The sequence below is a fragment of the Pelomonas sp. Root1444 genome, assembly GCF_001426885.1.
GTDB lineage: Bacteria > Pseudomonadota > Gammaproteobacteria > Burkholderiales > Burkholderiaceae_C > Pelomonas.
Window position 1 is genome coordinate 716527 of the sequence record NZ_LMFP01000003.1, and the last position, 54920, is coordinate 771446.

A 54920-nucleotide genomic window follows, 5' to 3' on the forward strand; every position below is an offset into this window, starting at 1 on the left:
GTAGCAGGCGGCGAGGTTGCGCTCGTCGGCCAGCGTCATCCAGGCGAACACGCGCTCATGCAACTCGCGGGCGACGGCGTCGCGCGCTTCGGCGACGGGGCCGCGGGCCCAGTCCCACACGCAGAGGTCCGCCACCTGGCCGACCGACAGACCGCCGATCTCGCCGCCCAGCTGCAGCGCCTCGGCCGCGCCGCGCGTGGCCGCATGCAGCGCGCACCAGGCCGTCAGCCGCTCGCCGCGCAGGGCCTGCACCTTGTACGCGTCCAGCATGTTGCGCGGCAGGCTCAGCGTCGTGCCGCCACCCACGTCGGAGGCCAGGCTGACGTTGAAGGCCGCGCCCGGCCAATCGAACAGGCCGCTGCCGAGGAAAAGGTTGCTCGACGGGCAGTGCGCCACCTGGGCGCCGCGGTCGGTGACAACGACACGGTCGTGCGGATCGAGGTAGATGCCGTGGGCCAGCACCGAGCGTTCGTGCACCAGGCCGACGCTGTCGTAGACGTCCAGGTAGCTGCGCGCCTGCGGGAACAACTCCCCCACCCACGCCACCTCGGCGCGGTTCTCGGCGACGTGCGTCTGCATGTAGAGGCTGGCATCGGCCCGGCACAGCGCGCCGGCCATGGCCAGTTGCTCGGGCGTGCTGGTCGGTGCGAAGCGCACGGTCACGGCATAGGCCAGGCGGTCACGGCCATGGAAGCGGCCGATCAGATCGATGCAGTCCTGCTCGGCCTGTACGACGTCGTCCCGCAGGCCGTCGGGCGCGTGCCGGTCCATCAGCACCTTGCCGGTAATGAGCCGCATGCCGCGCGCGGCGGCGCTGTCGAACAGCGCCTCGGCCGAGACCTTGTGCACCGTCGCGAAGACGACCGCCGCAGTCGTGCCGCTGGCCAGCAGCGCGTCGAGGAACACCTCGGCCCCCGCACGACTGCGGACCGGGTCGGCAAACGCGCATTCGCTCGGGAAGGTGTAGCGCTTCAGCCAATCCAGCAGCTCGGTGCCGTAGGAGCCAATGACCTCCAGCTGCGGGCAGTGCACATGGGTGTCGATGAAGCCCGGCAGCACCAACTGGCCGGCATGGTCCTTGCGCGCCCAGCTGTCGTCGGGCTCGTGCGCCTGGCGGCCGACGATGCGGCCGTCCTCGATCAGCAGCCAGTGGTCGCGGTCGAAACGCACCGCTGGCGATTCGGTGTCGCCCCAGCTTGGGGCGGCCGTGAAGTCCAGCAAATCGCCCCGCAAGGCCCAGCGGCGCGGGCCGGCATCGAATTTTTTCTGGTTAGTAAAACTCATATGGCAATTCTGAGGCAACGCCCGACAATCGAGGCCAGCATGAATACCCGACAAAACGTTCGCCCTGTGCGCTTCTTCCACCGCGGCGAGGTCGTCGAGGTGGCCGACCTCGCGCCGACCACCACGGTCTTGCAATTTCTGCGCGAGCACGCCGGCTGCACCGGCACCAAGGAAGGCTGTGCCGAGGGCGACTGCGGCGCCTGCACTGTCATCCAGGGCGAACTGGATGCCCAAGGCCGGCTGCAATTGCGCAACGTCAATGCCTGTACGCAGTTCCTGCCAACGCTGGACGGCCGCGCGTTGCTGACCGTGGAAGACCTGGGCGGCCCGGAGCGGCTCAACCCCGCCCAGCAGGCGCTGGTGGACTGCCATGGCTCCCAGTGCGGCTTCTGCACCCCCGGCTTCGTCATGAGCCTGACGGCCTGCTACGAACAGCACCAGGCCGCCGGCACCACGCCGACGCGCCAGCAACTGGCCGACGCGCTGGCCGGCAACCTGTGCCGTTGCACCGGCTACCGACCGATCCTCGACGCTGGCGAGCGCATGTTCCAGGCGCCCGCCCGGTGCATCGACCGCGAACCGATCGCCCAGGCGCTGCAAGCCCTGGCCGCCGATGAGCCGCTGGCGTACGGCCCGGCTGGCGCGCGCTTCCATGCACCGCAGAGCCTGCCGGACCTGGCCCTGCTGCGCGAGGCCTATCCGCAGGCCACGCTGCTGGCGGGCTCCACCGACGTGGGCCTGTGGGTCAACAAGCAGTTCCGCGATCTGGGCGACGTCATCTACACCGGCCGCGTCGCGGCACTGCGCGAGATCCGCACGGAGAACGGCAGCCTGTGGATCGGCGCCGCGGCCTCGCTGGAGGACAGCTGGGCGGCGCTGACCGCTGCCGTGCCGCGCCTGCGCGAGCTGTGGCTGCGCTTCGCGTCGCCGCCAGTGCGCCATGCCGGCACGCTGGGCGGCAACATCGCCAACGGCTCGCCCATCGGCGACGGCGCACCGGCGCTGATGGCGCTGGGTGCCGACGTCGTCCTGCGCAAGGGCGCGCAGCAGCGCCGCCTGCCGCTGCAGGACTTCTATCTCGACTACATGAAGAAGGACCTGCAGCCCGGCGAGTTCATCGAGGCGCTGCAGGTGCCGCTGCCGTCCGCCGGCTGGCGCTTCAGCGCGCACAAGATCGCCAAGCGCCATGACAGCGACATCTCGGCCGTCTGCGCCGTGCTGGCGCTGCAGGTCGACGCCGACGGCACGGTTCGCGAGGCCCGCTTTGCCTTCGGTGGCATGGCCGCCATCGTCAAGCGCGCCGCCGCCGCGGAAGCGACCGTCGTCGGCCAGCCCTGGACCGAAGCCGCCGCCCGGGCCGCCGCGGCCGCGCTGCCGCAGGACTTCCAGCCGATGACCGACATGCGCGCCTCGGCCGGCTACCGGCTCAAGGTCGCGCAGAACCTGTTCACCAAGCTGTGGCTGGAGACCGGCGGCGCGCAGGCCGCGCCCCTCGGCATCTGGCCCTCGATGCAGGAGGTGGCGGCATGAACAAGCCCGAAACCCTGCCCGTCGCGCAACCGGTCGTCGGCACGTCGATGCCGCATGAATCGGCCCACCTGCACGTCAGCGGCGCGGCGCCCTACATCGACGACCTGCCCGAGCCCGCCGGCACGCTGCACGCGGCGCTGGGCCTGTCGCCCGTCGCGCACGGCAGGCTGCTGGGCGTGGATCTCGACCGCATCCGCCGGCAGCCGGGCGTCGTCGCCGTGCTCACCGCTGCCGACATTGCCGGCGAGAACAACTGCGGCCCACTGCTGCATGACGACCCCATCCTGGCCGCGGAGGTGTTGAGCTACGTCGGCCAGCCCGTGTTCGCCGTCATCGCGACGGACCGCGAACTGGCCCGCCGTGCGGCGTCGCTGGCCCAGCAGGTCATCCACGCCGAACCGCTGCCACCGGTGCTGACGGCGCTGCAAGCGCATGCCGCCGGCCAGTACGTGCTGCCGCCCATGCACCTGACCCGCGGCGAACCGGCCGAGCAGCTCGCTGCCGCGCCACACCGCCTGCAGGGCAGCTGGAGCCTGGGCGGTCAGGAGCAGTTCTACCTGGAAGGGCAGATCAGCCTCGCGGTGCCGCAGGAAGGCGGCGAAGGCCTGCTGGTGCACTGCTCGACCCAGCACCCGAGCGAGATGCTGCAGCTCGTCGCGCATGCCCTCGGCTGGCAGTCCCACCGCGTCGCCGTGCAGTGCCGGCGCATGGGCGGCGGCTTCGGCGGCAAGGAGTCGCAATCGGCGCTGTTCGCCTGCGTCGCGTCCATCGCCGCGCTGAGGCTGAAGAAGCCGGTCAAGCTGCGCGTCGACCGCGACGACGACTTCCTCATCACCGGCCGCCGCCACGGCTTCGACTATCGCTGGGATGTCGGCTTCGACGACGAGGGCCGCATGCTGGCGGTCGACGTGGAGCTGGTCGCCAACGCCGGCCACAGCGCCGACCTGTCCGCACCGGTCATGGCCCGCGCGCTGTGCCACTTCGACAACGCCTACTGGCTGCCGCATGTCGCCATGCACGGCTACTGCGCCCGCACGAACACGCAGAGCAACACCGCCTTCCGCGGCTTCGGCGGGCCGCAGGGCGCCATCGCCATCGAGATGATCCTGGACGGCGTCGCGCGTCGGCTGGGGCTCGATCCGGCCGAGGTCCGCCAACGCAACTTCTACGTGGCCGGGCAGGACACGACGCCCTACGGCCAGCAGGTCGAGGAGCTGCATGCCCAGCCGCTGACGGCCCAGCTGCTGGCCAGCAGCCGCTACAAGCAGCGCCGCGCCGAGATCGACGCCTTCAACGCGGCCAGCCCGGTACTGAAAAAGGGCCTGGCCTTCACGCCGGTCAAGTTCGGCATCTCGTTCAATGTGGCCCACCTGAACCAGGCCGGCGCGCTGGTGCATGTCTACACCGACGGCTCGGTGCTGGTGAACCACGGCGGCACGGAGATGGGCCAGGGGTTGAACACCAAGGTCGCGCAGGTCGTCGCGCACGAGCTGGGCCTGCCCTTGAGCAGCGTGCGCTGCTCGGCCACCGACACGAGCAAGGTCGCCAACACCTCGGCCACCGCCGCGTCGACCGGCAGCGACCTGAACGGCAAGGCCGCACAGGACGCCGCACGCAAGATCAAGGCGCGGCTCGCGGCCTTCGCGGCCGAACGCTTCGGCTGCGCGCCCGAGTTCATCACCTTCGCGGATGGCCAGGTCGGCGGCGGCGGTCAGAGCGTCGCCTTCTGCGAGCTCGTCGCCGCGGCCTACCTGCAGCGCATCCAGCTCTGGAGCGACGGCTTCTACGCCACGCCCGGCCTGCACTGGGACCGCGCCAAGCTGCAAGGCCACCCGTTCTACTACTACGCCTGGGGCGGCGCCGTCTGCGAGGCCCTGGTGGACACGCTGACCGGCGAGAGCCGCATCACCCGCGCCGATCTGCTGCACGATGTGGGCACCAGCCTGAACCCCGCCATCGACATCGGCCAGATCGAAGGCGGCTTCATCCAGGGCATGGGCTGGCTGACGATGGAGGAGCTGGTGTGGCATCCGGTGACGGGCCTGCTGACGACGCATGCGCCCAGCACCTACAAGATCCCCACCGCCAACGACTGCCCGCCCGAGCTGCGTGTCGAGCTGTTCGGCGTGGCCAATGCCAGCCAGACCATCCACCGCAGCAAGGCCGTCGGCGAGCCGCCGCTGCTGCTGGGCTTCGCGGCACTGCTGGCGATCAAGGACGCCTGCGCGGCCTGCGGGCCGGAGCGCTGCGACCCACCGCTGCGCGCGCCGGCCACGGCCGAGGCGGTGCTGAGCGCCATCGAGGCGGTCCAATGAAACTCGCCGCGCTCGGCCTGCTGCTGGCGCTGGCCGGCTGTGCCACCACCAGCACCGGGCTGAGGGCGCCGGAGATCATTAGCGTCGACGCCTGGGGCGGCAGCACGGTCGCGTCCAGCATGCCGCCGCAGCGCATTGACCACATCACGCTGCACCACCAGGGCGAGGTCTGGAAGGAAGGCACCGACGTCCAGGCCTACCTGCGCCGGCTGCAGCAGTGGTCGCGGCTGACCAAGCGCTGGGCCGACATCCCCTACCACTACGTTATCGCGCCCGATGGCCGCATCTACGCCGCGCGCCCGCTCACGCAGGCGGGCGACACCAACACCGAGTACGACCCGCGCGGCCATGCGCTGGTCATGCTGGTCGGCAATTTCGAGGAGCAGCAGCCCACGGCCGCGCAGCTCCATGCCGCCGTCGCGCTGACCGCCTGGCTGGCGCGCGAGCACAAGCTCGGTCTCGACGCGATTGCCAGCCACAAGGACCACAGCGCACAGACGGTCTGCCCGGGCAAGAACCTCTACGCCTACCTGGCATCGGGCTGGTTCAAGGCCGAAGTGGCCAAGCGGCTCTGATCAGCGGGCCTTCTGCGTCGCGATGACGACGGCCTGGGTGCGCGAGTTGACGCCCAGTGCCTTCAACACCGCCGCGACATGGTCCTTCACCGTGTCGACGCTGACACCCAGCTCCCGCGCGATGAGCTTGTTGGACAGGCCCTGGGTCAGCAGATGCAGCACATGCTTCTGGCGCGGCGTCAGCGGCAGTTCGGCCCAGTCCGGCAGCACCGGGGCGGCCGATGCGGCGGTGGGTGCCTCCTCGGCGCGCGGCTTCAGCGGCGGCACATAGGTGCCGCCGGCCAGCACGAGTTGCAGGGCCTGCACCAGCATGTTGAGGTCGCTGCGCTCGGGCACATAGCCCATGGCACCCGCGCCGATGGCCTGCAGCGCGTCCTCGGTCTCGTCGCTGCCTGAAATGACCACGACGGGCAGCATCAGGTGCTCGCGGTGGATCTGCTGCAGCAGCTCGAAACCGCCGTCCACGCGCAGGTCCAGCAGCACGAGGCGGGGCAGGCCTTGGGCCAGCGCGGCGCGCGCCGCGGCCGTGGTATCGACACCCTGCACCTGGGCGCCGGCGAAATGCTGCTCGACCAGCCCGGTGAGCGCAGCGCGCACCATCGGAAACGCATCGACCAGCAAGACCTTCATCACCCCACTCCCTTTGTGGCGCGGATGATAGTCAACGCAGTGCCGCGGCCAGCAGGGGTTTGGCCCAGGCCGGGACGCTGCGCAGCGGCGCATGCGCGACGACACGGCCGGCCTGCATCTGCAGCAGCAGCACCGGCTGCGGCCGGCGGCCCTGGCGCGGGTCGGCTTCGAAGCTGTTGTCGTAGACGTGCAGGCTGGCCAGGTGCGGCATCAGCTTGACGAGGTTGGCGCGGCTGGCGTCGAAGCGCTCGCGCACCTTGGCTTCCGGGATGTCATGACCACCCGCGGCCACGCGTGCCTGGATGCGGCGCAGGTGCAGCTCCGGCGTTGCCAGGCCGGCGTACCAGACGTGAACCTCGGCACCGTCACGCGCGCCGTCCAGCAGCAGCCGGGTCATGCTCGTGCCGCCCAGCGTCGTCTCCAAGGCATACGTCAGCCCTTCGGCCAGCGCGCGGTCCACGCCTCGGCGGCCCAGCGTCCAGGCCAGGCCGTTGGCCTGTTCGGCGGACAGGCCGGGTTGCTGCTCGCGCAGGCGAGCGGCGGCGATGTCGGGATTGAAAAACTCGGCGCCGTTGGCCTGGATGGCCGCGCCGCCCAGCGAACTCTTGCCGGCACCGTTGACGCCGGCCAAGACAAAGAGACGGGCAGGCAAGGCTCAGGCGGCCTTGCGACGGGAAGGTTTGGCGGCTTTGGCTGCGACGGCGCCAAGGGCCTCGGGCGCCATTGCGAAAGCGTCGGCCAGCGCGTTGCCCTGCCCTTGCATGCGCGCCAGCATCGCGTCGAACTCGCCGCCCAGGGCGCCCAGGTCGGGCTCGGCGGCGCGCTGCATCTCGCGGTAGCGCTCCACCGACATCAACACATAGGCCGGCTGGTCATGCTTGGTGATCAGCACTGCGCCATGCGCCGCCACCGTGCGGCCGACCTTCTGGATGCCGGCGACCAGTTGGGTGGCGGACACGCTGGGCAGCTGGTCTGCAATGGCTTGTTCGAGGACGGCGGACATGGCTATCTCCAGTAATTTATGTATTTTGCCATTTTTCAGGAAAACACATGAACCCCATGCCGCCAGATCAATGCGCCTCTTCCCAGTTGGACCCCACACCCACCTCGGCCAGCAGCGGCACCTTCAACGCCGCCACGCCGGCCATCAGGCGCGGCACCTCGGCTCGCATCCAGTCCAGTTCGGCCTCCGGCACCTCGAACACCAGTTCGTCGTGCACCTGCATGACGATCTTGGCCTGTTTGCCCGCACGGTCCAGTTCGGCCTGCACGGCCAGCATAGCCAGCTTGATCAGGTCGGCCGCCGTGCCCTGCATGGGCGCGTTGATGGCCTGCCGCTCCGCGCCGGCGCGGCGCTGGCCGTTGCCGCCGCGGATCTCGGGCAGGTAGATGCGGCGGCCGAACAGCGTCTCGACGAAGCCGCGCTCGGCGGCGCGGGCCTTGGTCTCGTCCATGTAGCGCTTCACGCCCGCGAAGCGGGTGAAGTAGCGCTCGATGTAGTCCTTGGCGGCCTTCTGCTCGATGCCCAGCGCCGAGGCCAGCCCGAAGGCGCCCATGCCGTAGATGAGGCCGAAGTTGATGGTCTTGGCATAACGACGCTGTTCGCTGGAGACCTCGTCCAGCGCGATGCCGAACACCTCGCTGGCCGTCGCGCGGTGCACGTCCTGGCCTTCCTGGAAGGCGCGCAGCAGGCCCGGGTCCTCGCTGATGTGGGCCATGATGCGCAGTTCGATCTGCGAGTAGTCGGCGCTGACGATCCTGAATCCCTCGGGCGCGACGAACGCTTCGCGCACGCGGCGGCCCTCGGCCGTGCGGATGGGGATGTTCTGCAGGTTGGGCTCGTTGCTGGACAGCCGGCCCGTGACCGCCACCGCCTGCGCGTAGTTCGTGTGCACGCGGCCGGTGTGGGCGTTGATCTGCAGCGGCAGCTTGTCGGTGTAGGTGCTCTTCAGCTTGGACAGGCCGCGGTACTCCAGGATCTTGGCCGGCAGCGGGAAATCGGCGGCCAGCTCGGTCAGCACCTCCTCGTCGGTGGATGGCGCGCCGGTGGCGGTCTTCTTGACGACGGGCAAGCCCAGCTTGCCGAACAGGATGTCGCCGATCTGCTTCGGCGAACCGATATTGAACGGCTGGCCGGCGATGTCGTAGCACTGCGATTCCAGCAGCACCAGGCGCTGGCCGATCTCGTGGCTCTGCAGCTTGAGCTTCTCGGAATCGATCAGCACGCCGTGGCGCTCCACGCGGGCCAGCAGGTCGGCCGTGGGCATCTCGATGTCGCGGTAGATGCGCGTCAGGCCCACATCGGCCTCGATCTGCGGCCAGAGCGCGCTGTGCAGGTGCAGGCACATCTCGGAGTCTTCACCCGAGTAGGTGGTCGCCTTGTCCACGCTCACCTGCGCGAACGGGATCTGGTGCGCGCCCTTGCCGCACAGGTCCTCGTAGCTCAGGCCCTTGCGGCCGAGGTGGCGCTCGGCGAGTGCTTCGAGGTTGTGGGTCTTGTGGGCCTCCAGCACGTAGCTCTGCAGCAGCGTGTCGTGCTGAACGCCGCCGAGGTTGATGCCATGGTTGAGCAGCACGTGGCGGTCGTACTTCAGGTTCTGCCCGATCTTCTTGGCCGAATCGTCCTCCAGCCAGGACTTCAGCCGCGCCAGCACCGCGGCCAAGGGCAGTTGCTCCGGTGCGTCCGGGCCGCTGTGCTGCAGCGGGATGTAGGCCGCCTCGCCCGGCTTGTCGGCGAAGGAGATGCCGACGATGCGCGCGGCCATCGGGTCCAGCGAGTCGGTCTCGGTGTCCAGCGCGACCAGCGGCGCGGCGTGCAGGCGGACCAGCCAGGCCTCGAGCTGCTCGAAGGTCAGGATGGTCTCGTACCTGCGCTCGATGTCCGCCGCACCGGCGGGCGGCTCCGGCTCGTCGAACAGGCCGGGATGGGCCGCGGGTGGGGCCTTGGGCTTGGCGACCACCGCGGTGCCGGTCAACTCCTCCAGCCACTGCTTGAAGCCGTTGCGCACGTAGAACTCGCCGAGAAGCGCCTTGTCCGGCTCGCGGAAGGCGAGGTCGTCCAGCTTGGGCCAGCCGGGCACATGCTCGGCGAGCTCGCAGTCCACCTTCACGGTGACGAGCTTGCGGCCCGTCGGCAGCCAGTCCAGCGTGGCACGCAGGTTCTCGCCAGCCTTGCCCTTGATGGCGGAGGCCGCGGCCATGACGCCGTCCAGCGAGCCGTACTCGGCAATCCACTTCGCCGCCGTCTTGGGGCCCACGCCCGGCACGCCGGGCACGTTGTCCACGGTGTCGCCCATCAGCGTGAGGTAGTCGACGATGCGGTCCGGCGGCACGCCGAACTTGGCCAGCACGCCCGCTTCGTCCAGCCGCTCGTTGCTCATCGTGTTGATGAGCTCCACGTCGGCATTGACGAGCTGGGACAGGTCCTTGTCGCCCGTCGACACGATCATGCGGTGGCCCTCCTTGGCGCCGATGCAGCACAGCGTGCCGATGACATCGTCCGCCTCCACGCCCGGCACCGTCAGCGTGGGCCAGCCCAGCAGCTTGACGACCTCGTGGATGGGCTCGATCTGGGCGCGCAGCTCCGGCGGCATCGGCGAGCGCTGGGCCTTGTACTCGGGATACCACTCGTCGCGGAAGGTAGGGCCCGAGGCGTCGAACACGCAAACGGCATGTTCCGCGCCGACGTCGCTCTGCAGCTTTTTCAGCATCGCCACCATGCCGCGCACGGCGCCGGTGGGCTGGCCTTCCGGGCCCCGCAGGTCGGGCATGGCATGGAAGGCGCGATACAGGTAGCTGGAGCCGTCGACCAGCAGCAGGATGGGTTTACTCATGGCGACGGATTCTCGGGCAGGCGCCACCTAGAATCGGCAGCATGCTTCGCCTCGCCGTACCGATCCTGCTCGCAGCCCTGGCCAGCAGCGCCCTGGCCGACCCGCCGCCCGAGCCCAAGGTCGAGAGGACCGTGGCCGAGGACGACCAGGTCCGCATCGAAGAGTTGAAGGTGCGCGGCGAGGCCAAGAAGGTCACGGTCAAGAACAAGATCACCAAGGCCCCCGACTACGAGATCGTCGTCAACGACGCGGGCCGCGAGTCCGCCGGCGGCACCGGCACGGGCATGCCCAAGAGCGGCTCGGGCACGCGGGTCTGGCGCGTCCTCAAATTCTGATTCCCGGCGGCCCTCCGGGTCGCTGACCTGCCCCTCCCCCATGGCCGTTTTCACCGAAGTCAGCGCCGCGCAGGCGCAAGCCCTGCTGGACCACCTCTCCCTCGGGCGCCTCACCTCGCTGCGCGGCATCGGCGCCGGCATCGAGAACACCAACTACTTCGTCGATTGCGAGCACGGCCACTACGTGCTGACGCTGTTCGAGCGCCTGACGGCCGAGCAGCTCCCGTTCTACCTGCGGCTGATGCAGCACCTGGCGCAGCGCGGCATCCCGGTGCCCGAGCCGCATGCGGACGCGGCCGGCGAGATCCTGTTCGAGGTCGCCGGCAAGCCCGCGGCCATCGTGGACCGCCTGCATGGCGGCCACCAGCTGGCGCCCGACGCCTTCCACTGCGCCCAGGTTGGCGCGACGCTGGCCCGCATGCACCTGGCCGGGCAGGACTTCGCCATGCACCAGCCCAACCTGCGCGGCCTGGCGTGGTGGCAGCAGGTGGTGCCGCAGTTGCTGCCCTTCCTGGATGCCGGCCAGGCCGGTCTGCTGACAAGCGAGCTGGCCTACCAGGAGCAGCTGGCTGCGTCGGCGCGCTATGCCGATCTGCCCAAGGGCCCCATCCACGCCGACCTGTTCCGCGACAACGTCATGTTCGAACCCGGCGAGGGCCCGGGCCGTGAGCGGCTGACCGGCTTCTTCGACTTCTACTTCGCCGGCGTCGACACCTGGCTGTTCGACCTCGCCGTCTGCCTGAACGACTGGTGCATCGACCTGACCAGCGGCCGCCTCATCGAGGAGCGCGCCAGCGTCTTCGTGGCGGCCTACGAGAGCGAGCGGCCGCTGTCCGGCGCCGAGCACCGCCTGCTGCCGGCGCTGCTGCGCGCCGCGGCGCTGCGCTTCTGGGTGTCGCGCCTGTACGACCTGCACTTGCCGCGCGAGGCCTCGCTGCTGAAGGCGCACGACCCCAGCCACTTCGAGCGGGTGTTGCGCGAGCGCATGGCCAAGCCCTGGCACGCCTTGCACGGCGAGGCCGCCGAATGACGACGATGCAACTCCATCTCCAGCAGGTGCCTGCGCGCAACGGCCGGCTCTGGATACGCCACGGCTTCAAGGTCTTCCAGCGCCAGCCGATGGCGCTGGCGGGCCTGTTCGGCCTGTTCCTGTTCGTCGGCTTCGCCGCGATGCTGCTGCCCTATGTCGGCCTGATGCTGACGATGGCATCGCTGCCGCTGCTGTCGCTGGGCTTCATGCTGGCCACGCACCTCGTGCTGCAGAAGAAGACGCCCACCGCCGCGGTGTTCATCGCGCCGCTGAAGCTCACCCCGGAACGCCGGCGCAGCCAGCTGCTGCTGTGCTTCAGCTACGCCGGCGCGGCGCTGCTCATCGGCCTGCTGTCCGACTGGGTGGACGGCGGCAGCACGAGCGACCTGCAACGCCTGATCGCCGAGAACGCCGACAACGACACCATCGCGAACGCCGCCACCGACCCGCGCCTGTTCTGGGGCCTGGCCACGCGACTGGGACTGGTGGCGCTGCTGTCGGTGCCCTACTGGCATGCGCCGGCCCTCGTGCACTGGGGCGGCCAGGGCGTGGCGCAGGCGCTGTTCTCCAGCACGCTGGCGCTGTGGCGCAACAAGGCGGCGTTCGCGCTGAATGCGCTGCTGTGGGGTGGCCTGCTGCTGGCCGTGGCCAGCAGCGTCAGCCTCGTGTTCGGCCTGCTGGGCCTGGCGCAGTTCGCGCCCATGGTGCTGATGGCCACTTTGCTGCTGCTGTCGACGGTGTTCTACGCGTCGCTCTACTTCAGCTTCGTCGACTGCTTCATGTTCGGCGCGCCGCCGGACGTGCTCAGCGAACCGCAGTCTTCATCGTCCTGACATGCCGGGTTTGAAGAATGCCAGGCTCCAGCATTGCGGAGCCCCTCTTGAACCTGCCCAGCCTCACCTGCCCTCCAAACGACTACGACGATGACGCCGTCGTCAACACCTCGGCCAACACCCACATGGCCGATGTGCTGGCGGCACGCCTGAGCCGCCGCCAAGCGCTGCGCGGCGGCCTCAGCGTCACGGCAGCCGCCCTGCTCGGCGGCGCCAGCCTGACGGCCTGCTCCTCCGACGACGACGCTCCCACACCGTCCCCCGCGCCGGCGCCTGCGCCCGCACCGGCCGCCGCACCCAAGCTCGGCTTCACGGCCGTGGCCAAGAACAAGAACGACCTCGTCACCGTGCCCGAGGGCTACCAGGTCAGCATCCTGCACGCGCTGGGTGACCCGCTGCACTTCGGCGACGAGTCCTGGAAGGACGACGGCAGCGAAAGCGCCGACTCGTACCAGCGCCGCGTCGGCGACGGGCATGACGGCATGCACTGGTTCGGGCTGTCCGACACCGGCACCTACCAGGCCGACCGCTCGGATCGCGGCCTGCTGTGCGTCAACCACGAGTACGTCGTCGCGCCCTACGGCTTGCACCCGGCCGGCCGCAGCGCCGGCGCCACGCGCAATGCCGCCGAGGTCGAGAAGGAGATCTATGCCCACGGCGTCAGCGTTGCCGAGGTCAAGCGCGACGCCGCCGGCACGGCCATGGTGCGCGGCTCGCGCTTCAACCGCCGCGTCACCTCGGCCACGGTGATGGACTTCACCGGTCCGGCGCGCGGCTCGGCGCTGCTGGCGACGAAGTTCTCGGCCGGCGGCACGCAGACACGCGGCACCAACAACAACTGCGCCAACGGGTACACGCCCTGGGGCACGTACCTGACCTGCGAGGAGAACTACCTCAACGTCATCTCGCGCGCCGCTGGCGACGATGCCAAGCGCAGCGCCAAGGAAGTGGCAGGACTGAACCGCTACGGCCTGCCGCAGAACCGCAAGAGCCCGTACTTCTGGGAAACCGCGGGCACGGCCGACCTGTTCGCGCGCTGGGACTCCTCAGCGACCGCTGCCACCGCCGCGGACGACTATCGCAACACCATCAACACCTTCGGCTGGGTCGTCGAGATCGACCCCTTCGCGCCGGACGCCACGCCCGCCAAGCGCACCGCGCTGGGCCGCTTCAACCACGAAGGCGCCTGGCCCGCGCCCGCCGTGGCCGGCAAGCCGGTGGTCTTCTACATGGGCGACGACTCGCGCAACGAGTACATCTACAAGTTCGTCTCCAAGGCGCCGTGGGACGCGGCCGACGTGGGCAAGGGCATGGCGGCTGGCGCCAAGTACCTGGACGAAGGCACGCTGTACGTCGCCAAGTTCCACGCCGACGGCAGCGGCGAATGGCTGGAGCTGACCTTCGGCAAGAACGGCCTGGACGCCACCAACGCCGCCTACCCGTTCGCCGATCAGGGTGACGTGCTCATCCACGCCCGCCTGGCGGCCGACAAGCTCGGCGCCACCAAGATGGACCGGCCGGAATGGGGCGCGGTGAACCCGCTGAACGGCGAGGTCTACATGACCCTGACCAACAACAGCAACCGCGTCGCCAACACCGCCACGCCGACCGGCAGCCAGCTCAAGCCCGACGCGGCCAACCCGCGCTACTACGAGGACGTCAAGGGCGGCAGCACCTCGCAGAAGGGCAACCCCAACGGCCACATCATCCGCTGGCGCGAGGACGCGGCGAGCGTCACGAAGTTCGCCTGGGACATCTACCTGTTCGGCGCCCAGGCCGACGCGGCAGCCGACGTGAACCTCTCCGGCCTGACCGACGTCAACGACTTCTCCAGCCCCGACGGCCTGCACTTCGACAAGCGCGGCATGCTGTGGGTGCAGACCGACGACGGCGCCTACACCGACATCACCAACTGCATGATGCTGGCCGCCGTGCCGGGCAAGGTGGGAGACGGCGGCGCGGCCAACGCGGCGGGCGGCACCAGCACGATCAAGGGCGCCAATGCGACCGCCGACACGCTGCGCCGCTTCCTCGTCGGCCCCAGGGAGTGCGAGATCACCGGCATCGCAATGACGCCGGACAGCAAGACGCTGTTCTTCAACGTCCAGCACCCCGGCGAGGACGGCACGCCGGACTGGGTCGCCAAGACCTTCGGCAGCTACTGGCCGGCCAGTCAGGCCGACGCGGCTGCGAAGAAGCGCCCGCGCTCGGCCACTGTGGTCGTCACCCGCAAGGACGGCGGCGAGATCGGGCTCTGATCCCCTGTCTCAGCGGTCCCGCGGGATCGCATAGGTGCCGGTGGCGTGGGCCACCGGCTCTTCTTCGCCTTCCGAGAAGATCCACACCTCGCCCACGGCGAGCGACCGACCCAGCTTCATCAGCCGGCAGCGCGCCACGACGCGGCGGTCGGCGCGCGGCTTGTGCAGGAAATTGATGGACAGGTTGGTCGTCACCGCCAGTGGCACGATGCCGATGCGCGCCAGGATGGCGATGTAGAGCGCCACGTCGGCCAGCGTCATCATGACCGGGCCCGACACCGTGCCCCCGGGCCGCAACTCCGTCTCGCCGACGGGATGGGCGACGACGACGCTGCCGTCCTCGTCGACCTCCTCCAGCGTGCAGCGGTTCTGCGGGAACTCGGCCTGCAGGAAGGCCGACAGCTCGGCATGGGACGGGCGGTGTTCGGTCATGGCGAGTTGCAAGCAATTGCGTGTAAAGCGGCGCCGAGCCTAGCACCGCGCCCAGAATCGGCCGCATGAACATGGCCGACCGGGGCTTCACCGGCTCCATCCCGCAGCTGTACGAGCGCTACCTCGTGCCGCTGATCTTCGCGCCCTACGCGCAAGACCTGGCAGCACGCGCCGCGGCGCTGCGGCCCGCGCGGGTGCTGGAGATCGCCGCCGGGACCGGTGTGCTGACGCGGCATCTGGTGGACCAGCTGCCCGCCGGCACCGAGATCGTCGCCAGCGACCTGAACGCTGCCATGCTGGACATGGCCGCGACGCTGGGCACCGCGCGCCCCGTCGAATGGCGGCTGGCGGACGCGCAGGAGCTGCCTTACGCCGACGAGAGCTTCGACCTCGTGGCCTGCCAGTTCGGCGTGATGTTCCTGGACAGGCCGCGCGCCTTTGCCGAGATCCGCCGCGTGCTCAGGCCCGGCGGCTTCTTCCTGTTCAACGTGTGGGATCACATCGGCAGCAACGAGCTGGCCGACACCGTCACGCAGGCGCTGGCCCAGGCCTTCCCCGACGACCCGCCGCGCTTTCTCGCCCGCACACCGCATGGCTGCCATGACCTGGACGCGCTGCGCGCCGACCTGGCCGCGGGTGGCTTCGAACACCCGGCCGACGCCGTGACGCTGCCCATGCGGGCCCGCACCGAATCGCCGTCGGGGCCGGCGCTGGGCTATTGCCAGGGCACGCCGCTGCGCAACGAGATCGAGGCGCGAGCGCCGGGCCGGCTGCCGGAACTGACGGCGCACGCCGCCCAGGCCATTGCGGCCCGCTTTGGCGTCGGCCCCATTGACACGCTGATTCAGGCGCACGTCGTCATCGTGGGCCGCTGAGGACTTTCGGGCCGAGCGCCGGGCCGCCCCAAGCCGGCCCGCCATGGCGATGTGCTCGCGGCTCGATGCCGCGAGCATCACCGTCCCCTAGGGGGACCGATTGGGCTCGCCCGCGTTCAGCGCGGCGAGACCAGGCGAGGGGCACTCAATCCGTCGGCGTCAACTTCGCCACCGACAGCGCCAGCCACTTGGTGCCATGCCGGCCGAAGTTGACCTGCGCGCGCGCGTCCGCGCCACTGCCTTCCAGCGTCAGCAGCACCCCCTCGCCGAACTTGGTGTGGAACACGCCCTTGCCGACGCGCAGGCCACCGTGTTCCTCGGACACCTTGGGCTTCATGCTGGCCGGCACCGGCGGCTCCACCCAGGCGGGCCGGGCGACGTTGCCGGCGCCCACCATGCCCTTCAAGCCGGTACCCCGGTCCCAGGCCTGCTGGTACTCGCGCGCATAGCCCGAGCCGAAGCCCTGGTTGCGCGGCGTCAGCCACTTCAGTGCTTCTTCCGGCAGCTCGTCGAAGAAGCGGCTCTTGATGTGATAACGCGTCTGTCCGTGCAGCATGCGCGTCTGGCAGAAGCTCAAGGAGAGCTTCTTGCGCGCCCGCGTGATGGCCACGTACATCAGGCGCCGCTCCTCCTCCAGCCCGTCGTGGTCGGACATCGCGTTCTCGTGCGGGAACAGGCCTTCCTCCAGGCCGGTGATGAACACCGCGTCGAACTCCAGGCCCTTGGCGGAGTGGACCGTCATCAGCTGCACCGCGTCCTGCCCGGCCTGGGCCTGGTTGTCGCCGGCCTCCAGCGAGGCGTGCGTCAGGAAGGCCACCAGCGGCGACATGATCTCGCCGGTCTCGGCATCGGGCACGGCACCCGGCGTGCCGCCGGATTGGAGATTCGGGGCCACCTCGTCCACCGGCAGGCCCACGGCGTTCTTGCCGAAGCCCTCCTGCATGACGAAGGCCTCGGCCGCGTTGATCAGTTCGTCCAGGTTCTCCAGCCGCTCGGCGCCGTCCTTGTCGGTGCGGTAGAAGTCCAGCAGGCCGGAGGTCTCCAGCACCTGCTCGATGATCTCGCGCAGCGTCATGCCCTGCGTGAGGTTGCGCGTCGAGTCGATGAGGTGGGTGAAGGCCAGCAGGTTGGCGCCGCCCTTGCCGGCGATGGCCCCCACGCTCTGGTACAGGCTGCGGCCGCTCGCCTTGGCGGCGTCCTGCAGGTTCTCCAGCGTCTTGGCGCCGATGCCGCGGGTCGGGAAGTTCACGACCCGCAGGAAGCTGGTGTCGTCGTTCGGGTTCTCCAGCAGCCGCAGGTAGGCCAGCGCGTGCTTCACCTCGGCCCGCTCGAAGAAGCGCAGGCCGCCGTAGACGCGGTACGGGATGCCCGAGTTGAACAGCGCCGACTCGATGACCCGCGATTGCGCATTGCTGCGGTACAGGATGGCGATTTCCTGCCGGTCCAGCCCGCCGCGGTGCAGGCTCTGGATCTCCTCGATGACCCACTGCGCCTCGGCAAAGTCGCTGGGCGCTTCCTGCACGCGGATGGGCTCGCCCAGGCCGGCGTCGGTGCGCAGCGTCTTGCCCAGGCGCTGGCTGTTGCGGCTGATCAGCTCGTTGGCGGCGTCCAGGATGTGACCGAAGCTGCGGTAGTTCTGCTCCAGCTTGATGACCTTCTTGACGCGGTACTCGCGCTCGAAGTCCGCCATGTTGCCCACGCGCGCGCCGCGGAAGGCGTAGATGCTCTGGTCGTCATCGCCCACGGCCAGCAGGCTCTGGCCGTTGTCCGCGTTCGGCGGCGCAAACATCTTCAGCCACGCGTACTGCAGCTTGTTCGTGTCCTGGAACTCGTCGACCAGGATGTGGCGGAAGCGCCGCTGGTAGTGCTCGCGCACGGCCGCGTTGTCGCGCAGCAGCTCGTAGCTGCGTAGCATCAGCTCGGCGAAATCGACGACGCCCTCACGCTGGCACTGGTCCTCGTAGTTGGCGTAGATCTCGATGAGCTTCTTGGTCTGCTCGTCGCGCGCCTCGACGTCGCCGGGACGGTGGCCATCCTCTTTGCAACCGGCGATGAACCAGCCGACCTGCTTGGGCACGAAGCGTTCCTCGTCCAGCTTCATCGCCTTGATGACGCGCTTGACGGCCGACGTGGTGTCGCTCGCATCCAGGATCTGGAACGCCTGCGGCAGGTTGGCCAGCTTCCAGTGCGCGCGCAGGAAGCGGTTGCACAGGCCATGGAAGGTGCCTATCCACATGCCGCGCACGTTGAACGGCAGCATGGTGGAAAGCCGCGTCAGCATCTCCTTGGCCGCCTTGTTCGTGAAGGTCACGGCCATGATGCCGCCGGGGCTGACCTGCCCCGTCTGCAGCAGCCAGGCGATGCGCGTCGTCAGTACACGGGTCTTGCCGGAGCCGGCGCCCGCCAGGATCAGCGCGGGCGCCGGTTCCGCCGTCACCGCGGCCAACTGCTCGGGGTTGAGGTTCTTGAGGAGAGGACTGGTCTGAGCAGCTTCGGACACGTCTGGCACGGGATTCATCGACACATTTTAGAGAAGCGCCTTTTGACGATCTCGATGCCCCGGCATCGCGCCGCAGTCACGTCAATACTGCCCGCCCGCACGGGTCATCCCTAGCGCCAGCCCCAAGGTCTCTGCCCACAATCCGCCGCGCCCGTGCATGCAACCGAGCCGGGCACCCTGCTCCATTCCCAAACCAACCTCAAATGTCCAATACCCTTCGTCTTTTGCTGGTGGCCGCTTCGACGGCATTCCTGGTCGGCTGCGCCGGTACCAATTTCAAACGGCCCGACGCGGGTGCCCTCCAAGTCGGCAAATCGACGGCGGCCCAGGTCACGCAGGTCATGGGCGCCCCCCAGATGACGGGTGAGCTGCTGCGCAACGGCGAAAAGCTGAAATCGGTGCGCTACGCCTACGCCGAGGGTGCGGGCAGCGGCAAGTACCCCGGCGTGACGCCGGCCCGCGCCCAGGTCTTCCTGACCCACAACGACCTGCTCGTCGCTGAAGAGTTCATCAGCTCCTTCCCCAACGACGCGACCGATTTCGACGAAGGCAAGGTCAGCGCCATCGTCAAGGGCAAGTCGACCCGAGCCGATGTCGCCGCCCTGCTGGGCAACCCCAACGGCCGCGGCGTCCACCCGTTCATCAAGACCAAGGGCGAGACGGCGTTCATCTACAGCTACACGCACGTCAAGGGCAGCGTCTTCAACATGAAGCTCTATACCAAGACCCTGATCGTGTCCTTCGATGCGGCCGGCTTGGTGACCGACGTCGAATACACGTCCAGCGGAGAGAAGTGACACGGGCCGTCCCGCCCAACTGAGCGACGAGCAGCCGGCAGCCTTCGGGCGCCGGCTGTTTCTTCTTGCGCCGTGGCCCCTACCTGCGCCGCACCTTGCCGGCCCGCCCGGCCTTGGACCATTCATAGGCTTCGCCGTCGGGCGTCCGGCCGCCCTCCACGGCCGAGACGCCGGGCCGGCCGATATTTTCCTCCAGCGCCGTGGAGATGCTGACGTGGCGATGGCCCTGCCTGCGCCGGTCCTCCGCCCAGGCCAGCGCCTGGATCAGCTCGGTGCTGCCGAAGAGTTCGCACACCGGCAACGCGGCCTCGCCGTCGCCTTCCAGCCAATACACCACGATGCCCACCGTCGTTCTCCCGTCTGCTCCAGCGTCAGCGTAGCGTGTCCGCGATGATGCGCGGATGGACCATCCGCCTGCGATCGAACTGCGCCCGCCCCAGCCCGGCGACCTTGGCTGGATCATCGAGCGCCACGGCGCCTTCTACGCGGCCGAGTACGGCCTGAACGCCCGCTTCGAAGCGCTGGTGGCGCGCATCTGCGCGGACTTCATCGATGACCGCGACCCTGCGCGCGAGGCCTGCTGGATCGCCGCGCGAGGTGACGAGCGGCTGGGCAGCGTCATGCTCACGCAGGCCCGCGATGGCACGACGGGCGAGCCCCTCGCTGGCGTCGCCCGGCTGCGCCTGCTGCTGCTGGCGCCACAGGCGCGCGGCCAGGGGGTGGGCAGGCGGCTGGTGCGCGAGTGCAGCGACTTCGCACGCGCTGCCGGCTACCAGCGCACCGTGCTGTGGACCCAGAGCGCCCTGACGGCGGCGCGCGCACTCTACGCCGCACAAGGCTACCGGCTCGTCGCCAGCGAGGCGGTGAACAGCTTCGGGCAGGACGTCGTCAGCGAGACCTGGGAGCTGCTGCTGTGACCGCGCCCTGCCCCTGCGGTTCGGGCGGCGCCTACGCGCGCTGCTGCGGTGCCCTGCATGTTGCGTTCGCCAACCGCCAGGGGCTGCACGCGGCGACGCCGGAAGCGCTGATGCGCTCGCGCTACTCGGCCTTCGTGCTGGACCTGCCCGACTATCTGCGGGCCACCTGGCATGCCAGCACCCGCCCGGCCGAACTGGCGCCGCCCGAGCCGGGGCTGAAGTGGCTGGGCCTGGCCGTCAGGCGAAGCGTGTTGCAGGACGCCGACCACGGCACCGTGGAGTTCGTCGCCCGCAGCAAGCTCGGCGGCCGCGCCCACCGGCTGCACGAGGTGAGCCGCTTCGTGCGCGAGGGCGGCAATTGGTTCTACGTGGACGGCGACCTGTCTTGACGTTGGCGATCCTGCACATCGACGACCACCTCGTCGCCATCGACAAGCCGCCCGGCCTGCTGGTGCACCGCACGCAGCTCGCGGCGCACGAGGGCGAGGCCGCGCTGCAACTGCTGCGCGACCAGCTCGGCCGGCCCGTGTGGCCGGCGCACCGGCTGGACCGCGGCACGTCGGGCGTGCTGCTGTTCGCGCTGTCGGCCGAGGTCGCGTCGCTGCTGGGCGCGATGTTCGAGCACGGCCGCATGGCCAAGCGCTACCTGGCGCTGGTGCGCGGCTGGCCGGCGGCAGGCGAGGGCCTCGTCGACCATCCGCTGGCCCGTGACCCCGAGCTGCCGTCCGCCGGCCAGCCGATGCTGGAGGCGCAGACGCGCTGGCGTGTGCTGCGGCGCGTCGAGTGGCCGCTTGTCACCGACCAACGCTTCGCGACCACGCGGGTCGCGCTGCTGGAGGCCGAGCCGCTGCAGGGCCGCCGGCACCAGATCCGCCGCCATCTCAAGCACATCGCCCATCCCATCCTGGGCGACGCCACGCATGGCAAGGGGCCGCTGAACCGCGCCGTCGCCGCGCACCTGGGCACACAGCGGCTGTGGCTGCACGCGCGGTCGCTGGCCCTGACCCATCCGGTCACCGGCACGCCGCTGCAATTGCTGGCGCCGCCGGATGCGCAATGGCCCGCCGCCGGTTGAGAATCGGCGCGCACAACCAGGAGACCGGCATGAGCATCCAAGGCATCAAGGCGCAGTACGAACAACGCGGCCCGGTGCCGCGGGACGTGATTCACGCGGTGCCGTTCGAGCCGCCCGCACCCGCGGCGGGCCAGGCGCTAGTGGCCGTGCTGGCCGCGCCCATCAACCCGTCGGACGTGCTGATGCTGACCGGCGGCTACGGCATCCTGCCGCCGCTGCCGGCCGTGGGCGGCAGCGAGGGCGTGGGCCGCATCGTCGCGCTGGGCGAGGGTGTCAGCCACCTGGCCCCGGGCCAGACCGTGCTGCTGCCCGCTGGCAGCGGCACCTGGGCCAGCCACCTCGTCGCCGACGCCAGGCGCTTGGTGCCGCTGCCCTCAGGCGCCGACCCGCAGCAGCTGGCCATGCTGACCGTCAACCCGGCGACCGCTTCGTTGATGCTGTCGGAGTTCGTCACGCTGCAGCCCGGCGACTGGGTCATACAGAACGTCGCCAACTCGGGTGTGGGCGGCTACCTGACGCAGCTGGCCAGGCTGCGCGGACTGCGCACGGTCAACATCGTGCGGCGCGAGGGCGCGGCCGCCGCGGTGACGGCCGATGGCGGCGACGTGGTGCTGGTGGACGGCGACGACCTGGCCAAGCGGGTCAAGGACGCTGTCTCGGGCGCTCCCATCCGCCTGGGCATCGACGCGGTGGGCGGCAAGGCCACGAACCGGCTGTCCATGTGCATTGCCGAGGGCGGCACCGTCGTCAACTACGGACTGATGAGTGGCGAGCCCTGTGTGGTGTCGCCGCAGTCCTTCGTCTTCAACGACCTGACGCTGCGCGGTTTCTGGCTGGCCAAGTGGTTCCGCGTCGCATCGCGTGAAGCCCAGCAGGCGCTGTACGGCGAGCTGACGAAGCTGATCGCCACCGGCCAGCTGAAGGCGCGCATCCACGCGACCTACCCTGTCGAGCGCATCCAGGAGGCCATCGCAGCGGCCAGCACCGGCGAGCGCGACGGCAAGATCCTCATCGTGCCGCAGCCGTGACGCCGCTCAGCGCGGCGGCGCCGCCAGCACCTTGACCTCCAGGCCCGAGGCCTGGCCGGCCCAGCGGAAGAGCTTCTGCGTCGCGGCCTGGAAGTCCTCGGGCCGGGCGCTGCGGATGGGCACGAAGGTCTGCGGGTTGCGGTCGATCAGCGGGAACCAGCTGCTCTGCACCTGCACCATGATGCGGTGGCCGCGGCGGAAGCTGTGGTTGATGTCCTGCAGCGCGACGCGCAGTTCCTCCACCTGCCCCGGCACCATGGCCTCGGGCGCCTCGAAGCCCTTGCGGAAGCGGCCGCGCAGCGGGTCGCCGCGCACCAGTTGCTGGTAGCCGCCGAGCGGGCTGTCCTGGGGCTCGACGTCCTCGGTGCGGGGCTTGCGCTTCTTGGCGACCTCGTCCTCCAGCTCCGGCGGGTAGACGTCGATGAGCTTGACGACCCAGTCGGCGTCGGTGCCGGTCGTTGAGGCGAACAGCCGCGCGACGACGGGGCCGGCGAGCGTCACGTCCTCCTCCAGCACGTCGCTGCGGAAGGTCAGCACGTCGGGCCGGGTGGATGCGAAGCGCTGGTCGCTGACCATGTATTCCTGCGGCACGCCCAGGCTGGCGTAGCCGATGTAGGGCACGGGCTTGGCAGGGTCGCTGACCCAGCTGTCGAACTCGGGCCCGGTGGGCTGCGGCGGCGTGAAGCTGAGCTTGCCGCCGGGCGCGAAGTAGAGCGTGCGCGGCTGCGCTTCGCGCGGCGGCCAGGCGTCGTAGCGGCGCCAGACGTTGGTGCCGGTCTCGAAGACGGTGGCCTTGGCGACCCTGGGCGCCTTGGCATCGGGTTCGCCGCGCAAGTGCTGCTCGAAGAAGGGCAGCAGCACCTCCTTCTGGAACTGCTCGGCCGTGGGTTGCTGGAACTGCACGCGGCCCAGCTGCCGGCCCGGCGCGCCGACCCAGCCGCCGTGCACCCACGGGCCCATGACGAGGCGGTTGTCCGTCGCCGGGCTGTGCCTGCCGATGGCCCGGAAGATGGCCAGCGGGCCGGCCAGGTCCTCGGCGTCGAACCAGCCGCCCACCGTCAGCACGGCGGCGCGGATGTGCTTCAGGTGCGGCGTGATGGCGCGCGATTGCCAGAACTCGTCGTAGCGGTCGTGCGCCAGTTGCACGTCGAAGTACGGGTTCGCCCCGCCGTCCTTGGCCAGGCGCTTCGACAGCGCATCGAGGTTGCCGTGATCCAGGTGGAACTCGTAGCCGTCCAGCGTGCCCCAGTCGAACTGCGGCCACTGCTTCGGGGGCGGCGTGGGGCCCTGCTGCGGCTTGAAGCCGGTGTAGAAGCCGAAGTTGGCGGCCAGCATGAAGGCGCCGCCGTGGTAACTGTCGTCGCCCATGAAGAGGTCGGCGATGGGCGCCTGCGGCGACGCGGCCTTGATGGCCGGGTGCGAGTCGATGATGGACGCCGCCGTGTAGAAGCCGGGGTAGGAAATGCCCCAGAGGCCTACGCGGCCGTTGTGGCCGGGGATGCGGTCCAGCAGCCATTGCACGCTGTCATGCGTGTCGGAGCTCTCGTCGACATCGGTGGGCGTCTTCTTGACGGGCCTGTGCGGCGTCATCTCGATGAACTCGCCCTCGGACAGGCTGCGGCCGCGCACGTCCTGGCAGACGAAGATGTAGCCGGCCTTCAGGAAGTCCTCGCTCGGCGCCAGCGCACGCACGCCGTCGCGGTCGACGCCGTAGGGGCCGCAGCCATAGGGCGTGCGCACCATCAGCAGGGGATAGCGCCGGCTCTGGTCCTTGGGCAGGTAGACGGCGGTGAAGAGCCTGGCGCCGTCGCGCACCGGCACGCGGTACTCGTACTTGGTGTAGTGCTCGCGCGGCTCGTAGGCCGGCGGCTTGTCCTCCTCGGCGGCGCGGGCCGAGGCGCCGGCCAGGGCCAGCAACAACAGGAATGAGGCGCGCAGTAGCATCGTCACGGCAAGGGAATGGAAGAGGGGCGAAGTCTGACATCGCCGCGCCCGCCACGGCGTTAGGCTGGGGCATCGACAGCTTGCAGGAAGCCCGCCATGCCGCCAGACACCGAGGCCTATCGCGTCCCGCCGGGCCAGAAGGTCAAGCTCAAGCACTGGCCCACGGCGGTTGATGCGCTGTACCGCGACGAGGACGACTACAAGGAGCAACTGCGCACGCAGGTCGAACGCCTCAGCGAGCTGCAGAACCTGCTCTACGCCCACAACCGCTATTCGCTGCTGCTGATCTTCCAGGCCATGGACGCGGCCGGCAAGGACAGCGTCATCAAGCACGTCATGTCGGGCGTGAACCCACAGGGCTGCCAGGTCTTCAGCTTCAAGCACCCCAGCGCCCAGGAGCTGGACCACGACTTCCTGTGGCGCACCTCGCAATGCCTGCCCGAGCGCGGCCGCATCGGCATCTTCAACCGCTCCTACTACGAGGAGGTGCTGATCGTGCGCGTGCACCCGGAGATCCTGGCCGCGCAGTCCCTGCCCAAGGAGACGACGCGCGCCGCCAAGCTCTGGCCGCAACGCTACGAGTCCATCAACCACCTGGAGCAGCACCTGCACCGCAACGGCACGCGCGTCATCAAGTTCTTCCTGCACCTGTCCAGGGAAGAGCAGCGCCAGCGCTTCCTGGCGCGGCTGGACGACCCAGCCAAGAACTGGAAGTTCAGCGCCGCCGACCTCGACGAGCGCGAGCTGTGGCCGCAGTACATGCGTGCCTACGGCGAGATGCTGCAAGCCACCAACAGCAAGCAGGCACCCTGGTACGTGGTGCCGGCGGACGACAAGCGCAATGCGCGCTTGATCGTCTCGCAGGTCGTCGTCGACGCGTTGGCGGCGCTGAAGATGAACTACCCCGAGCCGAGTCTCGGCGAGGCCGAGCTGAAGGAAGTCCGCGAGCGGCTCAAGGGGTGAGCGCTTCGGAGCGCCAAGGCCGGCATGCGGGATGGCCTGTCATCTCAACCGAACTTGACCGCGTAGATCGGCGGCAGGTGGGCCGAGACGGTCTGCCAGCTGTCACCGGCATCGCCGCTGGCCCACAGGCCGCCGGTCGTCGAGCCCATCATCAGCTGCTCGCCGCGGTCGTCCACCGCCAGGCCATGGCGGTAGATGAGGTCGTAGCAGTGCTGCTGCGGCAGGCCGGTGCGCAGCGCCTCGAAGCTGCGGCCGCCGTCGCGGGTGCGCGTCACGCACAGGGCGCCGTCGACGGGCACGCGGCGCTCGTCCTTCACGGCCGGGGCGAACCAGGCGGTGTCGGGGTCGCTCGGGTGCGCCGCCACGGGGAAGCCGAAGCTGGACGGCTCGGCCTTCAGCTCGGTCCAGTGGGCGCCGTGGTCGGTGCTGCGGAAGATGCCGTTGTGGTGCTGGCACCAGAGCACCGCCGGCACGTCGCGGCAGCGGGCGATGAGGTGGGGGTCTTGCACGTTCTCCTCGCCGGCCTGCTCGGGCGGCATGAAGTCGGCGCGCATGCCCTTGGCACTCAAGGCCCAGGTCTGGCCGCCGTCCGTCGTGCGCCAGGCGCCGCCGCAGGAGATGCCCAGCAGGAGCTCGTCGGGCCTGTCGGCGCGCGGGGAGATCGAATGCAGGGCCGGCGCATCGCTGCCGCCGCCGAACCAGCCCAGGCGTTTGGGCTCGTACCAGAGCGCCTCGTTGATCTGCCAGGTCGCGCCGCCATCGCGGCTGGAGAACAGGCCACCGGGCAAGGTGCCGGCCCAGATCGTGTCGGCGGCGCGCTCCAGCGCCCAGATCTGCAGCAGCTTCCATGCCGGCCCTTCGGCGCCCTCGGGCTGCGGCGGGTAGGTCGGCACGCCGACCTCCTGCCAGGTCTTGCCGGCGTCGTCCGATGCCTGCAGCTTGGTGCCGAAGTGGCCGAGGTTGAGCGCAGCCAGCATGCGTCCGGTGCGGTCCGGCGGCAGCAGCATGCTGACCGGGTCGGCCAGGAAGCTGACGTTCTCGATCTGCCAGACGCCAGCGCGGCGGCGCAGTTCGAACAGGCCCTTGCGGGTCGCGGCCCAGGCGCGGTCTTGATTCATTTCTCAACCTCCAGACAAAGCTTGCAGGACATGGACCCGGCTGTCGGGCCCGAGGGGGTCGCTGAGCCCGCGCAGATCGCGTGCGCGGCGGCCGTCGATGAAGACGACGACGTTGTGGCGCAGATGCCCCTGGTCGTCGAGCACGTAGCCGCGCAGGCGCTCGTTCAGTGCGAACGCGGCCTCCAGGCCCGCGCGAAGCTCGGTGGCGGGCGTGTCGACGACGGGCGTGTCGACGAAGCGCTGCAGTTGGGGCGTGAACTCGATGCGGGCCATGTCAGAGGCGCCCGGCCGCCCGAAGTCTCTGACACGCCCCCTCGGGGGGCAGCGAGCGAAGCGAGCGTGGGGGTCGTTCCATATCCGGATAACGAACGGGAGGTGTCGAATTCGACGGCGAAGCCCTCTTTCCCACCCCCGGACTTACCCTCAAAGAGAATGCCGGCGATGAACTCCGGCATCCTCTACGCCCTCGGCGCCTATCTGAGCTGGGGGCTGTTCCCGCTCTACTTCCGGCAGATCGCCGCCATCCCGTCGCTGCAGATCGTCGCCCACCGCACGCTGTGGTCGCTGGCCTTCGTCGCCGTTGTGCTGCTGGTGAGCCGCAACCTGGGCTGGCTGAAGGACGTGGGCGCCGCGACCTGGCGGCGCTTCGCGCTGTCGGCCACGCTGATCGCCGTCAACTGGCTGACCTATGTCTGGGCCGTGGGCCACGGCCATGTCATCGACGCCAGCCTGGGCTACTTCATCAACCCGCTGGTCAACGTGGCGCTGGGCTTTGCGGTGCTGCACGAGCGGCCGCGGCCGGTGCAGTGGCTGGCCGTGGGCCTGGCGGCCTTCGGCGTGCTGTGGCTGACGGTGGCGGGCGGGCGGCTGCCCTGGGTGGCGCTGGTGCTGGCGGTCAGCTTCGGCTTCTACGGCCTGATGCGCAAGACCGCCGCGCTCGGCGCCATCGAGGGCCTGACGCTGGAGACGCTGATCCTCGCGCCGCTGGCCGCCGCGGGGCTGATCTGGTGGTCGCAGGACGGCAGCATGGCCGGGCAGACGGCCGTCGACTGGGCCTGGCTGGTCGGCACCGGGCCGGTGACGGCCGGCAGCCTGCTGCTGTTCGCGGCCGGCGCGCGGCGGCTGTCTCTGGCGACGCTGGGCCTGGTGCAGTACGTCTCGCCGTCGCTGCAGTTCCTGCTGGGCGTCTTCCTGTTCAAGGAGCCGATGGACGCGACGCGGCTGATCGCGTTCGGCTTCATCTGGGGCGCACTGGCGCTCTACAGCGCGGAGGGCCTGTGGCAGGCCCGCCGCGCCTTGCAGGTCAAGCCGATTTAGTTCCGCATCAGGTAGTCGAAGGCGCCGAGGGCCGCCTTCGCGCCATCACCGGCCGCGATGATGATCTGCTTGAACGGCACCGTCGTCACGTCGCCCGCTGCGAACACGCCCGGGATGGACGTCGCGCCCTTGGTGTCCACGATGATCTCGCCGTGCTTGCTGAGCTCCAGCGTGCCGCGCAGCCACTCGGTGTTGGGCACCAGGCCGATCTGCACGAAGCAGCCTTCCACCTCGACCCGCCTGGCCTCGCCGGAGACGCGGTCGGTGTAGTTCAGGCCGTCGAGCTTGCCGTTGGTGCCGGTGAACTCGGTGGTCTGCGCGTTCATGATGATGGTGACGTTGGGCAGGCTTTCCAGCTTCTTCACCAACACCGCGTCGGCGCGCAGCTCGGCGCCGAACTCGATCAGCGTCACATGCTTGACGATGCCGGCCAGGTCGATGGCCGCCTCGACGCCCGAGTTGCCGCCGCCGATGACGGCGACCGGCTTGCCCTTGAACAGCGGGCCGTCGCAGTGCGGGCAATAGGCCACGCCCTTGTTCTTGTACTCGGCCTCGCCGGGCACGCCCACGTTGCGCCAGCGCGCGCCGGTGGACAGGATGACCGTCTTGCCCTTGAGCTTGGCGCCGTTGGCCAGTTCGACTTCGACCAGGCCGCCCGGCTGGGCTGCAGGTGTCAGCTTCTCAGCGCGCTGCAGGTTGTGGATGTCGACCTTGTAGTCCTTGACGTGGCCCTCCAGCGCAGCGGCGAACTTGGGGCCGTCGGTCATGGACACGGAGATGTAGTTCTCGATGCCCAGCGTGTCGTTCACCTGGCCGCCGAAGCGCTCGGCCGCGACGCCGGTGCGGATGCCCTTGCGCGCTGCGTACACCGCGGCCGCCGCGCCGGCAGGGCCGCCGCCGATGATGAGCATGTCGTACGGCTCTTCAGCGCCCAGCTTTTCGGCGTCACGTGCGGCGGCGCCGGTGTCGAGCTTGGCGACGATCTCCTCGAGCGTCATGCGCCCCGAGGCGAACGGCTGGCCGTTCAGCCACACGGCCGGCACGGCCATGATCTCGCGCGCCTCGACCTCGGCCTGGAACAGCCCGCCGTCGATGACGGTGGTGCGGATGCGGGGGTTGACGATGGACATCAGCGACAGCGCCTGCACGACGTCCGGGCAGTTGTGGCAGGTCAGGCTCATGTAGATCTCGAAGTCGAGATCCAGGTCCAGCGCCTTGACCGCGTCGATCTGCGCCTGGTCGACCTTGGGGGGGTGGCCGCCCGTCCACAGCAGTGCCAGCACGAGGGACGTGAACTCGTGGCCGAGCGGAATCGCCGCGAAGCGCAACGACTGCTCGGTGCCCGTGCGTCGCAGCAGGAAGGACGGCGTGCGCGTGTCGACGCCGTCGGTGCGCAGCGTGATCTTGTCGGTCATGCCGGCAATCTGCTCGAGCAGTTCGCGCATGTCGTCGCTGTTGGACGAGTTGTCTAGCGAGGCGACGATCTCGAAGGGGAGCTTGACGTGGTCCAGGTAGCCCTGGAGCTGGGTCTTGAGGGCGGCGTCCAACATGGTGAGGTCCTTTCAGTGAGGCGTGGCGCGGCTGGCCACTGCTGAAAGGGTCCCCGGGGCGGAGGCCCTTTCAGCAGAACCGGCGAGGCTCTGCGGAAGGAAGGAGCCCTCCCGGGCTCCTTGCAAAACGCATTTAGATCTTGCCGACGAGGTCCAGGCTCGGGGCGATGGTCTTGGCGCCTTCGTTCCACTTGGCCGGGCAGACCTGGCCAGGGTTCTTGGCGGTGTACTGGGCGGCCTTGAGCTTGCGCAGCGTTTCCTTGACGTCGCGGGCGATTTCGTTGGAATGGATCTCGGCCGTCTTGATGACGCCGTCCGGATTGATGACAAAGGTGCCGCGCAGCGCCAGGCCCTCTTCAGGGATGTGCACGCCGAAAGCGTTGGTCAGCGTGTGGGTCGGGTCGCCGACCAGCGGGAACTTGGCCTTGCCGACGGCCGGCGAGGTCTCGTGCCAGACCTTGTGCGAGAAGTGGGTGTCGGTCGTGACGATGTAGACCTCGGTGTCCAGCTTCTGGAACTCGGCGTAGTTCTCGGCCGCGTCCTCGACTTCGGTCGGGCAGTTGAAGGTGAAGGCGGCCGGCATGAAGATCAGCACGGACCACTTGCCCTTCAGCGTCTCGTCGCTGACGGTGACGAACTTGCCGTTGTGGAAGGCTTCGGTCTTGAACGGCTGGACTTGGGTGTTGATCAGGGACATGGAATGCTCCGTGTTGGGGGTGGGGTGGATGGGATAGGTAGAACTATATCGATGAAGAGTTTTCAGTTGAAAACTTTAATCAAATCGGCTCTATTGGCTTTGGCTATCGGCCACACAAGCGGCAAGAGCCGGAAAGCCTAAGCCATCCAGCCGTGGGCTGCCAACCCTGCGGGCATGGCGGCAGTGTTATCCGATGTACCGGGCGCCCGGCGCGGGCAGCGTCAGAGCTCCAGCGCGAGCAATTCCTCGACCGTCTGGCGGCGGCGGATGAGCCGGCTCGCATCGCCGTCCACCAGCACCTCGGCCGCCAGCGGCCGGCTGTTGTAGTTGCTGGACATGGAGGCGCCGTAGGCGCCGGCGTCGTGGATGGCGAGCAGGTCGCCGACGCGGGCCTCGGGCAGTTCACGGGTCAGCACCTCGCCGCCGGCGGCCTGCGTGAAGACATCGCCCGATTCGCACAGCGGGCCGGCCACGACCGTCGGCTGCGCCGGCCGCGCCACACCGTCACGCGGCAGCAGTGTCATCGCATGGAAGCTGCCGTACATGGCCGGGCGCATCAGCTCGTTGAAGCCCGCGTCCACCAGCACGAAGCGGTTGGCGCCGGCGTTCTTGACCGCCCTCACCTCCGCCAGCAGCACGGCGCTTTCGGCGACCAGGTAGCGGCCAGGCTCCAGCTCCAGCGTCAGCTTGTGGCCCACCAGCGCCTCCGCGTCACGGCGCGCGGTGTCCCAGAGGCCGAAGTAGTGGTCGACGTCGATGCCGGCGTCGCCCTCGCGGTACGGAATCGACAGGCCGCCGCCGGCCGAGATGGCGTGCAGGTCGTGGCCGGCTGCGACGGTTTGCTTCACGAGGCCCACCATCGCCTGGCCCACCTGGGCCAGGTGGCCGTAATCCACGCCAGAGCCGATGTGCATGTGCAGGCCCACCAGCTTCAGCCCGTGCTGGCGGATGGCCGCCAGCGCGGCGCCGAGGTCGGCGTGCCAGATGCCATGCTTGCTGTGCTCGCCGCCGGTGTTGGTCTTGTGGCTGTGGCCGTGGCCGAAACCGGGATTGATGCGCAGCCAGACGGCATGGCCCTTTGAAGCCGCGCCCAGTTGGTGGAGCATGTCGATGGAGCCGGCATTGACGGGAATGCGGTGCTCGACGACGGTGGCCAGCGTCGCGTGGTCCAGCAGGTCGGCCGTGAAGACGATGTCGTCGCCGCCCGTCGGGTAGCCGGCCGCCAGCGCGCGCAGGATCTCGCCACGCGAGACGGAATCGACCTTGACGCCAGCCTCGCGCAGCAACTTCAGGATGTGGATGTTGGAGCAGGCCTTCTGCGCAAAGCGGACGACGTCGAAGCGTTGCAGCGACGCTGCGCGCTGGCGGATGGTGGCGGCGTCGTAGACCCACAGCGGCGTGCCGTGCGCGGCGGCGAGAAGCTGCAGTCGGGCGGGGGTCAGGACGGTGGGCAGGGGCTTGGTCATGTTGCGCAGCATGCCCGGGGCAATCTATTCAATCAAATTGCAATTTGTCGTTGGACAATCCATTCCTGATATGGATATCCAGCACCGCCACATCGAAGTCTTCCGCGCCGTCATGACGGCCGGCAGCGTCACGGGCGCGGCAGCGCTGCTGCACACCTCGCAGCCCACGCTGAGCCGCGACCTTGCACGGCTGGAACAGCTCCTGGGCTACGCCCTCTTCGAGCGCGAGCGCGGCCGCCTGCAGGCGACGGCGCGGGCGCGGGCCTTGTTCGACGAGGTGGAGCGCAGCTTCCAGGGGCTGGCGCGCGTCATCGAGCGCGCCCAGGCGCTGGGCCGGGCGGAGGACACCGAACTCAGCGTGCTGAGCCTGCCGGCCCTGAGCCATGCGCTGCTGCCCGGGGCGCTCGCGGCGCTGCTGGCCGACCACCCCGCCGCGCGCGTCTCCATCACGCCGGCCGAGCCGCCGCTGCTGGACGCCTGGATGGGCGAGCAGCGCTTCGACCTGGGCCTGGCCGAGCAGGCCACGCCCTTGCCGGGCGTGCGGGTCGAGCCGGTGCTGGAGGCGGACGAGGTGGCCGTGCTGCCGGCCGACCATGCGCTGGCATCGCGCTCGCGCCTGGCCCTGCGGGATTTCAGGGATCAAGGCTTCATCAGCCTGGCCGAGGACGACCCCTACCGACGCGAGATCGATGCGCGCTTCGACGCGGCCGGCATCTCGCGCCACCTGCGCGTGCAGACGCACAGCGCGGTGGCCGTCTGCGAACTGGTCCGCTCGGGCCTGGGCCTGGCCATCGTCAACCCGCTGACCGCTGCGGCCTGCGCCGGCCAGGGCTTGGTGGTGCGGCCGCTAGCCGTGTCGATTCCCTACCGCGTCAGCGCTTTGATCCCGCTGCACCGGCCGGCGCAGCCGCTGGTCGACGCGTTGCTCAGCGCGCTGCGGCGCGCACCACGGTCGGCTTCGTCCCGAAGCGCTTGACGATGCTGGCCTCGATGCCGGCGGCGTCCAGCCCGCACAGGGACATCAGCTTGACCGGGTCGCCATGCTCGACGAACTCGTCGGGCAGGCCCAGCTGCAGCACCGGCACCGTCAGGCCGGCGGCGCTCAGCGCCTCGGCGACCGCACTGCCCGCGCCGCCCATGATGCAGCCGTCCTCGACGGTGACCAGGGCTTCGTGCGTGCGCGCCAGTTCGGCCACCAGTTCGGTGTCCAGCGGCTTGACGAAGCGCATGTTGGCGACCGTGGCGCCCAGGCGCTCGCCGACTTCCAGCGCCGGGTAGAGCAAGGTACCGAACGCAAGGATGGCGATGCGCTGCCCGTGGCGGCGCACTTCGCCCTTGCCCCAGGGCTGCGCCGTCATGGCCTTGACCGGCACGACACCGGCGCCGGCGCCGCGCGGGTAGCGCACGGTCACCGGGCCGTCATGCATGAAACCGGTGTAGAGCGCCTGCCGGCATTCGTCCTCGTCGGCCGGCGTCAGCACGGCCATGTTCGGGATGCAGCGCGTGAAGGCGATGTCGTAGTTGCCGGCATGCGTCGCGCCGTCGGCACCGACGAGGCCGGCGCGGTCCAGCGCGAACAGCACGGGCAGGTTCTGGATCGCCACGTCGTGGACCATCTGGTCGTAGGCGCGCTGCAGGAAGGTCGAATAGATCGCGACGACCGGCTTCAGGCCCTCGCAAGCCATGCCGGCCGCGAAGGTGACCGAATGCTGCTCGGCGATGCCGACGTCGTGATAGCGCTGCGGGAAGCGCTTGTGGAACTCGACCATGCCGGAGCCCTCGCGCATCGCCGGCGTGATGCCGACCAGGCGCGCGTCGGCCTCGGCCATGTCGCACAGCCACTCGCCGAAGACCTGCGTGAACGTCGTCTTCGGCGGCGTGGCCGGCTTGACGAAGCCCACAGCCGGGTCGAACTTGCCGGAGGCCGCGTGGTACTTGACCGGGTCGTTCTCGGCCAGCTTGTAGCCGGCGCCCTTCTTCGTGACGATGTGCAGGAACTGCGGGCCGCGCTTGTCGCGCAGGTTCTCCAGCGTCGGGATCAGCGAGTCGAGGTCGTGGCCGTCGATGGGCCCGACGTAGTTGAAGCCGAACTCCTCGAAGATCGTGCCCGGCACGACCATGCCCTTGGTGTGCTCCTCGAACTTGCGCGCGAACTCGTACAGCGGCGTGTTCTTCAGCACGCTCTTGGCGCCCTCGCGCGCCGCCGTGTAGAAGCTGCCGCTCATCAGGCGCGCCAGGTATTTGTTCAGCGCCCCGACCGGCGGGCTGATCGACATGTCGTTGTCGTTCAGGATGACCAGCACGTCGCCTAGCAGGCCGCCGTGCGCCACGCCGGCGTTGTTCAGCGCCTCGAAGGCCATGCCGGCCGTCATCGAGCCGTCGCCGATGATGGCCACGGCCTTGCGGTCCTCGCCCTTGAGCTTGGCCGCCATGGCCATGCCGTGGGCGGCTGAGATCGACGTCGACGAGTGGCCGGTGCCGAAGGTGTCGTAGACGCTCTCGTCGCGGCGCGGGAAGCCGCTGATGCCACCCAGCTGGCGCAGGCCCGGCATGCGGTCGCGCCGGCCGGTCAGCACCTTGTGCGGATAGGTCTGGTGGCCCACGTCCCACACCAGCCGGTCTTCCGGCGTGTTGTAGACGTAGTGCAGCGCGACGGTCAGTTCGACGGTGCCCAGGTTGGAACCCAGGTGGCCGCCGGTCTTGGAGACGCTGTCCAGCACATAGGCGCGCACCTCGTCGGCCAGCTTCTTCAGCTCGCCGCGCGGCAACCGGCGCAGGTCGGCGGGGCTGTCGATGGCGCTCAGCAGGGGAAAGTCCATGATGAAGCTCTCTTCAGTTGTCCCGTTCGACGACGGAGTCGGCCAGCAGGCTCAGGTGGCTGACGTCGGCCAGCCCGCTGGCGGCCAGCGCCGCCTTGGCCTCGGCGCGCAGCTTCTGCGCCAGGGCACGCGCGGCGTCGAGGCCGAGCACGCTGACATAGGTGGGCTTGTTCGCGTCCTGGTCCTTGCCGGCGGTCTTGCCCAGCACGGTGGAATCCTGGGTCACGTCGAGGATGTCGTCGACGACCTGGAAGGCCAGGCCCAGCGCTGCGCCGTAGTCGGACAGCGACCGGGTGGCCTGGGCCGACGCCGGCCCGCAGGCCGCACCCATCATGACGCTGGCCTGCAGCAGCACGCCGGTCTTGCGGCGGTGCATGTCACGCAAGGTCTTCTCGTCAAGGCGCTTGCCGATGCTCGCCAGGTCGATGGCCTGGCCGCCGGCCATGCCGTCGTAGCCGGCCGAGCGCGCGAGCAGCGCGCACAGACGCGCCTGCAGCGCCGGGGCGATGCCTTCGTCCGGCGTCAGCACATCGAAGGCCAGCGCCTGCATCGCGTCTCCGGCCAGCATGGCTTGGGCCTCGCCGAAGGCCACATGCGTCGTCGGCTTGCCGCGGCGCATGACGTCGTCGTCCATGCAGGGCATGTCGTCATGTACCAGCGAGTACGCGTGGATCAGCTCCACCGCGCAGGCGGCGCGCATCGCCGCAAAACCGTCGCCGTTGACCGCCGCGCAACTGGCCAGCACCAGCAGCGGGCGCAGCCGCTTGCCGCCGCCCAGCACCGCATAGCGCATGGCCTCGCCGAGGCCGGCAGGCGCTTGCGTGGGCACCAGGTCGTCCAGCGTCGCCTCGAAGGCGGCCAGGGACGTTTCCACCCAGCGGTCGAAGTCCTTTGCTTCCATGTTCAGGGGCCCTCCCAGGCCTTCAACTCCACCCCGTCCAGCAGCTTCACCTGCTGCTCCACCGCTTGCAGCCGCCCCCGGCACAGCGCCAGCAGCTGGGCGCCGCGCTGGTAGCTCTCCAGCAGCTGATCCAGCGGGAGCTGCTGCCCTTCCATCGCCGCGACCAGGCGCTCCAGCTCGTCGAGCGCCTGCTCGTAGCTGAGTTCACTGCCGTCTGGTGCGGCGGCCTTGGTCCGGGCGGAGGTCTTGGCTGTCATTTCAAAACGCGAAACCGCAATTGTAGTCAGCGCGTTTTGACAGTTCGGAGCCCCATGACCTGACCGATGGCGGGACAGCACCCGCCCGGGTAGAATCCTGGTCCCTTTCCCACGGCCGCGCGCACGCGCGAACCGCTCCTCCAACCACCTAGCAACCTGGCCGACTCGGCATGCCGAGATGCGCCGGAGGGACGCAGCACTCCTACTCGCCTGAAAGACCCGCCTGGATCATGTCCGACCTGAGCCTACCTGTCTCGGCGCTTCAACGCAGCCAGACCCAGCTCCCGGTGAGCGCCTACTTCGACCCCGATCTGTTCCAGCGTGAACAGGCCAGCATCTTTCAGCGAGGGCCCCGCTATGTCGGCCATGCACTGGCCGTGCCGGAAGTTGGCGACCACTACGCCCTACCCCAGGAAGGCGAAGGCCGGGCGCTCGTGCGGTCGGCCCAGGGCATCGAGCTGATCTCCAACGTCTGCCGCCACCGCCAGGCGGTCATGCTGCGCGGGCGCGGCAACACCCGGGCCAACATCGTCTGCCCGCTGCACCGCTGGACGTATTCCCACCAGGGCGAGCTGATCGGCGCACCGCATTTCGCGGAAGACCCCTGCCTCAACCTGAACCGCTACCCGTTGCGCGAATGGAACGGCCTGCTGTTCGAGGACAACGGCCATGACGTCGCTGCCGAACTGGGCAAGCTCGGCCCGCATGCCCAGCTCGACTTCTCAGGCTATGTGCTCGACAAGGTCCAGGTCCACGAGTGCAACTACAACTGGAAGACCTTCATCGAGGTCTACCTCGAGGATTACCACGTCGGGCCGTTCCACCCCGGCCTCGGCGGCTTCGTGACCTGCGACGACCTCGCGTGGGAGTTCGGCAAGCACCACTCGGTGCAGACCGTCGGCGTGCACCAGGGGCTGGAGCGCCCGGGCTCGCCGGTCTACCAGCGCTGGCACGACCAGCTGCTGAAGTACCGCGAGGGCCGACCGCCCGAAGCCGGCGCCATCTGGCTCACCTACTACCCGCACATCATGGTGGAGTGGTATCCGCACGTGCTGGTGGTGTCGACGCTGCACCCCGTGTCGCCGCAGAAGACGGTCAACCTCGTCGAGTTCTACTACCCCGAGGAGATCGCCGCGTTCGAGCGCGATTTCGTCGACGCCCACCAGGCCGCCTACATGGAGACCTGCATTGAGGACGACGAGATCGCCGAGCGCATGGACGCCGGCCGCAAGGCGCTGATGATGCGCGGCGACAACGAGGCCGGCCCCTACCAGAGCCCGATGGAAGACGGCATGCAGCACTTCCACGAGTGGTATCGCAACGAGATCGGCGCGCCGCTCTGATGCCGGCTTCCGCGCTCATGGTCCTGGCGACCTTTCTCTTCGCCACCATGGGCGTCTGCGTCAAGCTGGCCAGCGAGTTCTATGCGGCCAGCGAGATCGTCATGTACCGCGGGCTGGTCGGCGCGCTGATGATGGCCGTGCTGACGCATCGCCAGGGCACCAGCCTGAAGACCCGCCTGCCCGGCATGCACGTCTGGCGCAGCATCTCCGGCGTCACGTCGTTGTGCTTGTGGTTCTATGCCATCGGCAAACTGCCGCTGGCGACGGCGATGACGCTGAACTACATGTCGTCGGTGTGGATGGCGCTGTTCCTGCTCGGCGGCGCCGTGCTGATGGGCGCTCAGAAGCTGGACTGGCGGCTGATGGCCTCGGTGCTGCTCGGCTTCGCCGGCGTCGCGCTGATCCTGCGGCCGACGCTGGACCAGCAGCAGCTCTGGCATGGCCTGGCCGGCCTGCTGTCCGGCATGCTGGCAGCGATGGCCTATTTGCAGGTCACCGCGCTGGGTCGTGCTGGTGAGCCCGAGCTGCGCGTGGTGTTCTATTTCTCGGTCGGCGGCTGCCTGGCCGGCGCCCTCATCACCGCCGTGACGGAGGGCGGCCTGCAGACGCACACGCTGTGGGGCGCCGCGCTGCTGCTGGCGGTGGGCTTGCTCGCCACCACCGCCCAGGTCTGCCTGACGCGTGCCTACGCCATCGGCAAGCCGCTCGTGAACGCCTGCCTGCAATACCTCGGCATCGTCTTCTCCTTCATCTTCGGCATGCTGCTGTTCGACGACGCGCTGACCTGGCCAGCCACCATCGGCATGCTGCTCATCATCGGCGCCGGCCTCGCAGCCACCCTGTTGCGCTCCAGGGTCGCACCGCCGCCCAAGGACAGCCAGTTCAACCCCGCCGAGTCCTGAGCCCACCTCCTACGCGCTTCGCGCGCCCCCTGAAGGGGGTACTGCCAGCGGCCCGGCAAAGCCGGCTCCGCGGCAGTCGCTGAGCCAGTCACTACACGAAGAAGCCTCACATGCCCTTCACGACCTTGATCTCCGCCGCCGAACTACGAGCTCTGGCCGACCCGCTGATCTTCGACTGCGGCTTCGACCTCGCCGACACCGCTGTCGGCGAGCGTGCCTATGCCGAGGGCCACATCCCCGGCGCCTTCTACCTGCACCTGGACCGCGACCTCTGCGGCGACAAGACCGGGCCCGACGGGTCGTTCCGCGGCCGCCACCCGCTGCCGGAGCGGGAAACGTTCGCCACGCTGTTGCGCCGGCTCGGCCTGCGCGCGGGCCGCCAGGTCGTCGCCTACGACCGCCAGGGCGGCCCGTACGCCGCCCACGTCTGGTGGATGCTGCGCTGGATGGGCCATGCGGAGGTCGCCGCGCTCGACGGTGCGTGGGACGGCTCATTCACCACGGAGCTACCCACCGCGGTACCGACCGACTGGCAACCCGGCGAGCCGCTCGTCCAGCAGATCGACGCGGTCGCGCTGCTCAAGCAGCTGGGCCGGGTGCGCCTCATCGACGCCCGCGCCGCGGAGCGCTTCCGGGGCGACGTGGAGCCGCTGGACAAGGCCGCCGGCCACATCCCCGGCGCCAGCAACCGCTTCTTCCGCGACAACCTGGGCCCCGACGGCCGCTTCAAGCCCGCGGCCCAGCTGCGCGCCGAGTTCCAGGCCTTGCTTGCGCCGCATGCGGCCGACGCCGTCGTCCAGCAATGCGGCTCCGGCGTCACCGCCTGCCACAACCTGCTGGCCATGGCGCACGCCGGGCTGGGTGACAGCCGGCTCTACCCCGGCTCGTGGAGCGAGTGGTCGTCCGACCCGGCGCGGCCGATCGCAACCGGTTGATTCTGGGCAAACACTTCGCGGCGGCCGCGGCGCACACTGTGGTTCTCCGCAACTCCTGGAGGACCGAATGTTCAAGCGCATCCTCGTCCCCACGGACGGCTCCGACATCACCGTCAATGCCGTCAACACCGCCATCCAGTTGGCCAAGGTGCATGGCGCACAGCTGCTGACGCTCAGCGTCATGGAGCCCTTTCCCTACAGCGCCGTGTCCGAGATCCAGCCGGTGCCGCCGCAGGAGTTCATCGACGCCCAGCAGCGCGTTGCCAGCGAGCGCGTCGAGACCGTCTGCGCCGTGGCCGCCGCCCAGGGCCTGGCGTGCAAGGGGCACACCATCGAGGCCCTGCACGCCTGGGAGGCGATCATCGACCACGCCAAGCGGGAAGCCGTCGACCTCATCGTGATGGCCTCCCACGGCCGCCGCGGCGTGGCGGCGCTGCTGCTCGGCAGCGAGACGCAGAAGGTGTTGACCCACACCGACCTGCCCGTCCTCATCGTCAAGTGAGACGTTGCGCCGGTCAGGGCGCGCCCAGCAGGTGGCGCTGGAAGAACGCCACTGTGCGCCCGACCCACAGCGCCGTCGCGGCAGGCCGGTCGAAGCCCGGCGGGTCGCACAGCAGCTCGCACGCCAGCCGGTCCAACTGAGCCGCCGCTGGCGGCGGCGCCAGCAACGCGCCGTGGCCGCCGCCGTGCAGGTCGGCCAGCAGCTCGCAGCCCTGGCACGCCACGCGCAGCGGGTCGCTGTGAAAGCGCGGCAGCAGCCAGCGGTCGCCATCGGCCGTGACGAGGCCCAGCGGCACGCGCGGCCTGGCCAGCGTCGTGAGGTCGAAGTCGGCCACCAGCGGCACCCCCGCAACGATGGCGGCCAAGCGCGGGTCCGCATGCGTGCGCGGCCGGTCGTCGCCGGCGAACTTCCAGTCCAGCACACGCCGGGCTAGCCACAGCTTGACGCCGTCCAGCGCGCCGCCGCCCAGGCGGGTGGCCAGGCCGACGCAGGTGTGGAAGTCCTCCGGGAGGTGCCGCGCGCAGTGGGCGCGGAAGCGCTCGGGCGACCAGGCACCGCCGGCCAGGCTCAGCATGGTGTGCCCGCCGGCCGACATGCCGAAGCCGCCGACCCGGTCCCACCTCAGTGCTGCGAAGCGCGGGTCAACGGCCGCGCGGTCGAGGGCGTGGCTGATCTCGGCGGGGCGCTGCTGCCAGCTGTCGGGCCCGGGGCGGCCGGGGTCGGTCCAGTTGTCGCCGCGGTGCAGCGGCAGCACGACGGTGAAGCCGGCGTCCACCAGCGCCTGGGCCAGCGTGGTGTGCACCCACGGCCCGCCGCCCGAGCCGTGCGAGATGGCCACCACATGGCCGTTGCCGGGCTCCGGCGTGGCGTCCGGCGCGATCGACACGGCCAGGTCGCCGCGCTTCTCGGCGCGGCCGCTGGCGGCCGTCGGATAAAAGAGCGTGACCGCGCCACCGTCGGCATCGGCAGGCAGGGTCGATGTGCCCAGCGTTGCGGCATGCGCGGCGGTGCACAGCATCAGGCTGGCCAGCAAGGGGCGGAGGATCATGGGGCGCTCGCGGAGATGGAGAAGCCCGCAGCGTCGGCCGCGATGGCCTTGCTGTCTGGCCGAAACCCGCAACCCACAGGTTTCGGCACGCCTTTTGATGAAACGGCGTGGTGCTTTCTAGGAATCGGCCAGCGCCCGCTGGCGGAATTCGGTCGGCGTGAGACCGGTGTCGGCCTTGAAGGCACGGTTGAACGGCCCGATGGAGCCGAAGCCGACGTCCAGCGCGATCGTCAGCACCGGCAGCTGGCGCTGCGCCGGGTCGGCCAGCCGGCGCTTGGCCTCCGCCAGCCGCAGGCCGTTGACATACGCGGTGAAGTTGCGATGCCCCAGGCCCTGGTTGATGACGCGGCGCAACCGGTATTCGGGCGTGCGCAGCCGCTCGGCCAGGCCGGCCAGGCTGAGGCCCTCCTGCGCATAGCCGCGCTGCTGGCCCATCAGCCGCGCGAGCTCGGCGGCAACGGCCTGGTCCTGCGCGTCGGCAGCCGGCGGCGGCGGCGCGGGGGGTGCGCCCTCCTCGCCCCACAGCCCCGCGGCGCGCGGCATCAGCAACTGCCAGGCCATGGTGCTGGTCAAGGCCAGCAGCATGGCCACGTCGCCGAGGGCCGCGCCTTCGCTCAGGCTGCCATTGGCCGAGCCGATGCGCTGCGCCACCATGACCAGCGCATAGGCAGCGCCCCCACCCACGACCAGGCCGCGCCAACGCCGGCGCTTCTCGACCAGGTCCACCCGCCAGGGCCCGGCCACGGCCGTCAGCCCCAGCAGCGCGAAGGCAATGGGGATGGCGCGCAGCAGCATCCAGGCCGGCCACCAGTGCGACCACAGGCAGATCGTCGCGCCGAACAGCGCGACGGCCGCCCACAACGCGGCGTGCCAGGCACGCGGCCGAAAGCCGTCCTCGAACACCGCGCGCGCGAACAGCCAGAACAGCACCGCCGTGCCCAGCGAGATGCCGATGCCGGGCGACTGCGCGGCGCAGCGCAGCTCACGCTCGACCCAGGGCGACGCGGAGATGGCCTGCACCGCGAGCGACAGTGCCAGCAGGATGCCGATGCGCACCACGTGGGCATGCCGCGCATGGCGCCAATGCGGCAGCAGGATGGCGATGACGAGGGCCAGCAGCGCCACGAGGGCGCCGCGCAGCCCGGCGTCAATGAGTGCCATGCAGCAGCTGCGACACCGCGAAGGCCACGCCCAGGCCCACGGCCAGCCAGGCCACCTGGGCGAAGGTCTCGCGCCAGGCCAGGCGCTGCTGCAGCTGCGGCAGCAGGTCGGCCACCGAGATGTAGATGAAGCTGCTGGACGCCAGCACCAGCAGGTAGGGCAGCACGCCCTCGAAGCTGCCGATCAGGAAATAGCCCAGCACGCCGCCCACCACCGCCGCCATGCCCGAGATCGCATTGAACAACAGCGCCTTGGCGCGGCTGAAGCCGGCGTTCAGCAGCACGATGTAGTCGCCCACCTCCTGCGGGATCTCGTGCGCGACGATGGCCAGCGCCGTCGCGAAGCCCAGCCGCGTGTCGGCCAGGAAGGCCGCCGCGATGATGGCGCCGTCGCAGAAGTTGTGGATGCTGTCGCCCACCAGCACGGTCAGGCCGCCACGGCCGGCCTGCTCGGCGTCGAAATGGTGGTGGTGATGGTGGCCGTCGCCCTCGTGGTGGTGCACGTGGCGGTAGAGCTCCACCTTTTCCAGCAGCCAGAAGAACAGCAGGCCGGCCAGCAGCACCGCGAACAGCGTCTGCGGCGCGGCCGTGTGGCTTTCGAAAGCCTCGGGCAGCACGTTCAGCAGCGAGGTGCCCAGCAGGATGCCGGCCGACAGGCTGACGAGGCTCTTCACGAGGCGGGTCAGCACGGTCACGGTCAGGCTGGCCGCGACGAGCACCGACAGCAGCCCGCCTGCGAAGGTGGCGAGCACGATATGGAGGAGGGTCATGGAATGGCGCAAAGCAACGGGCCGCTACTGCGGCCCGACTGCGACCAGCGTAGCAGAGCTGTCAAACCCCATGCTTCTTGAACCAGGCCAAGCAACGCGCCCAGCCATCCTCGGCCGCCGCCTTGCGGTAGCTGGGCCGGTAGTCGGCATGGAAGGCGTGCGGCGTGTCGGGGTAGACGACGAACTCGCACTTCGTGTTGCCGGCCGCCTTCAGCGCGGCTTCGAGCCGCGTCAGCGTCTCCACCGGGATGCCGCTGTCGGCCGCGCCGTACAGCGCCAGCACCGGCGCCTTGATGCGGGCGGCGCGCTCGATGACGGTCTGGTCGCCGGCGAAGTAGTTGCGCGCCACCGGCCCGTACCAGGCGACCGCGGCAGCCAGCTTCGAGTTGTGGGCGGCATACGACCAACTCGCGCGGCCGCCCCAGCAGAAGCCGGTGATGCCCAGCCGGGCCGTGTCGCCGCCATTCGCCGCGGCCCAGGCGACCGTCGCGTCCAGGTCGCCATGGACCTGCGCGTCGGACGCCTTGCTGACCACCTCGCTGATGAGCTTGGGGATGTCCGTGTAGGCACCGGCGTCGCCGTGACGCACGAACAGCTCGGGCGCGATGGCGAGATAGCCCTGTTTCGCCAAACGCCGGCAGACGTCGGCGATGTGCTCATGCACGCCGAAGATCTCACTGGCCACGAGGATCACCGGCAGGTTCTTCCCGCCCGCCGGCTGGGCGCGGTAGGCCGGCATCTTGAAATCGCCGACGGGGATGGTGACCGTGCCGGCCTCCAGGCCCGTGGTGTCGGTCACGAGGGTCTGCGCCGTCACCGGCAGCACGGCGGCCGCGAAGCCGCTGCCCACCGCCGTCTGCACGAAGCCGCGGCGGTTGAAGTCACGGCCGGGGGCAAGGCTGTCGATCTCTTCTTTCAGCATGGGGCTCCAGGGGTGGGAGTTACGAAGGGGCGTCAAATTTTGCCCCGACAATCCGCCGCCATGACGACGCGCCCCGACCGCAGCGGCCAGCCCTGGGCCTCCATCGACATCGGTTCCAACAGCTTCCGGCTGGAACTGGCCCGGCTCTCCGGCGACCGCTACCAGCGCATCAGCTACATCAAGGAAAGCGTGCGCCTGGGCGCCGGCCTCGATGAACACGGCATGCTGACCGAGGCCGCCATGCAGCGCGGGCTGGACTGCCTGCAGGCCTTCGGCGAGCAGCTCGTCGGCGTGCCCCGCGAGCGCGTGCGCGCCGTGGCCACGCAGACGCTGCGCGAGGCGCGCAACCGCAACGCCTTCCTGGCGCGCGCCGAAGCCGCGCTGGGCCATCCGGTCGAGGTCATCTCCGGCCGCGAGGAGGCCCGCCTGATCTTCGCCGGCGTGGCGCGGCTGCAGCCGTCCGACAAGCCGCGCCTGGTCATCGACATCGGCGGCCGCTCCACCGAGATGATCCTCGGCCGCGGCCGCAAGCCGCTGCTGGCGGAGTCCTTCGGCGTGGGCAGCGTGGGCCTGTCGATGCGCTTCTTCGCCGACGGCCTCTACACGGAAGAGGCTTTCCGTGCCGCCCAGGTCGCCGCAGGCGCCGAGCTGGAAGAGGCGCTGACGCTGTTCCGCCCCGAGCTGTGGCAGGAGGCGCTGGGCTCCTCGGGCACGGTGGGCGCGGTGTCGCAGATCCTTGCCGCCACGGGCCAGACCGATGGCCGCATCACCCCCGACGCGCTGCGCTGGTGCATCGCCCAATGCCTGGCCGCCGGTTCGCAGGACAAGCTGCAGGTCGCCGGCCTGAAGGACGACCGTCGTCCCGTGGTCGCCGGCGGCCTGTGCATCCTCTACACGCTGCTGGCGCAGTTCGGCATCAAGGAGCTGCTGCCCACCAAGGGCGCGCTGCGCCAGGGCGTCATCTTCGACCTGGCCGAGCGCCTGCAGCCCCGCGGTGCCCAGGACCCGCGCGCCGGCTCCGTCACCGAGCTGCAGGAGCGCTTCGGCGTCGACACGGCGCAGGCCGAGCGCGTCGCCGCGCAGGCCGACAAGCTGTACCGCCAACTGGTGCGCAAGCCGTCCCCGGAGCTGCAGCGCGAGCTGCATTGGGCGGCGGCCCTGCACGAGGTCGGCATGCTGGTCTCCCACCACGACCACCACCGCCACAGCGCCTATGTCATCGCCCATGTGGACGCTGCGGGCTTCTCCACCAATCAGCTGCAACGCCTGGCCGCGCTGGCGCTGGGCCAGCGCGGCGGCCTGCGCAAGATGGAGGCGCAGCTGGCCGACGCCAGCCTGCTGGACCAGCTCATCGCGCTGCGCCTGGCCGTCATCCTGTGCCATGCGCGCACGCCGGTGGCGGTGGCCGCACCCAGGCTGGAACGGGACGGCAAGCAGCTGACGCTACATTGCCCCAAGAGCTGGTCCGGCGAGCAGGCCCGCACGCGCTTCCTGCTGAAGGAAGAGGCCGAGGCCTGGGCGCGCACCGGCGTGCTGGCGCTGCTGGTGGCCTAACGGCCCTCCGCAACGGGGGTTCTACTGTCACGCGCTGACAGCGTTGGTCGCGAGGATGGCGGCTTCCTCAACCACCGCGAGACCGCCATGCTCAAGACCTACACCGGCAGCTGCCACTGCAAAGCCGTGCGCTTCGAAGTCGACCTCGATCTGGCCGCGGGCAGCGGCCGCTGCAACTGCTCCATCTGCTTCAAGACGCGCAACTGGAGCGCCAGCGTGAAGCCCGACGCCTTCCGCCTGCTGGCCGGCGAGGACGCGCAGAGCGACTACCAGTTCGGCTCCAACAGCATCCACAACCTGTTCTGCAAGACCTGTGGCGTGCGCTCCTACGGCCATGGCTACCTGGAGCAGACCGGTGGCGCCTTCGTGTCGGTCAAGCTCACTTGCCTGGACGACGTGCCGCCGGAAGAGCTGGTGAGCACGCCGGTGCAGTACTTCGACGGCCTGCACAACAACTGGTGGAACGTGCCCGAAGAGACTCGGCACCTCTGAGCGCGCCTTTCGATGCCGCAAGCATCGCCGTTCCCTGGGGGGCTGAGCCCGGCGGGCTCAAGGTGCTCGGCGAAGGGCTGAGGCGCGAGCCGAAGCGCGGTCTGCAAGACCGATCAGGCTCGCCGCGTTCAGCGGGCGAGATTGAGCGTGGCGTCAAAGGGAATCCGGCCCCTGCACCGCGTGCAGCGTCACCTCGGGCTCGCCGTCGCGCTGGCGCCAGCGCAGCCACCACACAGCGCCCTTCTTCATGGCCCAGTCCTGCTCCACGCCGGCCAGCAGCTGCGCGGCCAGTTGCCCCAGCGTCGGCTGGTGGCCGCACAGCAGCACCGGCTCGCTCGCCTTGGGCCAGCGTGACGCCTCGATGAGGTTGGTTATCGGCACGTCAGGCGCGATGGACGGCACGATGCGCATCTCGCGGCCCAGCGCTTCGGCCGTCTGCCGGCAGCGCAGGGCCGGGCTGACGAGCACGCGCGTCGTCGCCGCCAGTCGGTGGTTCAGCCAGGCCGCCATGCGCCGCGCCTGGCGCTCGCCCTTGTGGGTCAGCGCGCGTTGCAGGTCATCTTGGCCGGGGACGGCTATCTCGGCCTCGGCGTGGCGCCACAAGATCAGGTCCATGTTCGCTCTCCGTCAGCTGTAGCGCCGCATCAGCGCCTGTTGGGCGCTGACCGCGCCGTTGCCGTTCACACGCACCGAACGCCCGTCCGGGCCCAGCTGCCAGGCTTCCATGTTGTCGTGCAGGTAAGGCTGCAGCGCCTCGTCGATGACGCGCTGGCGCAGCCGCGCATCCAGCACCGGCCAGGCCACCTCGATGCGGCGGAACATGTTGCGGCTCATCCAGTCGGCGCTGGACAGGAACAGCGCTTCGCCTTCGTCGCCCTCTCTGGGCTCGGCCCAGCGGAAGTAGCAGATGCGCGAGTGCTCCAGGAAGCGCCCGACGACCGAGCGCACCACGATGTTGTCGCTGACGCCCGGCAACCCTGGCGGCAGCATGCAGGCACCACGCACGATGAGGTCGATCTTGGCGCCGGCCTGGGCCGCGCGCAGCAGGCCGTGGATGAGTTCCGCGTCGGTCAGCGCATTGATCTTGACGACGATGCGCGCGCCCTTGTAGCCGCCCAGCGCCGCCGCCTCGACCTGGCCCAGCAGCTCGAGCATGCGGCTGTGCATGTTGAACGGCGCCAGCAGCATGCGCCGCGGCGCCTTGAACTTGCCCAGCGACGCGAGCTGGCGGAACACCGAGTCGGCGTCGGCGGTCAGGTCGGCGTCGGCCGTCAGCACGCCCAGGTCGGTGTACAGCCGCGCCGTCTTGGGGTTGTAGTTGCCGGTCGAGATGTGGGCATAACGGCGCAGCTTGGCGCCTTCACGCCGCATGATCAGCAGCAGCTTGGCATGGGTCTTGTAGCCGACGATGCCGTACACCACCTGCGCGCCCACGGCCTCCAGCCGCTCGGCCCAGTTGATGTTGGCCTCCTCGTCGAAGCGCGCCTTCAGCTCGACGACGGCCATGACCTCCTTGCCGCGCCGCGCCGCCTCGATCAGCAGGTCCATCAGCTCCGACTTGGCGCCGGTGCGGTAGATGGTCTGCTTGATGGCCAGCACGTCGGGGTCGTTGACCGCCTCGCGCAGCAGCTGCACGACCGGCTCGAAGCTCTCGAACGGATGGTGCAGCAGCACGTCGCTCTTCCTCAAGCGCTCGAAGATGGACTTGTGGCGCGGCAGCCGGCCGGTGGGCCAGGCCGGCTCGAACGGCTTGAAGCGCAGCGCGGGCGCGTCGGTCTGGTCGATCAGCTCGTTGAGCCGCACGAGGTTGACGGGGCCGTTGACGCGGTACAGCGCCGCATCGGGCAGGACGAACTGCTGCAGCAGGAACTCCGACAGCTCGGCCGGGCAGGTGCTGACGACCTCCAGCCGCACCGCGCGGCCGAAGTGGCGCGTCGTCAGGCCCGAGCGCAGCGCATGGCGCAGGTTGGCGATCTCCTCCTCGTCCACCTCCAGGTCGGAGTCGCGCGTGACGCGGAACTGCGAGAAGGCCTCGACCTTGCGGCCTGGGAACAAGTCCTCCAGGTGCGCCCGGATGACGCTGGTCAGCAGCACGAAGGCCTGGCGGCCGTCGCTGAGGTTGGCGGGCAGCTTGATGACGCGCGGCAGCACGCGCGGCACCTTGACGATGGCGATGCGGTTGTCGCGGCCGAAGGCGTCCTTGCCCGACAGCCGCGCGATGAAGTGCAGCGACTTGTTGGCCACCTGCGGGAAGGGGTGGGCCGGGTCCAGCCCCACCGGCACCAGCAGCGGCTTGACCTCGCGCTCGAAGAACCGGGACACCCAGCGGCGCTGCGGCTCGTCGCGGTCGGCATGGTTGAGGATGACGATGCGCCGCTTGACCAGCAGCGGCGTCAGCTGCTCGTTGAAGACGTGGTACTGCTCGTCGATCAGCGCGTGTGCGGCACGGCCCACGCGTTCCACATCCTGGCCGGTCACGCTGCTGAGTGGGTCGCGGGCGGCGTCCAGCATGTCGGCGAAGCGCACTTCAAAGAACTCGTCCAGGTTGCTCGACACGATGCAGACATAGCGCAGCCGCTCCAGCAGCGGCACGTCCTCGCGCTGCGCCTGGGCCAGCACGCGGCGGTTGAATTCGAGGATGGCCTGTTCGCGGTTGAGCAGCTTCAGCGGGGTCGGGTCGGTCATGAAGAAAAGTGTATGAAGCTTGTATGACAGCGCCTTGAAGCCCCCTCGGATAATCGGGGCCATGCACCTGATGATTCCCCATGCCAGCGCGCTGGACGATGCCGCGCGGCATGCGCTGGCCAGCCTAGCCCTGCCCCACCTGGGCGCCCTGCTGGCCCGGCTGAGCCCCACCGGCACCTGGGGCAGCGACGAGTTCTCACCCCAGCCGCCGCACCATCTCGCGCTGGCCGCGCTGCGCGGCCAGGCCGAACCGAGCGCCGCGGCCTGGGCGGTCGAGGCCGGCCCCGAGCTGAGCTGGGCGCTCATGACCCCCGTGCACCTGGCCGTCGGCAGCGACGGCGTCGACGTGTTGCCGCCGTCGGCGCTGCACCTGTCCGAATCCGATGCGGCCCGCTTCGCCGCGGTGTTGCGCGAGCTGTGGCCCGAGGCCGAGGGCTGGCAGTGGCGGCTGCTGGACGCGACGCGCTGGGCCATCGGCCATGCCAGCGCGCTGGACGGTTTGGGGGCGGCCAGCATCGAGCGCGCCGCCGGCCGGCCCATCGAGCCCTGGCTGCCCGACAGCCGCGTGCTCCGCCGTTGGCAGAACGAGGCGCAGATGCTGTTGCACGACCATGCGCTGAACCAGGCCCGCGAGGCGCGCGGCGAGCATGCCGTGAACTCGGTGTGGATCGGCGACATCGGCCGCAGCAACGGCCGCGCCGCCAGCGTGACCATCGACGCCCGCCTGACCGAGCCGCTGATGAACGGCGACCTCGCCGCCTGGGCCGAGGCCTGGCAGCGCCTGGACGCCGGCCCGCTGGCGGCGCTGGCGAAGCAGCCCGACGCGCAGCTGACCCTGTGCGGCGAGCGATTCGCGCGCCACTTCACGCCACAGCCGCTGTCGCTGATCGACAAGCTGAAGCGCCGCTGGCAGACGCCCGACGTGGCCGCCGTGCTGGAGGCGCTGTGAAGCTGATCGAACGCGACGTGCCGCCGCGCACCGCCTGGGCGCTGGAGCAGGCGGGCGTGGCGCCGCTGCTGGCGCGGCTGCTGGCCGCACGCGGCGTGCGTGAGGCCAGCGAGCTCGACGAAAGCCTGCAACAGCTGCTGCCGCCCAGCGGCCCGAACGGATTGAAGGGCCTGCCCGAGGCTGCGTGCCTGCTGGCTGACGCCATCCAGCACGGCGAGCGCCTCGTCATCGTGGCCGACTACGACTGCGATGGCGCCACCGCCTGCGCCGTCATGCTGCGCGGCCTGCGCCTGCTGGGCGCGCGGCCGGAGCAGCTCGGCTACGTCGTGCCCGACCGCGCGGTGCACGGCTATGGCCTCACGCCCACCATCGTCGACCTGGCGCTGCAGCAGCGACCGGCCCTGCTCGTCACGGTGGACAACGGCATCGCCAGCCTGGCCGGCGTGGCGCATGCGCGCGCCCACGGCCTGAAGGTGCTGGTGACGGACCATCACCTGCCGGCGCTCGTCGACGACCAGCTCGTCGTCCCCGAGGCGGACGCCATCGTCAACCCCAACCAGCCGGGCTGCACGTTCGCGAGCAAGTCGCTGGCCGGCGTGGGCGTGGCCTTTTACGTGCTGCTGGGCCTGCGCGCCGAGCTGCGCGCGCGCGCCGCCCTGCCCCAGCCCGAGCCGCGCCTGGACGGCCTGCTCGACCTGGTGGCCCTCGGCACCGTGGCCGACGTCGTCAAGCTCGACGCCAACAACCGCCGCCTCGTCGCGCAAGGCCTCAAGCGCATGCGCGCCGGGCGGGCCCAGCCGGGCGTCATGTCGTTGTTCTCGGCCGCCAAGCGCGACGCATCCAAGGCCCAGGGCTTCGACCTCGGCTTCGCGCTCGGGCCGCGCATCAACGCCGCCGGCCGGCTGGCCGACATGACGCTGGGCATCGAATGCCTGACCACCGACGATCCCGAGCGCGCGCTGGAACTGGCGACGCGGCTCGACGCGATCAACCGGGAGCGCCGCGAGATCGAGAGCGGCATGCGCGAGATGGCCGAGGCGCGCCTGGAAGCCCTCGTCGAGGCCCTATCCGGCGCACTGCCACCCGCGGTGGCGCTGTTCGACGCGGACTTCCATGAAGGCGTCGTCGGCATCGTCGCCTCGCGCATCAAGGACCGCGTACACCGCCCCAGCTTCGTGTTCGCACGCGGTGCCGATGGCCAGCTCAAGGGTTCGGGCAGGTCCATCCCGGGCTTCCACCTGCGCGACGCGCTGGACCTCGTCAGCAAGCGCGACCCCGGGCTGCTGGCCAAGTTCGGCGGCCATGCGATGGCGGCCGGCGCGACGCTGGCCGTCGACGACATCGGCCGCTTCGCGCTGGCGCTGGCCCGCGTGGCCGAGGAGTGGTTGAACGAGCAGGACCTGACCCGCACGCTGCGCCACGACGGTGCGCTGCCGGCCGACTTCGCCACGCCCGAAACCGCGCGGCTGCTGGACGCCCAGGTCTGGGGCCAGGGTTTCGAGGCGCCCGTGTTCTGCGACCGCTTCGAGGTCATCTCACAGCGGCTGGTCGGCGAGAAACACCTGAAGCTGCGCCTGCGCCAGGGCGGCAAGCTCATCGACGCGATCTGGTTCAACCGCGTCGAGATGCTGCCCGAGCGCGCGATGCTGGCCTACCGGCTCAGCCTGGACGAATGGCAAGGCCAGCAGCGCGTGCAATATGTGATCGAGGCGGCGCAGCCCTGAGGCGCACAAGCCACTGGTAACCGCTCGGCGACGAGGGGCCTGCCAGAATCGGGGCGTGAACCTCGACGCCGCCCTCAACGCCGACCTGCACTGCCACTCCGTCATCTCGGATGGCACGCTGAGCCCCGAGGCGCTGGCCGCACGGGCCAAGGCGGCCGGCGTACAGCTGTGGTCCCTGACGGACCATGACGAGATCGGCGGCCAGCCGCGCGCCATCGCCGCGGCCCGCGCCGCGGGCCTGGCCTACCTCACCGGCACCGAGATCTCCGTCAGCTTCGCCGGCCGCGTCGTGCACATCGTCGGCCTGGGGTTCGACCACGAGGCGCCGGAGATCGTCGCGGGCCTGCGCGCGACACGCGGCGGCCGCGAGGCGCGCGCCCGTGACATGGCGGCCGGCCTGGCCGAGGCAGGCATCCCGGGCGCCTTCGAAGGCGCGCTGCAATACGTCAGCAATCCCGACCTGATCTCGCGCACGCATTTCGCCCGCTTCCTCGTCGACGCCGGCCATTGCAGCGACATCCCCGAGGTGTTCCGCCGCTTCCTGACCGAAGGCAAGCCGGGTTTCGTGCCGCACAAGTGGGCGGCGTTGAAGGATGCGGTGGGCTGGATCACGCGCGCCGGCGGTGTCGCCGTCATCGCCCACCCGGGCCGCTACGACTTCACGCCGACCGAGGAGTACGCCCTCATCACCGAATTCATGGCCCACGGCGGGCGCGGCATCGAAGTGGTCACCGGCAGCCACACACCGGCGGAGTTCGTGAAGTACACCGACACCGCACTGGAGTTCGGCCTGCTGGCCTCGCGCGGCTCGGATTTCCACTCGCCCGCCGAGAGCCGCACCGACCTGGGCACACTGCCCCCGCTGGCGGACAAGCTCACCCCGGTGTGGGCCGCGCTGGCTGCAAGGATCCACCACTGATGGCCCAGCTCTTCGAAGTCCACCCCGACAACCCGCAGCCACGTTTCCTGCGGCAGGCGGCGCAGATGCTGCAGGCCGGCGGCATCGGGGCCATCCCGACCGACTCCAGCTACGCCTTCGTCTGCCACCTGAACGACAAGACGGCCGCGGAGGCGCTGCGCCGCGTGCGCGGCGTGGACGACAAGCACCACCTGACGCTGCTGTGCCGCGACCTGTCGGAGCTGGCCACCTACGCGATGGTGGACAACCGCCAGTACCGGCTGCTGAAGCTGGCCACGCCCGGGGCCTACACCTTCATCCTGCCGGCCACCAAGGAAGTGCCGCGGCGGCTGTCCCACCCCAGCCGCCGCACCATCGGCCTGCGCGTGCCCGACCACCGCGTCACGCAGGACTTGCTGGCGCTGTTCGGCGAACCGCTGCTGTCGACGACGCTGATCCCGCCCGGCGACAGCGAGCCGATGAACGACGCGGCGGACGTCTGCGCGCTTCTCGACCGCCATCTGCAGTTCGTGCTGGACGCCGGCGCCTGCCCGGCCCAGCCGACCACCGTGCTGGACCTCAGCCAGGGCGACGAGCCGGTGCTGGTGCGCCAGGGGCGGGGCGAGCTCGCCCGCCTGGGGCTGCAGCTCGACTGACGCCCGCCGCTGCGCATCCGGCGCAGCTCATCGTGGGTTTTTGCAGTTCATCCAGCGCCGCCCGCGCTTGATCGCAGGCGCCTGGAAGGGCGCGGGTCCATTGCCGAAACTGACTCCATCGAACAAGCAATCACGCGGTTCGAAACCCACCGAACGGAGTCCATCATGAGCAAGCAAACCACCTTCTTCGCAGCCGCTGCCCTGGCCTTCTCTGCCTTCGCCGTGCAAGCCGCGCCCCAGGAAATCGTCAAGCTGGAACGCGTCGTCGTCACCGGCAAGGCCGTGCGCGAAGTGGCGCAACTGCCGCGCGTCGTCGTGACCGGCCATGCCCAACGCGAAGTCGCCCAGCTGCCGCGTGTCGTCGTCACCGGCTACAGCGAAGCCACGCTGCTGCGCAACACCACGCTGGCCGCCGCCAAGCCCGCGACCAAGCGCATCTGAAGACGCGTCGATCACATGCAGTCGATCTTCATTCCCGACGCCGTCGAGCCGAGTCGCCAGCGCTGCTGAGCCAGCGTTGCCGACTCGGCTCGGCTATTTCAGGATGTCCAGCATGCGCGCGCGGTCGAAGCCCAGCACCGTCTGGCCACGCACGACCAGCGTCGGCGTACCCATCCCGCCCAGCGCCTGGTAGTCCGCCAGGCACTGTGCATCACGCTCGATGAAGCATTCGTTGAACGGCACGCCCGCGCCCTGCATCCAGCGCCGCGCGGCCGTGCACCAGCCGCAGGTCTCCGACGAGATCATGCGGATGTCCCCCGGCTTGGCGCGCTGGGCGAGCAGCCCGGCGTCCTCCGCCGCGACATGGCTGCGCCAGGCCCAGGAGGCCAGTGCCGTGACGGCAATGACGACGAGCAGGGAGCGTGGGGGCAGGGTCATGCCGCCATCCTAGACAACCCTCAATACACCTCGGGCACGATGATGTTCTCGGGCACCGGGTTGCGGATGTAGTCCTCGCGGCGTTCGCGGGCCGGCAGCTCGATGTCGGCATGCGGCACCTCCTGGTAGGGCATCTGCGTGAGCAGGTGCTGGATGCAGTTGAGCCGCGCGCGCTTCTTGTCGTCGGCCCGCACCACCCACCACGGCGACTCAGGGATGTGCGTGCGCTCCAGCATCACCTCCTTGGCCGAGGTGTAGGCCTCCCAGCGGCGGCGCGACTCCAGGTCCATGGGGCTGAGCTTCCACTGCTTGAGCGGGTCGTGGATGCGGCTCAGGAAGCGGATGCGCTGCTCGTCGTCGCTGATGGAGAACCAGTACTTGATCAGCTGGATACCGGAGCGCACCAGCATGCGTTCGAACTCGGGCGCCGAGCGGAAGAACTCTTCGTACTGGTCGTCGGTGCAGAAGCCCATCACGCGTTCGACGCCGGCGCGGTTGTACCAGCTGCGGTCGAACAACACGATCTCGCCCGCCGCCGGCAGGTGCGACACATAGCGCTGGAAGTACCACTGCGTGCGCTCGCGGTCGTTGGGCGCCGGCAGCGCGGCCACGCGGCACACGCGCGGGTTCAGCCGCTGCGTGATGCGCTTGATGACGCCGCCCTTGCCCGCCGCGTCGCGGCCCTCGAACAGGATGACCACCTTGTGGCCGGTGTGCTGCACCCAGTCCTGCAGCTTCACCAGCTCGCTCTGCAGGCGGAACAGCTCACGGAAATAGCGCTTTCGTTCAGCGGCAGCGTCATCGCTGGGCGCGACACCGTGGTCGCGGTCCTCCAGCTCGAGTTCCAGCTCCTCGTCGAAATCGTCCTGCAGGTCACGGTGAATGCGCTTCACCAGTTCGTCTTCGATGTGGCTCACGAGGGCTCCCGGCCGCGACGGCGGCTCTGTCCGCCAGCGTACGCCGGTGACATGGCAGGGTCGTGACAACACCGGTTGACAGTGTCGTTTACAACCGTAATCATTCGCCATCGTTTACGCATGTAATCATGGAAAAACCCACTTCCCCCATCAGTGAAGCCGAGGCGCTGGTCATGCAGGAGCTGTGGGCGCGCTCGCCGCAGGGCGCCGACGAGATCGCCACGACAGTGGGCTCGCGCCAGGGCTGGCAGCTCGCCACCGTGAAGACGCTGCTGAACCGGCTGCTGAAGAAGGGCGCGGTGACCGCCGAACGCGACGGCCGGCGCTTCCTCTACGCGCCCGCCGTGCCGCAGGACGCCTGGGTGGCCGACACCGGCCTGTCGCTGATCGACCGGCTGTTCGGCGGGCGGCTGGCGCCGCTGGTGGCGCAGTTCGCGTCGGAGCGCAAGTTGAAGCCCGAGGACGTCGAGGCGCTGAAGGCGCTGCTGAAGGAGCAGGGCCATGAGTGAGCGGCTGCTGGCGGTGTTGTTGCAGCAGGGCTTGCTGCTGAGCGCGGCCGTCGTGTCGATGGCGGCGTTGCGGCCTCTGCTGTTGAAGCGCCTGGGCGCTGGCAGCGCGTATGCCGCCTGGTTGCTGGTGCCGGCGCTGCTGTTGACGCCGCTGCTGCCGCGGCCGGCGCAGGAGCCGCTGCGGGTGGTTCTGCAGGCCACGGGCAATGCCCAGACGCTGGCCGCGCCTGCGCTGCCGGCGCCGCCGCCCGATCACGCGGCGGTCTGGCTGGGGCTGTGGCTGGGTGGCGCAGCGCTGGTGCTGCTGGAGCAGGCGCGCCGGCAGTGGCGGCTGGCGCGCCTGAGCGAGCGTTTGCCCGCCGGCAGCAGCCCTGCACTCGTCGGCCTGCTCAAGCCCCGAGTGGCGCTGCCGGTCGACTTCGACCAGCGCTTCTCAGCCGCCGAGCGCGAGCTGATCCTGGCCCACGAGCAGGTGCACCGCGCGCGGCTGGACAACCTGTGGAACCTGCTGGCCTGCGCCATGGCCGGCCTGCACTGGTGGAACCCGCTGGCCTGGTGGGCCGCGCGGCGCATGCAGGCCGACCAGGAACTGGCCTGCGACGCGGCCGTGCTCGCCGCGCGGCCCGGCGCGCTCGTCGACTACACCCGGGCGCTGCTCGCTGCCCACGACCTCCACCATCTCGGCGCGCCGCTGGCCAGCCGCTGGGGCAGCTCCCACCCGCTTGTCGAAAGGATTGCAATGCTGAATCGCCCCATGCCCCTGAACCGCCGCCGCGCAATGCTGCTGGCCGCCACG

General features: G+C 69.8%; 54 protein-coding genes (2 of these 54 only partly in view). 29 read left to right on the forward strand and 25 right to left on the reverse strand.

Translation table 11 applies throughout. The annotated features are described in order from the left end of the window. Positions 1 to 1284, reverse strand: the 5' portion of a protein-coding gene (gene guaD, locus ASD35_RS06115; RefSeq protein WP_056873988.1) for a guanine deaminase. The gene continues 24 nt to the left of window position 1, outside the view; 1284 of the gene's 1308 nt are visible here — the first part of the coding sequence; the start codon lies at positions 1282 to 1284; the stop codon falls past the left edge of the window. Positions 1285 to 1323: 39 nt separating this feature from the next. Here guaD and xdhA point away from each other — a divergent pair, with 39 nt between their 5' ends. From xdhA to ASD35_RS06130, 3 genes are read left to right on the forward strand one after another with little or no spacing between them, the layout of a single operon-like run. Further along, positions 1324 to 2814, forward strand: coding sequence for a xanthine dehydrogenase small subunit (gene xdhA / locus ASD35_RS06120; RefSeq protein WP_056873989.1), 1491 nt, complete (start codon positions 1324 to 1326; stop codon positions 2812 to 2814). Further along, complete coding sequence (gene xdhB, locus ASD35_RS06125) at positions 2811 to 5129, forward strand: xanthine dehydrogenase molybdopterin binding subunit (RefSeq protein WP_056873990.1); 2319 nt, start codon at positions 2811 to 2813, stop codon at positions 5127 to 5129. Before xdhA ends, xdhB begins: the two co-directional genes overlap by 4 nt. Beyond that, positions 5126 to 5704: a peptidoglycan recognition family protein gene (locus ASD35_RS06130; RefSeq protein WP_056873991.1), complete on the forward strand. Its 579-nt coding sequence runs from the start codon at positions 5126 to 5128 to the stop codon at positions 5702 to 5704. Before xdhB ends, ASD35_RS06130 begins: the two co-directional genes overlap by 4 nt. On the opposite strand, the gene ASD35_RS06135 is transcribed toward ASD35_RS06130, so the two are convergent. The 4 genes from ASD35_RS06135 to polA form a co-directional block, all read right to left on the reverse strand. Further along, on the reverse strand, positions 5705 to 6334 hold the full coding sequence (locus ASD35_RS06135; RefSeq protein WP_056873992.1) for a response regulator transcription factor: 630 nt from the start codon (positions 6332 to 6334) through the stop codon (positions 5705 to 5707). Between the two features lie 31 nt (positions 6335 to 6365). Beyond that, entirely contained in the window at positions 6366 to 6986 is a 621-nt protein-coding gene (locus ASD35_RS06140; RefSeq protein WP_056873993.1) for an AAA family ATPase, read from the reverse strand. A gap of 3 nt (positions 6987 to 6989) precedes the next feature. Continuing rightward, positions 6990 to 7337 carry a type II toxin-antitoxin system Phd/YefM family antitoxin gene (locus ASD35_RS27935; RefSeq protein WP_056873994.1) on the reverse strand — a complete coding sequence of 116 codons (348 nt, stop codon included), beginning with the start codon at positions 7335 to 7337 and terminating at the stop codon, positions 6990 to 6992. A 67-nt stretch (positions 7338 to 7404) separates the two neighbouring features. Then, complete coding sequence (gene polA, locus ASD35_RS06150) at positions 7405 to 10167, reverse strand: DNA polymerase I (RefSeq protein ID WP_056873995.1); 2763 nt, start codon at positions 10165 to 10167, stop codon at positions 7405 to 7407. 41 nt (positions 10168 to 10208) lie between these two features. Between polA and ASD35_RS06155 the strand changes: the two genes are divergently transcribed. From ASD35_RS06155 to ASD35_RS06170, 4 genes are all read left to right on the forward strand, one after another. Beyond that, positions 10209 to 10502, forward strand: a complete 294-nt coding sequence (locus ASD35_RS06155) for a hypothetical protein (protein ID WP_056873996.1) — start codon at positions 10209 to 10211, stop codon at positions 10500 to 10502. Positions 10503 to 10542: 40 nt separating this feature from the next. Further along, on the forward strand, positions 10543 to 11532 hold the full coding sequence (locus ASD35_RS06160) for a homoserine kinase (protein WP_056873997.1): 990 nt from the start codon (positions 10543 to 10545) through the stop codon (positions 11530 to 11532). A 5-nt stretch (positions 11533 to 11537) separates the two neighbouring features. After that, positions 11538 to 12365 carry a BPSS1780 family membrane protein gene (locus ASD35_RS06165; RefSeq protein WP_157275400.1) on the forward strand — a complete coding sequence of 276 codons (828 nt, stop codon included), beginning with the start codon at positions 11538 to 11540 and terminating at the stop codon, positions 12363 to 12365. 125 nt (positions 12366 to 12490) lie between these two features. Next, positions 12491 to 14623, forward strand: coding sequence for a PhoX family phosphatase (locus ASD35_RS06170; RefSeq protein WP_235538286.1), 2133 nt, complete (start codon positions 12491 to 12493; stop codon positions 14621 to 14623). Between the two features lie 9 nt (positions 14624 to 14632). On the opposite strand, the gene ASD35_RS06175 is transcribed toward ASD35_RS06170, so the two are convergent. Further along, positions 14633 to 15055, reverse strand: a complete 423-nt coding sequence (locus ASD35_RS06175; protein WP_056873999.1) for a PaaI family thioesterase — start codon at positions 15053 to 15055, stop codon at positions 14633 to 14635. A 65-nt stretch (positions 15056 to 15120) separates the two neighbouring features. Between ASD35_RS06175 and ASD35_RS06180 the strand changes: the two genes are divergently transcribed. Next, positions 15121 to 15930, forward strand: a complete 810-nt coding sequence (locus ASD35_RS06180) for a class I SAM-dependent methyltransferase (protein ID WP_157275401.1) — start codon at positions 15121 to 15123, stop codon at positions 15928 to 15930. A gap of 145 nt (positions 15931 to 16075) precedes the next feature. On the opposite strand, the gene ASD35_RS06185 is transcribed toward ASD35_RS06180, so the two are convergent. Then, positions 16076 to 18448: a UvrD-helicase domain-containing protein gene (locus ASD35_RS06185; protein ID WP_056874000.1), complete on the reverse strand. Its 2373-nt coding sequence runs from the start codon at positions 18446 to 18448 to the stop codon at positions 16076 to 16078. 185 nt (positions 18449 to 18633) lie between these two features. On the opposite strand from ASD35_RS06185, the gene ASD35_RS06190 reads away from it, so the two are divergent. Then, entirely contained in the window at positions 18634 to 19227 is a 594-nt protein-coding gene (locus ASD35_RS06190) for a hypothetical protein (RefSeq protein ID WP_157275402.1), read from the forward strand. Positions 19228 to 19306: 79 nt separating this feature from the next. On the opposite strand, the gene ASD35_RS06195 is transcribed toward ASD35_RS06190, so the two are convergent. Continuing rightward, positions 19307 to 19573: a hypothetical protein gene (locus tag ASD35_RS06195; protein ID WP_056874002.1), complete on the reverse strand. Its 267-nt coding sequence runs from the start codon at positions 19571 to 19573 to the stop codon at positions 19307 to 19309. Between the two features lie 55 nt (positions 19574 to 19628). Here ASD35_RS06195 and ASD35_RS06200 point away from each other — a divergent pair, with 55 nt between their 5' ends. From ASD35_RS06200 to ASD35_RS06215, 4 genes are read left to right on the forward strand one after another with little or no spacing between them, the layout of a single operon-like run. Next, positions 19629 to 20144 (forward strand): GNAT family N-acetyltransferase, encoded by a 516-nt coding sequence (locus tag ASD35_RS06200; RefSeq protein ID WP_056874003.1) that lies wholly within the window; start codon positions 19629 to 19631, stop codon positions 20142 to 20144. After that, positions 20141 to 20533 carry a YchJ family protein gene (locus ASD35_RS06205; RefSeq protein WP_082579949.1) on the forward strand — a complete coding sequence of 131 codons (393 nt, stop codon included), beginning with the start codon at positions 20141 to 20143 and terminating at the stop codon, positions 20531 to 20533. Before ASD35_RS06200 ends, ASD35_RS06205 begins: the two co-directional genes overlap by 4 nt. After that, a complete protein-coding gene (locus tag ASD35_RS06210) occupies positions 20530 to 21219 on the forward strand; it encodes a pseudouridine synthase (protein WP_056874004.1) in 690 nt (229 codons plus the stop codon). Before ASD35_RS06205 ends, ASD35_RS06210 begins: the two co-directional genes overlap by 4 nt. Before the next feature lie 29 nt (positions 21220 to 21248). Further along, entirely contained in the window at positions 21249 to 22247 is a 999-nt protein-coding gene (locus ASD35_RS06215) for a zinc-dependent alcohol dehydrogenase family protein (RefSeq protein WP_056874616.1), read from the forward strand. Positions 22248 to 22253: 6 nt separating this feature from the next. Here the strand turns inward: ASD35_RS06215 and ASD35_RS06220 are convergent, their stop codons facing one another. After that, positions 22254 to 24191 carry a CocE/NonD family hydrolase gene (locus ASD35_RS06220; protein WP_056874005.1) on the reverse strand — a complete coding sequence of 646 codons (1938 nt, stop codon included), beginning with the start codon at positions 24189 to 24191 and terminating at the stop codon, positions 22254 to 22256. A 96-nt stretch (positions 24192 to 24287) separates the two neighbouring features. Between ASD35_RS06220 and ASD35_RS06225 the strand changes: the two genes are divergently transcribed. Beyond that, positions 24288 to 25154 (forward strand): ADP-polyphosphate phosphotransferase, encoded by an 867-nt coding sequence (locus ASD35_RS06225; RefSeq protein WP_056874006.1) that lies wholly within the window; start codon positions 24288 to 24290, stop codon positions 25152 to 25154. A 44-nt stretch (positions 25155 to 25198) separates the two neighbouring features. Here the strand turns inward: ASD35_RS06225 and ASD35_RS06230 are convergent, their stop codons facing one another. Next, positions 25199 to 26272, reverse strand: a complete 1074-nt coding sequence (locus tag ASD35_RS06230) for an exo-alpha-sialidase (protein ID WP_056874007.1) — start codon at positions 26270 to 26272, stop codon at positions 25199 to 25201. Between the two features lie 3 nt (positions 26273 to 26275). Next, entirely contained in the window at positions 26276 to 26545 is a 270-nt protein-coding gene (locus ASD35_RS06235; protein WP_056874008.1) for a MoaD/ThiS family protein, read from the reverse strand. Positions 26546 to 26713: 168 nt separating this feature from the next. On the opposite strand from ASD35_RS06235, the gene rarD reads away from it, so the two are divergent. Beyond that, complete coding sequence (gene rarD, locus ASD35_RS06240; RefSeq protein ID WP_056874009.1) at positions 26714 to 27589, forward strand: EamA family transporter RarD; 876 nt, start codon at positions 26714 to 26716, stop codon at positions 27587 to 27589. On the opposite strand, the gene ahpF is transcribed toward rarD, so the two are convergent. The 3 genes from ahpF to lysA form a co-directional block, all read right to left on the reverse strand. After that, entirely contained in the window at positions 27586 to 29139 is a 1554-nt protein-coding gene (ahpF, locus tag ASD35_RS06245; RefSeq protein ID WP_056874010.1) for an alkyl hydroperoxide reductase subunit F, read from the reverse strand. The two genes, rarD and ahpF, sit on opposite strands and share 4 nt — an antisense overlap. 133 nt (positions 29140 to 29272) lie before the next feature. After that, positions 29273 to 29836, reverse strand: a complete 564-nt coding sequence (gene ahpC, locus ASD35_RS06250; protein ID WP_056874011.1) for an alkyl hydroperoxide reductase subunit C — start codon at positions 29834 to 29836, stop codon at positions 29273 to 29275. A 221-nt stretch (positions 29837 to 30057) separates the two neighbouring features. After that, the gene (lysA, locus tag ASD35_RS06255) at positions 30058 to 31302 is read right to left on the reverse strand and encodes a diaminopimelate decarboxylase (RefSeq protein ID WP_056874617.1); all 1245 of its coding nucleotides are present in this window, start codon (positions 31300 to 31302) and stop codon (positions 30058 to 30060) included. 70 nt (positions 31303 to 31372) lie between these two features. Between lysA and ASD35_RS06260 the strand changes: the two genes are divergently transcribed. Beyond that, positions 31373 to 32278 carry a LysR family transcriptional regulator gene (locus ASD35_RS06260; protein WP_056874012.1) on the forward strand — a complete coding sequence of 302 codons (906 nt, stop codon included), beginning with the start codon at positions 31373 to 31375 and terminating at the stop codon, positions 32276 to 32278. Here ASD35_RS06260 and dxs read toward each other — a convergent pair. The 3 genes from dxs to xseB are packed head-to-tail and all read right to left on the reverse strand — an operon-like array spanning position 32229 to position 35279. Further along, complete coding sequence (dxs, locus tag ASD35_RS06265) at positions 32229 to 34121, reverse strand: 1-deoxy-D-xylulose-5-phosphate synthase (RefSeq protein ID WP_056874013.1); 1893 nt, start codon at positions 34119 to 34121, stop codon at positions 32229 to 32231. The genes ASD35_RS06260 and dxs overlap by 50 nt on opposite strands. A gap of 13 nt (positions 34122 to 34134) precedes the next feature. Further along, positions 34135 to 35022, reverse strand: a complete 888-nt coding sequence (locus ASD35_RS06270; protein ID WP_056874014.1) for a polyprenyl synthetase family protein — start codon at positions 35020 to 35022, stop codon at positions 34135 to 34137. A 2-nt stretch (positions 35023 to 35024) separates the two neighbouring features. Continuing rightward, the gene (gene xseB / locus ASD35_RS06275) at positions 35025 to 35279 is read right to left on the reverse strand and encodes an exodeoxyribonuclease VII small subunit (RefSeq protein ID WP_056874015.1); all 255 of its coding nucleotides are present in this window, start codon (positions 35277 to 35279) and stop codon (positions 35025 to 35027) included. 230 nt (positions 35280 to 35509) lie between these two features. Here xseB and ASD35_RS06280 point away from each other — a divergent pair, with 230 nt between their 5' ends. The 4 genes from ASD35_RS06280 (at position 35510) to ASD35_RS06295 (ending at position 38961) form a co-directional block, all read left to right on the forward strand. Next, positions 35510 to 36622: an SRPBCC family protein gene (locus ASD35_RS06280; RefSeq protein ID WP_056874016.1), complete on the forward strand. Its 1113-nt coding sequence runs from the start codon at positions 35510 to 35512 to the stop codon at positions 36620 to 36622. Between the two features lie 17 nt (positions 36623 to 36639). Then, positions 36640 to 37524, forward strand: coding sequence for a DMT family transporter (locus ASD35_RS06285; RefSeq protein ID WP_082580035.1), 885 nt, complete (start codon positions 36640 to 36642; stop codon positions 37522 to 37524). Between the two features lie 110 nt (positions 37525 to 37634). Next, positions 37635 to 38459, forward strand: a complete 825-nt coding sequence (locus tag ASD35_RS06290) for a sulfurtransferase (protein WP_056874018.1) — start codon at positions 37635 to 37637, stop codon at positions 38457 to 38459. A gap of 67 nt (positions 38460 to 38526) precedes the next feature. Then, entirely contained in the window at positions 38527 to 38961 is a 435-nt protein-coding gene (locus tag ASD35_RS06295; protein ID WP_056874019.1) for a universal stress protein, read from the forward strand. A 13-nt stretch (positions 38962 to 38974) separates the two neighbouring features. Here the strand turns inward: ASD35_RS06295 and ASD35_RS06300 are convergent, their stop codons facing one another. From ASD35_RS06300 to ASD35_RS06315, 4 genes are all read right to left on the reverse strand, one after another. Continuing rightward, positions 38975 to 40009 (reverse strand): dienelactone hydrolase, encoded by a 1035-nt coding sequence (locus tag ASD35_RS06300; RefSeq protein WP_056874020.1) that lies wholly within the window; start codon positions 40007 to 40009, stop codon positions 38975 to 38977. A 117-nt stretch (positions 40010 to 40126) separates the two neighbouring features. Then, complete coding sequence (locus tag ASD35_RS06305; RefSeq protein ID WP_056874021.1) at positions 40127 to 41170, reverse strand: helix-turn-helix domain-containing protein; 1044 nt, start codon at positions 41168 to 41170, stop codon at positions 40127 to 40129. Further along, positions 41157 to 41939, reverse strand: coding sequence for a ZIP family metal transporter (locus tag ASD35_RS06310; RefSeq protein WP_056874022.1), 783 nt, complete (start codon positions 41937 to 41939; stop codon positions 41157 to 41159). Before ASD35_RS06310 ends, ASD35_RS06305 begins: the two co-directional genes overlap by 14 nt. A 61-nt stretch (positions 41940 to 42000) precedes the next feature. Continuing rightward, entirely contained in the window at positions 42001 to 42861 is an 861-nt protein-coding gene (locus ASD35_RS06315) for a dienelactone hydrolase family protein (RefSeq protein WP_056874023.1), read from the reverse strand. A 60-nt stretch (positions 42862 to 42921) separates the two neighbouring features. Here ASD35_RS06315 and ASD35_RS06320 point away from each other — a divergent pair, with 60 nt between their 5' ends. Both ASD35_RS06320 and ASD35_RS06325 read left to right on the forward strand, forming a co-directional pair. Beyond that, a complete protein-coding gene (locus ASD35_RS06320) occupies positions 42922 to 44415 on the forward strand; it encodes a Ppx/GppA phosphatase family protein (protein WP_056874024.1) in 1494 nt (497 codons plus the stop codon). Positions 44416 to 44502: 87 nt separating this feature from the next. Next, positions 44503 to 44907: a GFA family protein gene (locus tag ASD35_RS06325; RefSeq protein ID WP_056874025.1), complete on the forward strand. Its 405-nt coding sequence runs from the start codon at positions 44503 to 44505 to the stop codon at positions 44905 to 44907. Between the two features lie 153 nt (positions 44908 to 45060). Here the strand turns inward: ASD35_RS06325 and sixA are convergent, their stop codons facing one another. Further along, the gene (gene sixA / locus ASD35_RS06330; protein ID WP_056874026.1) at positions 45061 to 45522 is read right to left on the reverse strand and encodes a phosphohistidine phosphatase SixA; all 462 of its coding nucleotides are present in this window, start codon (positions 45520 to 45522) and stop codon (positions 45061 to 45063) included. Positions 45523 to 45534: 12 nt separating this feature from the next. Continuing rightward, a complete protein-coding gene (gene ppk1, locus ASD35_RS06335) occupies positions 45535 to 47592 on the reverse strand; it encodes a polyphosphate kinase 1 (RefSeq protein WP_056874027.1) in 2058 nt (685 codons plus the stop codon). 61 nt (positions 47593 to 47653) lie between these two features. Here ppk1 and ASD35_RS06340 point away from each other — a divergent pair, with 61 nt between their 5' ends. From ASD35_RS06340 to ASD35_RS06360, 5 genes are all read left to right on the forward strand, one after another. Next, on the forward strand, positions 47654 to 48541 hold the full coding sequence (locus ASD35_RS06340) for a hypothetical protein (protein ID WP_056874028.1): 888 nt from the start codon (positions 47654 to 47656) through the stop codon (positions 48539 to 48541). Next, complete coding sequence (gene recJ, locus ASD35_RS06345) at positions 48538 to 50265, forward strand: single-stranded-DNA-specific exonuclease RecJ (protein WP_056874029.1); 1728 nt, start codon at positions 48538 to 48540, stop codon at positions 50263 to 50265. Before ASD35_RS06340 ends, recJ begins: the two co-directional genes overlap by 4 nt. A 55-nt stretch (positions 50266 to 50320) precedes the next feature. Further along, complete coding sequence (locus tag ASD35_RS06350; RefSeq protein WP_056874030.1) at positions 50321 to 51184, forward strand: 3',5'-nucleoside bisphosphate phosphatase; 864 nt, start codon at positions 50321 to 50323, stop codon at positions 51182 to 51184. Next, on the forward strand, positions 51184 to 51819 hold the full coding sequence (locus tag ASD35_RS06355; protein WP_056874031.1) for an L-threonylcarbamoyladenylate synthase: 636 nt from the start codon (positions 51184 to 51186) through the stop codon (positions 51817 to 51819). The genes ASD35_RS06350 and ASD35_RS06355 overlap by 1 nt, the downstream gene beginning before the upstream one ends. A gap of 165 nt (positions 51820 to 51984) precedes the next feature. Then, on the forward strand, positions 51985 to 52260 hold the full coding sequence (locus ASD35_RS06360; protein WP_056874032.1) for a hypothetical protein: 276 nt from the start codon (positions 51985 to 51987) through the stop codon (positions 52258 to 52260). A gap of 93 nt (positions 52261 to 52353) precedes the next feature. Here the strand turns inward: ASD35_RS06360 and ASD35_RS06365 are convergent, their stop codons facing one another. Continuing rightward, positions 52354 to 52698, reverse strand: a complete 345-nt coding sequence (locus tag ASD35_RS06365) for a glutaredoxin family protein (RefSeq protein WP_056874033.1) — start codon at positions 52696 to 52698, stop codon at positions 52354 to 52356. Between the two features lie 20 nt (positions 52699 to 52718). Continuing rightward, on the reverse strand, positions 52719 to 53615 hold the full coding sequence (gene ppk2, locus ASD35_RS06370) for a polyphosphate kinase 2 (protein WP_056874034.1): 897 nt from the start codon (positions 53613 to 53615) through the stop codon (positions 52719 to 52721). A gap of 128 nt (positions 53616 to 53743) precedes the next feature. Here ppk2 and ASD35_RS06375 point away from each other — a divergent pair, with 128 nt between their 5' ends. Further along, positions 53744 to 54124, forward strand: a complete 381-nt coding sequence (locus tag ASD35_RS06375) for a BlaI/MecI/CopY family transcriptional regulator (RefSeq protein ID WP_056874035.1) — start codon at positions 53744 to 53746, stop codon at positions 54122 to 54124. Next, positions 54117 to 54920, forward strand: the 5' portion of a protein-coding gene (locus ASD35_RS06380; protein ID WP_056874036.1) for a M56 family metallopeptidase. 438 nt of this gene lie beyond the right edge of the window; 804 of the gene's 1242 nt are visible here — the first part of the coding sequence; its start codon is at positions 54117 to 54119; the stop codon falls past the right edge of the window. Before ASD35_RS06375 ends, ASD35_RS06380 begins: the two co-directional genes overlap by 8 nt.

Coding starts and splice junctions, on each gene's coding strand:
- ASD35_RS06160 (WP_056873997.1), top strand. CDS start 10,543: ATGGCCGTTTTCACCGAAGTCAGCGCCGCGCAGGCGCAAGCCCTGCTG.
- sixA (WP_056874026.1), bottom strand. CDS start 45,522: ATGGACCTGATCTTGTGGCGCCACGCCGAGGCCGAGATAGCCGTCCCC.
- xseB (WP_056874015.1), bottom strand. CDS start 35,279: ATGACAGCCAAGACCTCCGCCCGGACCAAGGCCGCCGCACCAGACGGC.
- ASD35_RS27935 (WP_056873994.1), bottom strand. CDS start 7,337: ATGTCCGCCGTCCTCGAACAAGCCATTGCAGACCAGCTGCCCAGCGTG.
- ASD35_RS06355 (WP_056874031.1), top strand. CDS start 51,184: ATGGCCCAGCTCTTCGAAGTCCACCCCGACAACCCGCAGCCACGTTTC.
- lysA (WP_056874617.1), bottom strand. CDS start 31,302: ATGACCAAGCCCCTGCCCACCGTCCTGACCCCCGCCCGACTGCAGCTT.
- ASD35_RS06295 (WP_056874019.1), top strand. CDS start 38,527: ATGTTCAAGCGCATCCTCGTCCCCACGGACGGCTCCGACATCACCGTC.
- ASD35_RS06310 (WP_056874022.1), bottom strand. CDS start 41,939: ATGACCCTCCTCCATATCGTGCTCGCCACCTTCGCAGGCGGGCTGCTG.
- rarD (WP_056874009.1), top strand. CDS start 26,714: ATGAACTCCGGCATCCTCTACGCCCTCGGCGCCTATCTGAGCTGGGGG.
- ppk1 (WP_056874027.1), bottom strand. CDS start 47,592: ATGACCGACCCGACCCCGCTGAAGCTGCTCAACCGCGAACAGGCCATC.
- ASD35_RS06260 (WP_056874012.1), top strand. CDS start 31,373: ATGGATATCCAGCACCGCCACATCGAAGTCTTCCGCGCCGTCATGACG.
- ASD35_RS06175 (WP_056873999.1), bottom strand. CDS start 15,055: ATGACCGAACACCGCCCGTCCCATGCCGAGCTGTCGGCCTTCCTGCAG.
- ahpC (WP_056874011.1), bottom strand. CDS start 29,836: ATGTCCCTGATCAACACCCAAGTCCAGCCGTTCAAGACCGAAGCCTTC.
- ASD35_RS06180 (WP_157275401.1), top strand. CDS start 15,121: ATGAACATGGCCGACCGGGGCTTCACCGGCTCCATCCCGCAGCTGTAC.
- ASD35_RS06135 (WP_056873992.1), bottom strand. CDS start 6,334: ATGAAGGTCTTGCTGGTCGATGCGTTTCCGATGGTGCGCGCTGCGCTC.
- ASD35_RS06220 (WP_056874005.1), bottom strand. CDS start 24,191: ATGCTACTGCGCGCCTCATTCCTGTTGTTGCTGGCCCTGGCCGGCGCC.
- ASD35_RS06325 (WP_056874025.1), top strand. CDS start 44,503: ATGCTCAAGACCTACACCGGCAGCTGCCACTGCAAAGCCGTGCGCTTC.
- ASD35_RS06315 (WP_056874023.1), bottom strand. CDS start 42,861: ATGCTGAAAGAAGAGATCGACAGCCTTGCCCCCGGCCGTGACTTCAAC.
- ASD35_RS06230 (WP_056874007.1), bottom strand. CDS start 26,272: ATGAATCAAGACCGCGCCTGGGCCGCGACCCGCAAGGGCCTGTTCGAA.
- ASD35_RS06165 (WP_157275400.1), top strand. CDS start 11,538: ATGCAACTCCATCTCCAGCAGGTGCCTGCGCGCAACGGCCGGCTCTGG.
- dxs (WP_056874013.1), bottom strand. CDS start 34,121: ATGGACTTTCCCCTGCTGAGCGCCATCGACAGCCCCGCCGACCTGCGC.
- xdhB (WP_056873990.1), top strand. CDS start 2,811: ATGAACAAGCCCGAAACCCTGCCCGTCGCGCAACCGGTCGTCGGCACG.
- ASD35_RS06200 (WP_056874003.1), top strand. CDS start 19,629: ATGGACCATCCGCCTGCGATCGAACTGCGCCCGCCCCAGCCCGGCGAC.
- ASD35_RS06130 (WP_056873991.1), top strand. CDS start 5,126: ATGAAACTCGCCGCGCTCGGCCTGCTGCTGGCGCTGGCCGGCTGTGCC.
- ASD35_RS06225 (WP_056874006.1), top strand. CDS start 24,288: ATGCCGCCAGACACCGAGGCCTATCGCGTCCCGCCGGGCCAGAAGGTC.
- ASD35_RS06190 (WP_157275402.1), top strand. CDS start 18,634: ATGTCCAATACCCTTCGTCTTTTGCTGGTGGCCGCTTCGACGGCATTC.
- polA (WP_056873995.1), bottom strand. CDS start 10,167: ATGAGTAAACCCATCCTGCTGCTGGTCGACGGCTCCAGCTACCTGTAT.
- ASD35_RS06320 (WP_056874024.1), top strand. CDS start 42,922: ATGACGACGCGCCCCGACCGCAGCGGCCAGCCCTGGGCCTCCATCGAC.
- xdhA (WP_056873989.1), top strand. CDS start 1,324: ATGAATACCCGACAAAACGTTCGCCCTGTGCGCTTCTTCCACCGCGGC.
- ASD35_RS06340 (WP_056874028.1), top strand. CDS start 47,654: ATGCACCTGATGATTCCCCATGCCAGCGCGCTGGACGATGCCGCGCGG.
- ASD35_RS06235 (WP_056874008.1), bottom strand. CDS start 26,545: ATGGCCCGCATCGAGTTCACGCCCCAACTGCAGCGCTTCGTCGACACG.
- ASD35_RS06360 (WP_056874032.1), top strand. CDS start 51,985: ATGAGCAAGCAAACCACCTTCTTCGCAGCCGCTGCCCTGGCCTTCTCT.
- ASD35_RS06365 (WP_056874033.1), bottom strand. CDS start 52,698: ATGACCCTGCCCCCACGCTCCCTGCTCGTCGTCATTGCCGTCACGGCA.
- ASD35_RS06300 (WP_056874020.1), bottom strand. CDS start 40,009: ATGATCCTCCGCCCCTTGCTGGCCAGCCTGATGCTGTGCACCGCCGCG.
- ASD35_RS06270 (WP_056874014.1), bottom strand. CDS start 35,022: ATGGAAGCAAAGGACTTCGACCGCTGGGTGGAAACGTCCCTGGCCGCC.
- ASD35_RS06155 (WP_056873996.1), top strand. CDS start 10,209: ATGCTTCGCCTCGCCGTACCGATCCTGCTCGCAGCCCTGGCCAGCAGC.
- ASD35_RS06285 (WP_082580035.1), top strand. CDS start 36,640: ATGGTCCTGGCGACCTTTCTCTTCGCCACCATGGGCGTCTGCGTCAAG.
- ASD35_RS06185 (WP_056874000.1), bottom strand. CDS start 18,448: ATGAATCCCGTGCCAGACGTGTCCGAAGCTGCTCAGACCAGTCCTCTC.
- ASD35_RS06375 (WP_056874035.1), top strand. CDS start 53,744: ATGGAAAAACCCACTTCCCCCATCAGTGAAGCCGAGGCGCTGGTCATG.
- ASD35_RS06280 (WP_056874016.1), top strand. CDS start 35,510: ATGTCCGACCTGAGCCTACCTGTCTCGGCGCTTCAACGCAGCCAGACC.
- ASD35_RS06305 (WP_056874021.1), bottom strand. CDS start 41,170: ATGGCACTCATTGACGCCGGGCTGCGCGGCGCCCTCGTGGCGCTGCTG.
- ASD35_RS06215 (WP_056874616.1), top strand. CDS start 21,249: ATGAGCATCCAAGGCATCAAGGCGCAGTACGAACAACGCGGCCCGGTG.
- ahpF (WP_056874010.1), bottom strand. CDS start 29,139: ATGTTGGACGCCGCCCTCAAGACCCAGCTCCAGGGCTACCTGGACCAC.
- ASD35_RS06170 (WP_235538286.1), top strand. CDS start 12,491: ATGGCCGATGTGCTGGCGGCACGCCTGAGCCGCCGCCAAGCGCTGCGC.
- ASD35_RS06290 (WP_056874018.1), top strand. CDS start 37,635: ATGCCCTTCACGACCTTGATCTCCGCCGCCGAACTACGAGCTCTGGCC.